Below are 57,671 nucleotides of genomic sequence, written 5' to 3' on the forward strand. Positions count from 1 at the left end.
CCATACGGCACCTGCAAACGCACAACCACCCAGCGGTCTTGCGCGCTGGCCAGCTGCACATGCGTTTCAGATGCCACCCGAATGCCGTCAATCCCCGAAGCGCTGAGCACATAGGTTTGCTCCATTTCCGTGGCATTGCCAATTTGCACCCGGTAAATGTTTTCAATCTGCCCACCGGCCACGATGCGTGAAAGCGTCCCTCGGTCACGCACCACGTCCACCTTCAGGGGCACGCGCACATACAGACTGGCCACCATGGCCACGGTAATAGCGATCAAGCCCGCTCCATACAGCAGCACGCGAGGGCGGAACACACGGCGCAATATCTGCGACTGGCTCCAGCGCTGGGCTATTCCGTTTTCCGTGGTCAGACGAATCAGCCCCCGTGGATAGTGCACCTTGTCCATCACGCTGTTGCACGCGTCAATACACAGGCCACAGCCAATGCACTCGTACTGCAGGCCATTGCGAATATCAATGCCCACCGGACACACCTGCACACACAGCTTGCAATCAATACAGTCCCCCAGCCCCTGGGCCTTGTAATCTGCATCTTTATGGCGTGGCCCACTATTTTCACCACGCGCCGCGTCGTAAGTCACCACCAGCGTGTCTTTGTCAAACATGGCACTTTGAAAACGTGCATACGGACACATGTACTTGCACACTTGCTCGCGCAAAAAGCCTGCATTGCCGTAGGTGGCCAGTGCGTAGAACAAAATCCAGAAAATTTGCCATGCGCCTTGCAACGCCATCACCTGAACGGCCAGCTCCCGAATCGGCACAAAGTAGCCAACAAAGGTAAAGCCTGTCCACAGTGACACCAGCACCCAAAGCAATTGTTTGCCGCCACGTCTGGCAACTTTCTCCAGCGACCAGCCACTGCCGTCCAGGCGCAGCCGTGCGCTGCGGTCACCCTCTAGGCGCTGCTCAATCCACATGAAAATTTCGGTGTACACCGACTGCGGGCAGCTAAAGCCACACCACAAACGCCCGGCCACCGCAGTGAACAGGAACAGCGCAAGGGCACTGATGATCAGCAGCGCCGTCAGGTAGATAAAGTCTTGCGGGTACAGCAGCCAGCCAAAGATGTAAAAACGCCGCTGCTCCAAGTCAAACAGCAGCGCCTGGCGGCCATGCACCTGCAGCCAGGGCGTGACGTAAAAGAACAGCTGGGTGATCCACACCAGCGCCCAGCGCCAGTTGGCAAATACGCCTTGAATGGAGCGAGGCTGAATTTTTTTACGGGCCTCGTAAAACGGCGTACCCACAGGTTCAGCATGGATTGGAATGGTTTTGCGCGACGACTGAGGTGCGCTGTCGGGGGCTTTGTTTTTTTCGGTGGTCATGGGCTGTGGTCCGTTGCGCTACTGCCCGCCCACGCGGGCTCGGGCTCGCGTTCCATGGGGCAATTTGCAACAACGACTGTGCGTGAGTTGGCAACTTGCGCCAAGGAGCAGATGGCGCACAAAAGACCATATCAGATGACGAAACTGCACTTTCGATGGGATCAGTTGATTTAAAACAATAGCTGTTAACGCTCTGTTTTCATTGCTTTGATAATCAAATCTATTTAAGGTGACGAGATAGCAAGCGCTTACAGCTATTGTTTTTCTGAGCACACAGAGGATCCCGACCGACGGCACTTCATTTCGACGCCCGACAGCCGAAAACGATGCAAGCCTCACTCCCTCTGACTGGCAAGAAAGCACCCCATGATTTCTGCACCGCAAGCCGCTAACGCACCTGTTGCCGCTGACCCTGCCTACACAGGCACCAAGTCATCGCAGGCACTGGAGGAAGCACAAAAAACCGCAGCTGCCAGCAGCCAGGGGCAGAAAAACTTGCGCAATTCGCGAATTTTGCAAGCCTCACTGCAAGTGAGCATCCAAGCTGGCAACGACAGTCTGGCTTTGCTGTATCGCACCGCAGTGGATGAAATCAACAACGTACTGGCCCCCGAGCTGGGGCCCAATGCCATCCAGAACGCCATGTCGCAAGACAACAGTGCGCAGGCTACTGCCGGGCGCATCGTTGGTCTGTCTACCGCCATGTTCAATGCCTACGCTGCGCGCTACCCAGGCAAAGACATGGAAGTGGTCGCGCAAGATTTTGTGAATGTGGTGCGCGGCGGCTTTGAGCAAGGCTACAAAGAGGCAGAAGATATATTGAACTCTCTGGGGGTACTGAGCGCAGGCAGCCCCGTGGCCGAAGGCATCAGTCAAACCTTTGCGCTGGTGCAAAAAGGGTATGACGACTGGCTGGCCAGCAAGCTGGCATCACTGCGCAATGATGCGGCACAAGCCTGAGCCCGCTCCAGCGCCAATGCCCCCCAAAGACACAACCCGCTTTTTGCCGGTGGGGTCTTTGGGAAGTGATAGCTCCTGATTATTTGACCAGCAACTGGCGCAGTACATACGGCAAGATGCCGCCGTGCTGGTAGTAATCGACCTCAATCGGGGTATCAATGCGCAGGGTCACAGTGACCGTGTGCTGGCTGCCATCCGTGCGGGTGATACGCATCTGCGCATCGCTTTGTGGCGTAAGTTCTGGCGACGGAATAATGTCGATGACTTCATCACCGGTCAGCCCCAGTGACTGCCAGCTATCGCCCGCCTTGAACTGCAGTGGCAACACCCCCATACCGACCAAATTGGAGCGATGAATCCGTTCAAAACTGCGTGCCACCACGGCTTTGATACCCAGTAGCTGGGTACCCTTGGCCGCCCAGTCCCGGCTGGAGCCTGTGCCATATTCTTCGCCAGCCAGCACCACCGTGGCACGCCCAGCTGCCTGGTATTGCATCGCCGCGTCATAGATGGACATTTTGCTGACCTTGCCAGCATCACTGCGGTGCAGCGTCAAGCCGCCTTCTTCCTGCGAACCATCGGGCTGCGGTGGAATCATCAGGTTCTTGATACGCACATTGGCAAAAGTGCCACGCATCATCACCTCGTGGTTACCACGCCGCGAACCATAGCTGTTGAAGTCGGCTTTTTGTACGCCATGCGCCAGCAGCCACTGCCCGGCAGGTGAAGATTCCTTGATCGCACCTGCCGGAGAAATATGGTCGGTGGTGATGGAGTCTCCAAACAGCGCCATGATGCGAGCCCCCTGCACAGCATGGGTACTGGGGGATTTTTTCGCATCCGTCTGGGGCAGTGCCAGCGTGAAGTTGTGAAAAAACGGCGGCTCAGCAATATAGGTGCTCGTGGGCCATGTGTAGGTGGCCCCTGCCACACCTTTGATTTTTTCCCACAGCTTCCCCGGCTCGGTTTTGACTTTCTCGTAATTGGCGCGAAAGGCTTTGCCGTTCATGGCGAACTTCATCAGGGCTTGAATTTCTTCGCTGCTCGGCCAGATATCACCCAGGTACACATCTTTGCCACCCTTGCCCTGCCCCACAGGTTCGGTCATCAAATCTTTGAGCACGGTACCTGCAATCGCATAGGCCACAACCAAAGGTGGGCTGGCCAAGAAATTGGCTTTGATGTTGGGGTGAATCCGCGCTTCAAAATTACGGTTGCCCGAAAGAACTGCCGCGCATACCAGGTTGTTGCGTGCAATGGCCTCGTTGAGTTCCGGCGTCAGATCGCCTGAGTTACCAATACAGGTGGTGCAGCCGTAGCCCACCAGGGCAAAGCCTAATTTTTCCAGATACGGCAGCAGCCCTGCTTCTGTCAAATACTCCGTCACCACCCGGGAGCCGGGTGCCAGCGAGGTCTTGATGTGCGGCTGCACCTTCAGCCCTGCTTGGACCGCTTTTTTAGCCAGCAGGCCAGCCGCCAGCAACACGCTGGGGTTGGAGGTATTGGTGCAACTGGTAATGGCAGCAATCAGTACATCGCCATTGCCAACGCGCAACACCTGCTCACCCTGCGGCACGTCGCACACGGAAACTGCAGGTGCATGCTTGTGTGAACTTTCAAGCGCAGGGCGGTTACTCACCATCTCCACCACCGAGCGTGAAGCGCCAGGCTTGGGCCCGGGTGCATCCACCGCCTGCTCGCCTTCTCCACAGCCCACACGGAAACGCTGTGTCAACTGGTCATGCGGCTGGTTAAAACCATTGTCTGCAGGCCCGGCACTGAACAGCTCGCTGAATTTGTGTGCCACATCCCCAATTTCGATACGGTCTTGCGGACGCTTTGGGCCCGCCAGACTGGGCGCTACGGACCCCAGATCCAGCCGCACCACGCGTGAGTAGTCGATATCACCCGCCTTGGGCACGCCAAACAAGCCTTGGGCACGGAAGTACGCCTCAAAGGCCTCGATCTCCGAGGAAGTGCGGCCTGTTCCGCGGAAGTAATCCAGTGTTTTGTCATCCACGGGAAAGAACCCCATCGTGGCCCCATATTCAGGGGCCATATTGCCAATGGTGGCGCGATCAGGCAGCGACAGGCTGGCCGTGCCCTCACCGAAGAATTCAACAAACTGCCCCACCACCTTTTCTTTGCGCAGTATTTCCGTCACGGTCAGCACCAGGTCGGTAGCCATCACCCCCTCGCGCAAACGCCCTGTCAGCTCAAAGCCCACCACGTCGGGCGTAAGAAAGTAAACAGGCTGCCCCAGCATGGCCGCTTCCGCTTCGATACCGCCCACCCCCCAGCCCACCACGCCAATGCCATTGATCATGGTGGTGTGGCTGTCAGTGCCGACCAGCGTATCTGGATAGTAGAGCGCCCTGCCTTTGCTGTCTTTGCCCGCTTTGGCTTTGTGTACGCCACGCGCAAGATATTCCAGGTTGACCTGGTGAACGATGCCAAAACCTGGTGGCACCACGCCAAAAGTGTCAAAGGCCTGCATGCCCCACTTCATGAACTGGTAGCGCTCCTGGTTGCGCTGAAATTCCAGCTTCATATTCAGATCCAGTGCCTGCTTGGTGCCAAAGTAATCCACCATGATGGAGTGATCGACCACCAGATCGACTGGCACCAGTGGCTCAATGGCCTTGGGTTGTTTGCCCAGCGCTGCAGCCACGCTGCGCATCGCGGCCAAGTCCGCCAGCAAAGGCACTCCCGTGAAATCTTGCAACACCACGCGCGAGACAACAAACGGCACCTCTTCGGTACGCGGTGCATCAGGACGCCAATGAGCCAGCTGCTCCACGTGCAAAGGCAGTACCTTCTTGCCATCACAATTGCGCAGCACCGACTCCAGCACAATGCGAAGCGACACCGGCAGGCGTCCCACATTCGCATACCGCTGGGCCAAGGCTGGCAGCGAGAAGAACCGTCCCTCTGTTCCTGACGCAGTCTGGAACGTCTTTTCGGTAAAAGCAAAAGCATGTTTCATCTGGGGATCTCCGACTTAAGAAGAAGCTTGTCGCACCCATTTTGCACCGTCACTTTGCAGACGCCTATCGGACAAGACGATCACTTCCTGCACGCCCATAAAAAAACCCGCCGAAGCGGGTTTTAAGAGAGGTCGACCTCGATGCTCAGGCGGTCACGCTTTTGGCAACGTCCGCATACTCATCGATCTGGTCAAAGTTCATGTAACGGTACACCGACGCCTTGTCCGCATCGATCACGCCCATCTCCTTGAGGTACTCATCCTTGGAAGGCAAGTAGCCCAGACGCGATGCAATCGCAGCCAGCTCAGCCGAGCCCAGGAACACATTGGTGTTCTTGCCCAAACGATTGGGGAAGTTGCGGGTAGAGGTGGAGATGACGGTTGCACCTTCGCGCACCTGGGCCTGGTTACCCATGCACAGCGAGCAGCCAGGCATTTCAGTGCGCGCACCAGCCGTGCCAAATGCAGCGTAGTGACCTTCCTTGATCAGCTCGTTTTGGTCCATCTTGGTCGGAGGGGCCACCCACAGCTTGACTGGAATGTCACGCTGACCGCCAAGCAATTTGGCCGCAGCACGGAAGTGACCAATATTGGTCATGCAAGAGCCGATGAAAGCTTCGTCGATCTTGGTGCCAGCCACTTCAGACAGGAACTTGGCGTCATCCGGATCGTTAGGGCAGCAAACAATAGGCTCCTTGATGTCAGCCAGATCAATCTCGATCACGGCAGCGTACTCGGCATCCTTGTCCGCTTCCAGCAGATCAGGCTGGGCCAGCCACGCCTGCACCTTCTCGATACGGCGCTGCAAGGTCTTGGCATCCTGGTAACCGTCAGCGATCATGTTCTTCATCAGAACGATGTTCGAAGTCAGGTATTCCTTGATGGGCTCTGGGTTCAACTTGATGGTGCAACCGGCAGCGGAACGTTCAGCCGACGCATCCGACAGCTCAAACGCTTGTTCCACTTTCAGGTCTGGCAAGCCTTCGATTTCGAGGATACGGCCCGAGAACGCATTGATCTTGCCGGCCTTGGCCACAGTCAGCAGGCCCTGCTTGATCCCGTAGAGCGGGATTGCATGGACCAAGTCACGCAAAGTCACGCCAGGCTGCAATTCACCCTTGAAGCGCACCAGAATCGATTCAGGCATGTCCAGTGGCATCACACCAGTCGCAGCACCGAACGCCACCAGGCCTGAGCCAGCGGGGAACGAGATACCGATAGGGAAACGGGTGTGCGAGTCGCCGCCGGTACCGACGGTATCAGGCAACAGCAGGCGGTTGAGCCAGCTGTGGATCACGCCATCACCAGGACGCAGGGCCACGCCACCACGGTTGGAAATAAACGCGGGCAGCTCGCGGTGGGTCTTCACGTCCACAGGCTTGGGGTAAGCCGCTGTGTGGCAAAACGATTGCATGACCAAGTCGGCCGAGAAGCCCAGGCAGGCCAAGTCTTTCAGCTCGTCGCGGGTCATCGGGCCTGTGGTGTCCTGCGAACCCACAGTCGTCATACGTGGCTCGCAGTAGGTACCGGGGCGCACGCCCTGGCCTTCTGGCAGACCCACGGCACGGCCCACCATTTTTTGAGCCAGCGTAAAGCCAGCCTTGGTTGCAGCGGGTGCTGTCGGCAAGCGGAATGCGGTCGATGCAGGCAAACCCAGAAATTCACGGGCTTTGGCTGTCAGCGAGCGGCCAATGATCAGGTTGATACGGCCGCCGGCGCGCACTTCGTCAAACAGCACGTCGCTCTTGAGCTGAAACTGGGCAACGGTTTCGCCATTCTTGGTGATCTTGCCTTCGTAGGGCAGCACGTCGATGACGTCGCCCATTTCCAGCTTTGAAACATCGACTTCGATAGGCAGCGAGCCCGAATCTTCCTGCGTATTAAAGAAGATAGGAGCAATCTTGCCACCCAGAGTCACGCCACCGAAGCGCTTGTTGGGCACAAAAGGAATGTCCTGGCCCGTAGCCCAGACGATAGAGTTGGTCGCGGACTTGCGCGAAGAGCCAGTGCCCACCACGTCGCCCACATAAGCGACCAGGTGACCCTTTTTCTTCAGGTCATCAATGAACTGCATGGGGCCGCGCTTGCCGTCTTCTTCAGGCTTGAACGCCGCGTCAGGGCGCGTGTTCTTGAGCATGGCCAGGTAGTGCAACGGAATGTCTGGACGGCTCCAGGCATCTGGTGCAGGCGACAGATCGTCGGTATTGGTTTCACCGGGCACCTTGAACACGGTAACGGTGATCTTCTTGTCGACTTCAGGGCGCGAGGTGAACCACTCGGCATTCGCCCAGCTTTGCATCACTTCCTTGGCCTTGGCATTGCCAGCCTTGGCCTTGTCTGCCACGTCGTTAAAGAAGTCAAACATCAGCAATGTCTTCTTCAGCGCTTCAGCAGCCACGCCGCAAACTTCCGCGTCGTCCAGCAGCTCAATCAGAGGGTGGACGTTGTAGCCGCCCACCATGGTGCCCAGCAATTCGGTAGCCTTGGACTTGGAGATGAGACCTACTTGGATGTCACCGTGTGCCACGGCCGCCAGAAAAGAAGCCTTGACCTTGGCCGCATCGTCCACACCTGGAGGCACGCGATGGGTCAGCAAATCCAGCAGGAATGCATCTTCACCAGCTGGCGGGTTCTTGATCAGCTCGATCAATTCGGCAGTTTGCTTGGCATCCAGTGGCAGTGGGGGGATGCCCAATGCGGCACGTTCGGCCACATGGTCACGGTAAGCTTTCAACATGGTTCTCTCTCCATTAGTTTTCTAAGAGTGGGGCAGCGTTTCTTCAGCGCTTTTGCTCCGGACAATTACTTTCCGGGGGCATCCAGCAAACCTTGAGGGGGGTTTTTCTTAATAGCTTCTGCCACCTGAAGCTGTTCAGGACTCATGCATTCATCAGCCAGGCGCTTGCCCTGCTTTTGATTCATGAGCATCGATTTGTTGGCAATCTGCAACCAGACTGCACCGGCTTTCGCATCTTCCAAACGCACCACGCCAGTGCTTGTTCCGACAGGGGACATGTGAAAGTTAAAACCTGAGCCACTCACCAGGAAGTGGCCCGGGTTCTTGTCGTCCTTGGACACGCTCACATGCTGGCCCAGCTCACAAGCGATACGGCCCGTGTGCACGCGGTCAGCCAGGACCATTTCATCCGCATTCAGCACCCGGGGGGCCAGTACTACGGCGGTAGCCGCAGCAGCGGTGCCTGCGCCAGCCACTGCTGCAGCCTTGCGCGGCGTTGCTGTCTTCTTGACAGTAGTGACTTTTTTCGTAGTCGTCGTAGCTTTAGTTGCTGCGGGTTTGGTGGTGGATGCCTGAGCAGTCGTCACCAAGGCCAGTGCAGGAGCAATTAGCAAAAAGGAGGCAATCAGTTGTTTCATGCGGACTCCAGCGGTCTCAAAAAGTTGATCGTTAAACAAAAACAGCATCTTCATGCTGCATTCCCATCAAACCATTGTCGTGCGTGTTGCGGCAAAGCCATCGCCGTCAGGAATGCGCGCTCTAGCAACTGCCAGTAATAACGGTAACTGGCACGGTCATGCAGCACGCCGTTATAACTAATTGGGGCCCAGTCCTGCGCAGCTGCAGCCACCAAAATATCTGCAGCTTCTTGCACCTCGCTCGTGGCTGGCGCAAAAGCATTCAAGATAGGACGAATCTGCGCCGGATGAATGCTCCACATGCGGGTGTAGCCCAGCTCTGTACAGGCTTTGCTTGCAGCCACTTGCAGCGCTGGGGCATCACGAAACTCTGTGACCACACAGTGAGAAGGCACTTTGCCGTACGCATGGCAGGCTGCAGCGATCTCCAGCTTGGCGCGCACTACCATTGGATGAACGAATTGCCCCTGCACACCCATGGCGGCTCCGGGAATGGCTCCCGCATGCGCGGAGACAAAGTCCATCAGACCGAACGACAGACTTTGTACACGTGCATGGGCCGCGATCTCAAAAGCTTGATGCACCGCAGCAGGCGACTCAATCAAGGCATGCAAGGGAATGTGCCCCCCTGATGCGCGTTCCAGTGCACGCTCTGCCCGCAGGATGTCGTCCACGCTATCAACCTTGGGCAGCATGATATGGCTGAGCTTGTGGCCGGCCTCTTGGACGATGGTTGCAATGTCTTCTTCAAAAGCAGGATGGTCCACCGCATGCACGCGTGCTGCCACACGGCAGCCGGCCTGAGAATTTTTGGCCAGACTGGCCACCAGCCTTGCATGGGCTTTTTCATTGCCAACCGCTGCACCATCTTCACAGTCCAGAGTCACGTCAAATACGCAGGCCCCGAATTCCTGCAGCATCTGAGCCTGCAGCTCGAGGCTTTTGCGCATGCGCACTTCTACACCGCTGTAATGATCACAGACGGGCAGCATATTGGCCGCTGCTTGAGCGCCCAACAAAATTTCGCGGGGATGGGTAGCAGTACGCATGAATAGCAATCGTGAACTGAGCGCACTCAGAGTGCGCAGCCAGTCGACGCAATGGACCAGACAACGCCTCAAAGAAACATCTTTTGCTCAACCAGCATCTCTTTGCCATGCATGTTGTGCAGAAGATTTCTCTAGAGATGCACTCTGCAGCGCTCAGGCACTGCAGAGTGCAAAAATCCGCAAGGGATTTCAGTGCAAATGCTTTACAGCAGGTGCTTCACACCATCTTGCTCGCCTTGCAGCTCAGCCAGGGTTTTGTTGATGCACTCTTGCGAGAAAGCATCAATTTCCAGACCTTCAACAATTTTGTACTCGCCATTGGCAGTAGTCACCGGGAAACCGAAAACCATGCCAGCAGGAATACCGTATTCGCCATTGGATGGCACACCCATCGTGACCCACTCGCCATTAGAGCCCAAGGCCCAGTCACGCATGTGATCGATTGCAGCGTTGGCAGCCGAGGCGGCCGAGGACAGACCACGTGCATTGATGATGGCTGCACCACGCTTGCCGACGGTAGGCAGGAACACGTTGGCGTTCCAGTCCTGGTCGTTGATGGTTTCCTTGACGGACTTGCCATTGACTGTTGCAAAGCGGTAATCGGCGTACATGGTGGGCGAGTGATTGCCCCACACGGTCAGGCTCTTGATATCACCAACCTTGAAGCCAGCCTTGGCAGCCAGTTGCGATGCAGCGCGGTTATGGTCCAGTCGCAGCATGGCAGTGAAGTTCTTCGCTGGCAGATCAGGTGCCGACTTCATGGCGATGTAGGCGTTGGTGTTGGCGGGGTTGCCGACAACCAGCACCTTCACGTTGCGCGAGGCCACGGCGTTCAGCGCCTTGCCCTGGGCCGTAAAGATCTGTGCGTTGGCAGCCAGCAAGTCTGCACGCTCCATGCCGGGGCCGCGAGGACGCGCGCCAACCAGCAATGCGTAGTCAGTATCCTTAAAGGCTTGCAGTGGATCGCTGTGTGCTTCAATACCTGCCAGCAAAGGGAAGGCGCAGTCTTCCAGCTCCATAATCACGCCCTTCAGAGCGTTCTGTGCCTTTTCGTCAGGAATTTCGAGCAGTTGCAGAATAACGGGCTGGTCTTTCCCAAGCATTTCGCCGGATGCGATGCGAAACAACAGGGCGTAACCGATTTGACCTGCGGCGCCAGTGACGGCAACTCGGACGGGCTTCTTGCTCATGGTGAAAACTCCAGATTTTCGGAAAAAAACAGTTGTCGGTGCACTGTCGCTCCAGCATCTGTAACCAGTAGCCCGTGCTCCGTAAACAGTCCACAAGTGTACTCTTGATTTTGTCTGCCAGTCAATTTGTCTTATGTCTTATATAAGATATGATCACCCCCGAGTTCAAACAGCACGCACGGGCTCAAAATTTGCATCCGGTGGCCTTGAACTTTCGAACATCCTTATGTCCTCATCGCAACCTTCTTCTCCTGACAGCGCTTTTGGTTCTTCCACCAATGCAACCGTAGCGCTCACGCCAGCTTTCAGTCCGCTGTACCAGCAAATCAAAGGATTGATTCTTCAAAGCCTGCAAGCTGGCGAATGGCGTCCGGGAGAGTTGATTCCCAGCGAAATGGAGCTGGCTGCACGATTCAAAGTCAGCCAAGGCACTGTGCGCAAAGCCATTGACGAATTAGCCGCTGAAAATTTAGTCATGCGCCGTCAAGGCAAAGGCACTTTTGTAGCCACCCATTCCGCACAGCAAGTCCAGTATCGTTTTCTGAAACTGCACCCCGATGTCGGAGACCTTGAAGGCGAAGGCCGCGCTCACCGCACGATTTTGGAATGCAAACGCCTGCGTGCACCTGCAGAAATTGCACGCCTTTTGGCGTTGCGCAGTGGAGACACCGTGGTGCAGGTGCGCCGCGTTCTGGCGTTCAGCGGTATTCCGACTATTTTGGAAGACATTTGGCTGCCCGGTCATGCGTTCAAAGGACTGACAGCCGAACAGATGGCCACTTACAAAGGCCCCACCTACGCCATGTTTGAAGCAGATTTTGGCGTGCGCATGGTGCGTGCCGATGAAAAGCTGCGCGCCGTATTACCCGATGAAGCCCAGGCTGAGTTACTTAACGTGTCTACACTCACCCCTTTACTGAGTGTGGAGCGACTTGCCTATACGTACAACGATATTCCCATGGAGTTACGACGCGGAATCTACAGAACAGACACGCATCACTATAAGAACGCCCTGAACTAACTTCATAGTTCTCAAGGCGATAGAAGGAAACAATCGCGCAGGCACAGCCCGACGACTGTGCGAGTGCAATAGAATTTTGGATCTTTTGCACCGCGCGATTACCACGCAGTTACATCCACGAAAGTCCCCCGCCATGACAGAGCTTGCAAAAAAGAAGCGGCCAGAGTTCCGCAATATCCACGCATTACAAGACTTACCGTCCTATCGCTTACCCCCGGCCGGTATTGTTTCGATCTTGCACCGCATCAGCGGTGTGATCATGTTCTTGCTGCTGCCCTTCATCCTCTGGATGTTCGACGCCTCGCTGTCGTCGGAATTCTCGTTTGCCAAATTCAAGGCAGTTTTCAATGAAGGCTGTGGCTTTGTGCCCGGCTGGTTCATCAAGCTGATCGCCTTGGCCATCATCTGGGCTTACCTGCACCACCTGATCGCAGGCCTGCGTCACCTGTTCATGGATATGAACCACGCAGCAGTCACCAAAGAATTTGGTCACTCATCTGCACTGACCGTTCTCGCTCTGAGCATTGGCCTGACCGTTGTGTTGGGTGCCAAGTTGTTCGGCCTGTACTGATCCGTCCAAGCACGATAAGGAAACATCATGTCCGTGAATTACGGTTCTAAGCGCACTGTAGTTGGTGCCCACTATGGCATTCGTGACTGGCTGGTCCAGCGCGTGACCGCTGCTTTGATGGTGCTGTTCACCATCGTTGTTCTGGCTCAACTGGTCTTCGCCCAAGGCGAACTGGGCTACGAACTGTGGGCAGGCATTTTTGCCGCTCAGTGGATGAAATTCATCACCTTCGGCGTAATCATTGCCTTGATCTGGCACGTCTGGGTAGGTGTACGTGACGTCTGGATGGACTACGTCAAACATGCAGGCCTGCGCTTAGTGCTGCAGGTTTTCACCATTGTCTGGCTGGTCGGCTGTGCTGGCTGGGGTTTCCAGGTCCTGTGGCGTCTGTGACTGGCAATAGACCACACCCCTCCACGATTGAAGGTTAAGAATGAGCTACTCCAAAGCAAATATCACCAAGCGCAAGTTTGACGTTGTCATCGTCGGCGCTGGCGGCTCCGGTCTGCGTGCCGCTCTGGAATTGTCCCGCGCTGGTTTGAGCGTGGCCTCCCTGTCCAAAGTTTTCCCCACACGCTCGCACACAGTGGCAGCCCAAGGCGGCGTATCGGCATCGCTGGGCAATATGTCGGAAGACAACTGGCACTACCACTTCTACGACACGATCAAGGGCTCTGACTGGCTGGGCGACCAGGACGCGATCGAGTTCATGTGCCGCGAAGCACCCAACGTCGTGATCGAGCTGGAACACTTCGGCATGCCGTTTGACCGCAACCCAGACGGCACCATCTACCAGCGCCCATTCGGCGGCCACACCGCCAACTACGGCGAAAAGCCTGTGCAGCGTGCTTGCGCAGCGGCTGACCGCACTGGTCACGCCATGCTGCACACGCTGTACCAGCAAAACGTGGCATCCAAGACCAACTTCTTCGTGGAGTGGATGGCCCTGGACCTGATCCGCAACACCCAGGGTGATGTGGTCGGTGTCACAGCGCTGGAGCTGGAAACTGGCGACCTGTACGAGCTGCACGCCAAGGCTGTGCTGCTGGCTACCGGCGGTGCTGGCCGTATTTTCCAGGCCTCGACCAACGCCTTCATCAACACCGGCGACGGCCTGGGTATGGCTGCGCGCGCAGGCATTCCTTTGCAGGACATGGAGTTCTGGCAGTTCCACCCCACAGGCGTAGCCGGTGCAGGCGTATTGCTGACCGAAGGCTGCCGTGGCGAAGGCGCCATTTTGCTCAACAGCGAAGGCGAGCGCTTCATGGAGCGTTACGCACCTACCTTGAAGGACCTGGCACCGCGCGACTTCGTGTCGCGCTCGATGGACCAGGAAATCAAGGAAGGCCGAGGCTGCGGTCCTAACAAGGACTACATCCTGATGAAGCTGGACCACCTGGGTGCCGAGACCATCCGCAAGCGTCTGCCTTCGGTGGAAGAAATTGGCCACAACTTCGCCAACGTGGACATCACCAAGGAACCTATCCCTGTGGTGCCCACCATCCACTACCAGATGGGCGGCATCCCTACCAACATCCATGGTCAGGTGGTGACACACGACGGCGTGCAAAACCGTGTGGTCAATGGCCTGTACGCTGTGGGCGAATGCTCTTGCGTATCCGTACACGGCGCTAACCGCCTGGGCACGAACTCGCTGCTGGACTTGCTGGTCTTCGGCAAGGCTGCAGGCAAGCACATCGTGGAATTTACGCGCAGCTTCGGCGACAACCTGCCGGTTCCTGCGGATGGTTCCGATCGCACGCTGGCGCGTCTGAACCAGCTCGACGAGTCCAAGGAAGGCACATACGCCCAGGACATCGCTGGCGAAATCCGCTCGTCGATGCAGACACACGCTGGCGTGTTCCGCACGCAAAAGAGCATGGACGAAGGCGTCACCAAGATCAACGCCATCCGCGAACGCGTGGGTTCCGTGACCTTGAAGGACAAGTCCAAGGTCTGGAACACCGCCCGCATGGAAGCGCTGGAAGTGGACAACCTGATCGAAGTGGCGCAAGCCACCATGACCTCGGCCGCTGCCCGCAAGGAATGCCGTGGTGCACACACTGTGTACGACTACGAGCACCCAGCCGACCACGCCGAGTTCCCGCTGGGCCGTAACGACAAGGAATGGCTCAAGCACACCCTGTGGGACAGCGCCACCAACAGCCTGTCGTACAAGCCTGTGAACCTCAAGCCCCTGACTGTGGACAGCGTGCCACCCAAGGTTCGCACGTTCTAATCCAGCAGCCCACGAGAGAACACAAAAATGAAGCGTACATTCAAACTCTACCGCTACGATCCCGATAAAGACGCCAAGCCCTACATGCAAACCGTTGAGGTTGAGCTGGACGGCCATGAGCGCATGTTGCTGGACGCCCTGGTCAAGCTCAAGGAGCAAGACCCCACCATCTCGTTCCGCCGCTCGTGCCGCGAAGGCGTGTGTGGTTCTGACGCCATGAACATCAATGGCAAGAACGGTCTGGCTTGCCTGACGAACATGAACACCCTCAAGGGCGACATCGTCTTGAAGCCTCTGCCGGGCCTGCCGGTCATCCGCGACATGATCGTGGACATGACACAGTTCTTCAAGCAGTACCACTCCATCAAGCCGTACCTGCAAAGCGACATCTATACGACGACCAGCAAGGAACGCCTGCAGTCGCCCGAAGAGCGTGAAGAGCTCAACGGCCTGTACGAGTGCATCTTGTGCGCCAGCTGCTCAACCAGCTGCCCCTCGTTCTGGTGGAACCCTGACAAGTTCGTGGGCCCTGCAGGCCTGTTGCAGGCTTACCGCTTTATTGCGGACAGCCGCGACACCGCCACCGCAGAGCGTCTGGACAACCTGGAAGATCCTTACCGCCTCTTCCGTTGCCACACCATCATGAACTGCGTGGACGTGTGCCCCAAGCACCTGAACCCCACCAAGGCCATTGGCAAGATCAAGGAGCTGATGGTGCGTCGCGCCATCTAGTCCATGGACGCTATGGACGCAATCCTCGAAGAACGGGAACGCGACTTGCTGCGGTGGCGTAGCCGCCGTGGCTTGGTCGAGAACGACCTGTACATCGAACAATTCTTCGCCGCCTATGGCGATCAGCTGACGCGGAGACACGCAGCTGGTTTGTCTGCCCTGATGGACTTGGCAGACAACGATCTCATGGACCTCTTCATGCGCCGCAAGGAGCCGGAAGGGGACCTGGACACCCCTGAAGTTAGAGAAGTGCTACAGATGGTGCGTAAGCCCGTCTGATTGGCACAACTTGCAAAAAAGGCCGGACAAGATCTGGCCAACCAGAGAAGGAAGTTGGAAATGAAACTCGCGGACAACAAAGCAACCCTGTCTTTCAGCAATGGCGCGCCCAGCGTTGAACTGCCGGTCTACCAAGGCAATGTCGGCCCGGATGTGATTGACATCCGTAAGCTGTACGGCCAGTCGGGCATGTTTACGTATGACCCGGGCTTCCTTTCCACGGCGGCATGCCAGTCCAGCATCACCTACATTGACGGTGACAAGGGCGAGCTGCTGTACCGCGGCTACCCCATCGAACAGCTGGCCAAGAACTGCAATTTCCTGGAAACCTGCTACCTGCTGCTGTACGGTGAGCTGCCCAACGAAACCCAGAAGGCTGACTTTGAAAACCGTGTGACCCAGCACACCATGGTCAACGAGCAAATGCAGTTCTTCCTGCGTGGCTTCCGCCGTGATGCACACCCCATGGCTGTGCTGACTGGCCTGGTGGGCGGCATGTCGGCCTTCTATCACGACAGCACTGACATCACCAATCCTGAGCACCGTGAAATCGCCGCGATCCGTCTGATCGCCAAGATGCCTACGCTGGTCTCCATGGCTTACAAGTACGGTGTTGGTGCACCTTACATGTACCCCAAGAACGACCTGTCGTACGCTGGCAACTTCATGCGCATGATGTTCGGCAACCCTTGCGAAGAGTACAAGGTCAACCCCGTGGTGGAACGTGCGCTGGACCGCATTTTCATTCTGCACGCTGACCACGAACAAAACGCTTCCACCTCCACCGTGCGCCTGTGCGGTTCGTCGGGCACGAACCCGTTCGCAGCCATCTCCGCTGGTGTCGCTTGCCTGTGGGGCCCTGCCCACGGTGGTGCCAACGAAGCCTGCCTGAACATGCTCGAGCAGATCCAGGCCAACGGCGGCATCGCCAAGGTTGGTGAGTTCATGGAACAGGTCAAGGACAAGAACAGCGGCGTCAAGCTGATGGGCTTTGGCCACCGCGTGTACAAGAACTACGACCCCCGCGCCAAGCTGATGCAGGAAACCTGCAACGAAATCCTGGCCGAACTGGGTCTGGAAAAAGACCCACTGTTCGCGCTGGCCAAGCAAGTGGAAAAGATTGCACTGGAAGACGACTACTTCGTCTCGCGCAAGCTGTACCCCAACGTGGACTTCTACTCCGGCATCGTGCAACGCGCCATCGGCATTCCAGTGAACCTGTTCACCGGCATCTTCGCCCTGGCCCGCACCGTGGGCTGGATTGCCCAGCTGAACGAGCAAATGGCTGACCCCGAGTACAAGATCGGTCGTCCTCGCCAGCTGTTCACAGGCTCGGTCGCTCGCGACGTCAAGCCCCTGAACCAGCGTTAATGGCTGTCGCTGCCTTGAAGGCAGCCCGCTTGAACGCCAAAAAGCCCGCATGCTGCAAAACGTGCGGGCTTTTTTTATGCGACCACGTACAGGCCATGCATGCGCGCCATTGACGCACGCCGCTGGCCGTGCATGCGGAGTTATATATTTAATAGCTTAAAACGTATGCAAATCAACAGGTTCAGATATAAAAGTATCTAAAACACTTATAAACACAGCGTTAATAGCTCATTTTTTATAAAAGCACCAGCAAGCTGCCTTCCAAGCAAGGGCTACGACAAACTCAGCCCGAACCGCTACAGTGTGGGCATTGCTCTTTCTTGTCCCTTGCGACACCCCACCGACACCATGGCCAAACGACCCTTACGCCGCCTGCCCCCCCTTCACGACAAGCTCGACATTGCCAAATCCCGCGAAGCAGGCCAACTGGCCGCACGCGTGCTGTCCATGCTCACTCCCCACGTTCAAGCGGGAGTGAGCACCGAGCACCTGGACAAGCTGTGCCACGACTTCATCGTCGATGAACTCAAATGCATTCCTGCCAACATTGGCTACCACGGCTTTCCCAAAACCGTGTGCACATCGGTCAATGAGGTGGTCTGCCACGGCATTCCAGCCGCCAAGGAAATCCTCAAAGACGGTGACATCGTCAACGTAGACGTGGCACTGATCAAAGACGGCTGGTTTGGTGACACCTCGCGCATGTACACCGTGGGCAACGTACCGGCCAAGGCCAAAAAGCTGGTCGACACCACCTATGAAGCCATGGTGGCTGGCATTCGTGCGGTCAAGCCCGGTGCCACACTGGGCGACGTGGGCCATGCCATTCAGACCGTGGCCCACCGCGATGGGTTCTCTGTGGTGCGTGACTACTGCGGCCACGGCATCGGCCAGATTTACCACGACGAGCCACAGGTGCTGCACTACGGCTACCCCGGCCAGGGCATGACACTGCAAGAAGGCATGATCTTCACCATCGAGCCCATGCTCAACATGGGCAAGCACGACACCAAAGAGCTCGACGATGGCTGGACCGTCATCACCAAAGACAAAAGCCTGTCTGCCCAGTGGGAGCACATGGTTGTTGTCACCGCCACAGGCTACGAGGTGCTGACCACATGGCCCGATGGCACCGGCACCTACCCCGCACCGTAAACCTTTGAGCCAAGCCGCAGCACACATGAGCAGCTACTGGTTTCTGGGCATCGCCATCGTCGCTGAGGTGATGGCCACATCCTTTCTCAAAAGCGCCGAAGGCTTTACCCGCCTGTGGCCCAGCGTGATCGTGATCGTGGGCTACGCCATTGCATTCCTGTGCCTGTCTTTGACACTGCGCACCATCCCCACCGGGATTGCGTATGCCATCTGGTCGGGCGCCGGGATTGTGCTGGTATCAGCGATTGCCTGGATCTTCATGGGCCAGAAGCTGGATGCAGCGGCCATCGCCGGCATGGCGCTCATCATTGCCGGGGTGCTGGTGATCAACCTGTTCTCCAAGAGCGTCGGCCACTGACAAGCGCTCATGCTGCCCTGGGCACGTTGTTACCTGTGCCCTGTCATCAACGGCGCATTGCCTGCCGTTTCAGGCTTTTTGTCCAGGGTACATCTACGTCGGCTCAGGCAACACTTTTGAACCAAACTGCTCTTCAGCTCACAAAAAAGCGCTTCCTCAGAAGCGCTTATTCTTTTTTATGGCGCGAAGCACTTGGTGCTGGCAGTGGCCGTCACAGCGCGCTTAAAAGCCTTTGAGCTGGCCCCACTCCTCGAACTCTGCGCGTGTGGCACGCATCGTATTGATGGGGGCCGTCTTGTCTTCGTAGCCCAGCGCAATACCAAAGGTGACCAGATAGCCTTCTGGCACTTCAATGTGCTGCTTGACCACCGCGTCGTAACGGCGCCAAAAGCCTTGGGCGCAGGTAGCCAGCCCTTCCTCTGTGGCTCGCAGCATGAAAGATTGCAGATAGATGCCCAAATCCATCCACTGCACAGGACCCATGCGCTCTTCCGTCAGCATCAGCAAGCCAACGGGCGCACCAAAGAACTGCGCATTCTTGGCCAACTGGCGCAAACGGCCTTCTTTGTCTTCGCGCGGAATGCCGATGCTCTTGTACAGATCTTCGCCATTGGCAAAACGGCGCGTACGGTAGGGCTCCCACAGATTGGAAGGGTAGGACTGGTGGGCAGGGTTTTCTTCCCCCATCGTCTTGGAGACATCATTGAGCATGGCTTGCAGCGACTCACCCGTCAGCGCAGCCACGCGCCAGGGCTGCATATTGCCACCCGAAGCCGCCATGGCCGCATCCTGCATCAGTTGCTGCACCAGTGCTGCGCTAGGCACTTGGGAGGTAAAGGCACGCACGGAACGGCGTTCACGCAAGGCTTGGGACACATCCATGACAAATCAATCCTGTATGTAAAGGGTCAACAAATAAGGCAACTGCTGCAAGCGTACAAGACAGCTGCACACGCCAGCGCCACATTGGCGACGTTTTAAGGGTTGGCCCGTAGAAAAACAAAGAGGCCTTGACGGCCTCTTCGCTGCATGCGGTTGCGCCAGCGGCTACTTACCCAGAATCTGATCGATCTTGGATTTCTCGAAGTGGCCGCCCCGCTCGCTCTCGCAAGGTACGCAATCGGCCTTGAGCTGGGCCGACAGTTTTTCGACCGCCGTCCACAGTTGCTGCAGTTGCTGCTCATGCGTGGCAGCACCTTCAGCCAGGCCCTTCATGGCCTGGCTGACGGGGTCGTCCTCTTGAGTTACGCCATACGCCGTGAAAGCCTGCTGCGGCGCTTTTTGCGGCTTGGCGCTCGATGTCTGCTCACCCATCTCCGTCACATCGGCGCTTTCGCCCTTTTTGGAAGGAATGATGCGCGCAGGAATACCCACCGCTGTTGCACCCGCAGGCACAGGCTTGATGACTACGGCGTTGGAGCCAATCTTGGCATCATCACCCACCTCAAAGCCGCCCAGCACCTTGGCACCCGCTGAGACCACCACGTTCTTGCCCAGAGTCGGATGGCGCTTGCTGCCTTTGTACAGCGAGGTGCCGCCCAGCGTAACGCCGTGGTAAATCGTGCAGCCATCACCCACCACAGCGGTTTCGCCAATCACAACGCCCATGCCGTGATCGATGAAGACGCGCTCACCAATCACCGCACCGGGGTGAATTTCAATGCCTGTCAGCCACCGGCCAATGTGCGAGGTAAAACGCCCTAGCCACTTGAGGTTGTGCGTCCAGCACCAGTGCGCAGGAATGTGCCACCAGATGGCGTGCAGACCGGGGTAACAGGTGATGACCTCCCAGGTGCTGCGCGCCGCAGGATCGCGGTCAAGAATGCACTGAATGTCAGAACGCAGTCGGGAAAGCATCAGAGGCCGTCACTTGTTACAAAAGGGCTGCACAGTTTAGTGCTTTGGCGGCTGGCTTTGCAGCATGGCTTTGGCGACACCGCGCAGGATGTGGATTTCCTCCGGGGTCAGTTGCGCACGGTTAAACATTTGGTTCAAGCGGGGCATCAATTTTTTGGGTGCGGCAGGGTCCAGAAAGCCGATGTGCGCCAAAGCCTGCTCCCAGTGCCCCAGCATGCCCGCCACCTGCTGCATGTCGGCACGCTCTGCAGCCGGTGCGTGTTCCACCACCGGGAACCCGCCCAAGGCCTGGCGCCACTCATAGGCCAGCAGCTGGATCGCACCGCCCAGGTTCAGCGAGCCAAACTGGGGATTGGAAGGAATCGACAGCGCCACGTTGCAGCGGTATACGTCTTCATTGGCCATGCCAAAACGCTCGCAGCCAAATAGCAGGCCAATGCCGGTTTCACCGAAAGCGCCGCTGGCAGCAGTTGCACCAGCGGCTGCATCCGTTGCATCGGTTGCATCCGTCTCTAGCACTGGTGGCATCTTCGCTATCAGTTCACCCCTTACCAGCATCTCAAAGTGCTCGCGCGGGGCACGCGTGGGTGGCCCGAAGTCGCGTGGAGTCATGGCTGTGGCGCACAAATGGCTCAGGCCGTCTACGGCTTCGTCCACGGTCTCCACAATGCGCGCATTGTTGAGCACATCCAGGGCGCCGCTGGCACGCTGGATGGTTTCTTCCTTGCGCAGCACATTGGCCCAGCGCGGGCGCACAAGCACCAGCTCATCAAAGCCCATGGTTTTCATGGCGCGGGCAGCAGCACCCACGTTGCCAGCATGGCTGGTCTCAATCAGAATAAAACGGGTTTTCATTGGAGCTTCGGCCCGCATTGCACATGCAGGCAGCAAAAAACGGGCAAGACGGTTAGAATTTGCGCCCTATTGTCGCTGTCCGCATCGCCGGACGTGCACGAACCCGTTCATCATCCGCGTTCAGCGGTGCACCATCCCAGGTTGTGAGAGTCAAGATTTGAAATTTGGGGGTGGTTCACTGGGCGCCAACTTCACAATTTATGTCGTCTTCCTCCCTGCACCCCATGCTCAACGTGGCCATCAAGGCTGCACGCGCCGCTGGCGCCCTCATCAACCGCGCTGCGCTGGACGTTGAATCAGTTCGCGTTGCCCAAAAGCAAGTCAATGACTTTGTTACCGAAGTTGACAAAGCTGCTGAGCGTGCGGTGATTGAAACCCTGCTGGGTGCATACCCTGACCACGGTATCTTGGGCGAGGAAACCGGCACCGAGTTCGGCAACAAGAACTCGGACTTCGTCTGGATCATCGATCCTCTGGACGGCACCACCAACTTTATCCACGGTTTCCCCGTGTACTGCGTGAGCATCGCCTTGTCTTTCAAGGGCAAGATCGAGCACGCGGTGGTGTATGACCCCACCCGCAACGATCTGTTCACCGCCACCCGTGGCCGTGGCGCATTCCTCAACGAGCGCCGTATCCGCGTGTCCAAGCGCACCCAGCTGAAGGATTGCCTGGTTTCCACCGGCTTTCCCTTCCGTCCTGGCGACAACTTCCGTGCTTACATGCGCATGTTCGCGGAAATCACCCAGCGCACGGCAGGTGTGCGCCGCCCCGGCGCTGCAGCGCTGGATCTGGCCTACGTGGCAGCAGGCTTTACCGACGGTTTCTTTGAATCCGGTCTGAGCATCTGGGACGTAGCTGCCGGTAGTTTGCTGATCACCGAAGCCGGTGGTCTGGTTGGTAATTTCACAGGCGAAGCCGACTTCCTGGAGCAGGCCGAATGCCTGGCGGGCAACCCCCGCGCTTATGGCCAGCTGGTCGGCATTCTGGGCAAATACAGCAAATTTGCAGGCGTGCAAGACAAGATGGATGTCGATGCAGGCATCGCCGCCGACAAGAAAGACGAAGCGGCGTCCAGCAACGACTAAATCGTCGCTTTACAGAACTGCCCAACCGCAAGCGCGCAAGCCTTGCGGTTTTTTTGTGCCTGTCTGACATGCGCCACTGACCTACTGACAAGCCCGAGCATCTGCGTCACTATCCAGGCACATGTGAGCAGGAGGTTCCGGTGGAATACAAGGACTACTACAAGATCCTCGGCGTTGCCAAAGACGCCAGCGCGGATGAAATCAAAAAAGCCTATCGCAAGATGGCGCGCAAATACCACCCAGACATCAGCAAAGAGCCTGATGCTGCACTGCGCATGGCCGAAGTCAATGAAGCCAATGCCGTACTGTCAGACGCAGAAAAACGCAAAGCCTATGACCAGCTGGGCGATGCCAGCCAGTTTGCCCACAGCGGTGCCGGGCACGCCTCAGGCTTTCAGGCACCGCCCGGCTGGGATGGGCAGAACTTTCACTTTCACCACAGCAGTACAGATGCCGACAACGCCGACTACAGCAGCTTTTTTGAAGAGCTGTTTGGTCGTGGGCAGCGCGCACGCCGCAGTGGGCCGCCACCGGATATGCGAGGGCAGGACCAGCACTCATCCATTGAACTGGAAGTACCCGACAGCTACAGCGGCGGCATGCGCGTATTGCGCCTGCGTGGTGTGCGCCTGGATGCACAGGGCCACGCCGTAGAAGACGAGCGTGAACTGCAAGTGACCATTCCCAAAGGGGTGTACGAGGGCCAGATGATTCGCCTGGCCGGGCAAGGTGCACCCGGCTACGGCAAAGGACAGGCCGGTGATTTGCTGCTGGAGGTGCGCTTCAAGGACGACAAACGCTGGCACACCCAGGGCAAAGATGTGTATCAGCAACTGCCTTTAGCACCTTGGGAGGCCGCTCTGGGTGGCCCGGTGGAGTTCAAGACCTTGGCGGGCACGCTGGAGATCAATATCCCGCCTGGCTCACAGGCAGGGCGCAAACTGCGCGTCAAAGGCAAGGGGTTGCCCAGCCGCACCCCAGGAGACTTGTACTTGGTCATACAAATCATCGTCCCCCCCGTGTTTGACGACAACCAGCGCAAAGCCTACGAATCACTGTCCAAAGCCTTTGCAGGGCGCAACCCTCGTACAGGAGATGCCGCATGAGCACCCCCTTTTACACTCCACCCGATGTACTGGATGCCCAGGCCCTGACGCTGGAGCAACTGGCCCATGCCTGCCGTATGCAGCCGCAATGGGTGGTCGAGCGCGTAACCACCGGCGTATTGCAGTACGACATTGGCGATGACGCCATGCCACAAGAAGCACCCCCCACCTGGCGCTTTAGCACCCACACCGTGCTGCGCGCCCGCCGCATTGCACAGCTGGAACGCACGTTTGATGCAGACCCGCAATTGGCAGCCATGACCGTCGATTTGATGGAAGAAGTGCGGCAGTTACGCCGTCGCCTCAAAGGCTGATCAACATCTGCTTGACCCAACCTGTGCCGCATCCCGGATAATTCCTGCCTGTTTCTGGCGGCCGCTTTGCCGCGACCGTCCACATCAAGGAATTTGAGTTTTGTCCACATCTGACGTTTCCACGCCCCACCAGAACAACAACGGCGTGCAGACCCCCTCTTCTTCGCCTTTGACCGCCCCGATTGAAGGGCACACGCCCATGATGGCGCAGTACGTGCGCATCAAGGCGGAGTACCCCGACACCCTGGTGCTCTACCGCATGGGCGATTTTTATGAAGTCTTCTGGGGTGATGCTGAAAAGGCTGCACGCCTGCTCGACATCACGCTGACCACGCGCGGCCAGTCAGCAGGCTTTCCCGTAGCGATGGCTGGCGTCCCTTTCCACGCGCTGGAAGGTTACTTGGCGCGCCTGATCAAAATGGGCGAATCCGTTGCGATCTGCGAACAAGTCGGTGAAGTCGGTGCCAGCAAAGGGCCGGTGGAGCGCAAAGTCGTGCGCGTGGTGACTCCCGGCACTTTGACCGATGCCGAACTGCTGAGCGACAAACAAGAGGCCATGCTGGTGTCGCTGCACACATCAGGCCGCCAGCGCTGTGGCCTGGCGTGGATGAGCGTGACACAGGGGCGCATTCATTTGGCCGAATGCGGCCAGGACGAATTGGGCGAATGGCTGGCACGCATTGCCCCCAGTGAAGTGATTTACAGCGCAGGTGTGACCGAGCGTTTTGAGCAAGGGCTCTTTGCCCTCAAGCACAGCGGCACTATCTCCTGCCCGCTCAGCCCGCGCCCTGACTGGCAATTTGATACGGGCTTGGGGGAGCGCAAACTGCTGGAGCTGCTGGGCGCAGCCAGCCTGAAGGCCTGGGAGGCCGAAGCACTGCCCCTGGCCCATGCCGCCAGCGCCGCACTGCTGAGCTATGCCGAGCACACGCAAGGGCGCAACCTCACGCACATTCACAGCCTGCAGGTGCAGCGCGATGACCAGCTGATTAACCTGCCGCCCACCACACGCCGCAATCTGGAGCTGGTCAAGACACTGCGTGGCGAAGACAGCCCGACACTGTTTTCACTGCTGGACACCTGCATGACCGGCATGGGCAGCCGCTTGCTCAAAACGTGGCTGCTGGAGCCGCAGCGCGAGCGCGCCGAACCGATTGCCCGCTTGAACGCCACCGAGGTACTGCGCGGCAACGATGCTCTGGGCGGCTCCATGCCTTGGCAGGCACTGCGCGCAGAGCTCAAAGGCGTCAGCGATGTAGAGCGCATCACTGCCCGCACCGCACTGCGTCAGGTCCGCCCGCGTGAGCTGGTGGCTTTGGGCAAGACACTGCAAAAAGCACAGTTGCTCGCGCAGACCCAGGCATCGCCCTCGGCCTATTTGAACCAGATTTTTCAGGACCTGGTGCCACCATCCGACTGTGCCGATTTGCTGGCACGCGCCATCATGGATGAGCCCTCCGCGCTCGTGCGCGATGGCGGCGTGATTGCCACCGGCTTTGATGCCGAGCTCGATGAGCTGCGCAGCATTCAGAACAACTGCGATGAATTCTTGCTGGAGCTGGAAGCCAAAGAAAAACTGCTCACCAACATTCCGAACCTGCGTGTCCAGTTCAACAAGGTGCATGGCTTTTACATTGAAATCACCAACAGCTACAAAGATGTGGTGCCAGCGCGCTACCAGCGCCGCCAGACACTGAAAAATGCGGAACGCTACATCACCCCAGAGCTCAAGGCCTTTGAAGACAAAGCCCTGAGCGCCCAGGAGCGAGCCCTGCAGCGTGAAAAGATGCTGTTTGAACGCATCCTGGATCAGCTGCAGCCCCATGTACCCCATCTGACCCGCGTGGCACAGGCCATTGCGGCACTTGACGTGCTGTGCACGCTGGCCGAACGCTCACTCACGCTGAACTGGAGCAAGCCCACATTCAGCAGCGTTCCCTGCATTGAGATTGAGGGTGGCCGCCACCCGGTGGTGGAAGCGCGCATGGCTGAAACATCCAGCGGCAGCTTTATAGCCAATCACACACGCATGAATGTGAACACACGCATGCAAGTGATTACCGGGCCGAACATGGGCGGCAAGTCGACCTATATGCGCCAGGTGGCCCTGATTGTGCTGCTGGCCAGCATGGGCAGCTACGTGCCTGCTGCAGCCTGCCATCTGGGGCCGATTGACGCCATTCACACCCGCATTGGCGCCGCTGACGATTTGGCCAACGCCCAGTCCACCTTCATGATGGAGATGACTGAGGCTGCGCAGATTTTGCACGCCGCCACCCCACACAGCCTGGTGCTGATGGATGAAATTGGCCGGGGCACCAGCACCTTTGACGGCCTGGCCCTGGCCAGCGGCATTGCCACGCAGCTGCATGACAAAACCAAGGCTTTCACGCTGTTTGCCACCCACTACTTTGAACTAACAGAATTGCCTGCCAAGGCCAAGGCGGCGGTGAATGTGCACGTGGGTGCGGTGGAATCGGGCAGCGATATTGTGTTCCTGCACGAAATTCAGCCCGGCCCGGCCAGCCGCAGCTATGGCGTGCAAGTGGCCAAGCTGGCGGGCATGCCCGCTGCCGTGCTCAACCACGCGCGCCATACGCTACAAGCGCTGGAAGCGCGCGATGAGGCTGGTCAGGATCAGGTTGACCTGTTTGCCGCCCCCCCCATGCCCGAGTCGGCCCTGCAAGCGACCCCTGTGGAAGACGCGCTGGCGCAGATCAACCCCGACGCACTCAGCCCCCGTGAAGCGCTGGAAGCTCTGTATCTGCTCAAAAAGCTGACCCAGCGCACTTAAACATTCGGTCATACTTTCTGCGGCCCACAGGAATACACTTGCTTGCTGAAAGCCGCTCTCTGCCTGAAATTTCATGACTTACTGCATCGCCATCAAGCTCAACGCCGGTCTCGTCTTCCTGTCGGATTCGCGCACCAATGCCGGTCTCGACCAGATCAACTCTTTCCGCAAGATGATGATCTACGAGAAGCAGGACGACCGCTTTATGGCACTGCTGTCGGCGGGCAATCTGTCCATCTCGCAGTCAGTGCGCGAGCTGTTGCAGACCATGACGATTCGCGACGACGCCACGGGCGAGGTGCTGACCATCTGGAATGCCAAGAGCATGTTTGACGCCACGCGTGTGCTGGGAGCTGCCGTGCGCCATGTGTATGACAGAGACGGCATGGCCCTCAAACGCGCAGGCGTGGACTTCAATGTCTCCATGCTGTTTGGCGGGCAAATCCGGGGCGAAGGCATGCGCCTGTTCCAAGTCTACTCGGCAGGCAACTTCATTGAAGCTACGGCAGAAACGCCGTATTTCCAGATTGGGGAGGCCAAGTACGGCAAACCCGTGCTGGACCGCGTGCTCACCCCGGATCTGCCACTGGATGAAGCCGCCAAATGCGCGCTGGTATCCATGGACAGCACGCTCAAGTCCAACCTTTCTGTGGGCCTGCCGCTGGACCTGGCGGTGTATGACATCGACAGCTTGCGCTGCGACAAGCTGGTGTGCATTGACGAAGACAACCCCTACTTCCAAATGCTGCGCGGCAACTGGGGCAAGCGCCTGCGTGAAGTGTTTGACAGCATTGAGGACCCGCAGTGGTTCGGCGGCAACAGCACCGTCCCACTGGTGATGGACAAACCCAGCCCCATCAAGAAAATCACCACTCCTGAAGAAAAACTGATCTAGTGCGCGGCAAGGTCTGCGTGCACCACCGAGCAACGCATGCAACCCTTGATCTTCTCGCACGCCAACAGCTTTCCTGCTGGCACTTACCGCCTCTTGTTTGCACTGCTGCGCGAGCGCGGTTTTGACGTACATGCGCTGGACCGCTTTGGCCACGACGCACGCTACCCCGTCACCAGCAACTGGCCACACCTGGTGCAGCAACTGGCCGACTTTGCCACCCCTTTGGTCCAGCGCTGGGGCCAGCCCGCGCTCATGGTGGGCCACTCACTGGGGGGCTTTGTCAGTGTCATGACGGCTGCGCAGCACCCGCATCTGGCGCGCGGGGTGCTCATGCTGGACTCGCCACTCATCAGTGGCTGGCGCGCCACTTCGCTGGAAGTTGCCAAGCGCACCCAGCTGGTAGGCAATGTGTCACCCGGAAAAATCAGCCGCAAGCGCCGCAACATCTGGCCCAGCCGCGCAGAGGCTTTGACCCTGTTCCAGAGCAAAAAAGCCTTTGCACGCTGGCATCCCCAAGTACTGCAAGACTATGTTGACCATGGGCTGGATGCCAACGCAGACGGCCACGTCACCCTGCACTTCAGCCGCGAAGAAGAAACCGCCATCTACAACAACCTGCCCCACAACCTCAATGCCTTGCTGCGCCGCCACCCACTGCGCTGCCCTGTGGCCTTCATTGGCGGCATGTATTCCAAAGAAATGAAACAGGTGGGCATGGACATGACGCTGCGTATCACCCACGGGCGCACCATGCTGGTCGATGGCGGCCACCTTTTCCCCATGGAGCAACCGCATGTCACCGCTGCAGCCATTGAAGCGAGCTTGCTCAATCTGGATGTTGCTGCTGCAAAACTTTAAAAAAAGAAGCGTCAAGCTCTTGTAAAACCTTGACTTTGATGTGTTTTTATATCTGAAAACCAATTAATTCAAGCACTGATAGCTATTCTTTTATAAGAACTCAGAAAGAATGCAATGGCCTTGGATTACCTAGATTTTGAATACAGCGAAGACGAAGACAGCAATGGCACCTGGGACGCCATGGCCAGCGTGGCCGATCACCGCTGGGGTGCTTTGCTTGCCGAAGTGTGCAACGTATTGCGCTGGGCCAGCCAGGAGTTCCGTGGCCGCCGAGGCCCACTCGATGAGGGTGGAGACTGGGACTACGACCTCAGCGCCCAGGACGACGACAATGGCCGCGCACTGAAGATTCGCTGGTCAGCCAGCACCGCAGGCATCGATGCCGAAGCGCCGCAGCCAGGCAGCTACACCACCTTGACGCTGACCCTCACCGGCAATGCGGCCTTTGGCGATGCATTGCGCCAAAAGTTTGAACTGGAATAAACAGAAATAAAAATGCCACGACCGGGCAAAAGATGGAGCGGGTGATGGGAATCGAACCCACGCTATTTGCTTGGGAAGCAAAAGTTCTACCATTGAACTACACCCGCTTATGACGCTGTCTGCGTGAACACGCAGGGCACCAACCGGGTGTCAATTTATCACAGCCACGGCCCCCGCAATAGCGGCCACCGTGTGGTTACACCAGAAATTTGAGCAATGACAAGCACCCCTTCACCCGCTCCCTACGCAGTTTTGATGGTTTGCATGGGCAATATTTGCCGCAGCCCTAGCGCGCACGGTGTGCTGCGAGAGATGGTCAAAGCGCGCGGCTGGAGTGATTGGTTCACCGTCGATTCCTGCGGCACCCATGCCTATCACGTGGGTGAAGAGCCTGACCGCCGCAGCCAAAAACATGCGCTGCTGCGTGGCTATGACCTGAGCGACCTGCGTGCACGCCAGCTCACGCGCGAAGACTTTGAGCGCCATGACCTGGTGCTGGTGATGGACCACGAGAACATGGCCCGCGCACAGGCACTGTGCCCGCCTGCGCAGCGCCACAAACTGCACCGGCTCACCGAGTTTTGCCGAGAGATGCGCAGCGCCGTCGTGCCAGACCCTTATTACGGTGGTGATCAAGGCTTTGAGCACGTTCTCAATCTGATTGAGGACGCCTGCCTGGGCGTACTGGCTCACGTGCAAAAAGAGCACATCAAAGAGAACCTGAACGGTTAAAACGCGGCTTGCGGGCCCAGCAACTGCTTGGAATGAACCTGTGGCTGGCGCATGAAGGGCTGTGCAACGCGGCCAAAAAGCCACATCTTTCGCCAATGACGTCGAATAACACGCCCCCTGGCACCCGGCTGCGCACGGCATGCACGGCACAGCGCAGCCACGCAAACTCACGCGCGTTTTCTGGCGCTTTATGCTGCTTTCATGCGCAGACACCGTGGATACAGCAGCCTGCACGCATCGCCAACACCTAGTAAAAACCCTGCATTTGCCGCAAAAACAGCACTAAAAGTTCTTGTTTGCTGCGAACCGTCAAAAAGCCGTCAGCAAGCACAGAAGGTGCTCCGTAAAATCGCGCGACTGTGCATTCCTACAAGTCTGCAGGGCAGGCGTGGCCACACGCCTTGTCTGTACCTGCGGCACATATCGCGCTTTTTGGAGACACCATGCAAGCACTCTTACGGCTCTCTCGGGGGATCGACTGGCTCAACGCCCAAGTCGGCAAATACGTTATCTGGCTCATTCTTGCAGCCACCATCGTCAGCAGCCTTAACGCTGTGGTGCGCAAAGTGTTCCACACCAGCTCCAATGCGTTCCTGGAAGTGCAGTGGTACTTCTTTGCTGCATCGTTTTTGCTGGCTGCTGGCTATACGCTGCTAGAGAAAGAGCACGTCAAGGTCGATGTGCTCAACGCCAAACTCAAACTACGCACCCGAGTGTGGATTGATGTGATTGGCTTTGCCTTCTTTCTCACGCCCATGTGCGCACTGGTTGTCTACTACGGCACGCCCTTCTTTTTGCAGGCCCTCAATTCCGGCGAAATGTCCAGCAACGCAGGTGGCCTGATCCGCTGGCCTGTGTATCTGATGATGCCCCTGGGCTTTGGCCTGCTGCTGCTGCAAGGCATCTCCGAGCTGATCAAGCGCATCGCTTTCCTGCAGGGACTGATTGACGACCCCATGGTCAAGATCGTGGCCAAAACACCTGAAGAAGAGTTGGCTGAAGCCATCCTCAAAGCCGAAGAAGAAGCGGCCCGCAACGGCGTCAACCGCGCCTGAGCGATAAGGGAGACATAGCTATGGAATTTCTTGCAAACAATATGGCCCCGATCATGTTCGCGGGCCTCATCTGCTTTTTGCTGCTGGGCTTTCCCGTGGCATTCAGCCTGGGTGCCTGCGGCCTGTTTTTTGCCGTCATCGGTATTGAGCTGAACGTCTTGCCCGAAGCGCTGATGCAGGCGCTACCGCTGCGCATCTACGGCATCATGCAAAACGAGACGATGCTGGCCATTCCGTTCTTTACGCTCATGGGGCTGATCCTAGAGCGAAGCGGCATGGCAGAAGACTTGCTTGACACCGTAGGCCAGCTGTTTGGTCCCATCCGCGGTGGTGTGGCCATTGCCGTGATTTTGGTGGGTGCCATGCTGGCCGCTACCACTGGTGTGGTGGCCGCGTCGGTGATCTCGATGGGTCTGATCTCGCTGCCCATCATGCTGCGCTACGGTTATGACCGCCGCATTGCCTCGGGCGTGATTGCCGCCTCGGGCACACTGGCACAGATCATTCCACCGTCACTGGTGCTGATCATCTTGGCCGACCAGCTGGGCCGCAGCGTGGGTGACCTGTACAAGGGCGCGTTCATCCCCGGCTTCATGCTGGTGGGTTTTTACATGATCTTCATTTTCCTGCTGGCTTTCTTTAAGCCAAACATGGTGCCTGCGCTGCCTCCGGAAGCGCGCAGCCTGAAGGAAAAAGACGGCTCCAGCGGACTGACATCGTTGCTGGTGCTCACCGTGCTGTGCGTGGGTGTGTCCATTTATGCTGCGCAGAACATGGAAACCATCCACACCTGGTTCACCGGTGAAGTGGTAGACAAAGTCGCCAAGGACGAAACCATCGTGTTCTCGATGTGCTTTGGTGTGGCGCTGGCTTTTGTAGCGGCATCTATCAACCGCGTAACGGGCATGGGCCTGCTGTCGCATGTGGCTGAAAAAGTCACGTTTGTACTGATCCCGCCGCTGCTGCTGATTTTCCTGGTACTGGGCACCATCTTTTTGGGCATTGCAACACCTACAGAAGGTGGTGCGATGGGTGCACTGGGTGCCATCATTTTGGCGCTCAGCCGCAAGCGTCTGAACTACCAATTGCTGCGCCAGGCGCTGGTGGGCACCACCAAGCTGTCGTGCTTTGTGATGTTCATTTTGATCGGTGCCACCATTTTTGGTCTGACGTTCCAGGGTGTCGATGGCCCGTTGTGGGTAGAACACCTGCTGGCCGATCTGCCTGGCGGCCAAGTGGGCTTCCTGATCATCGTGAACATCATGGTGTTCGTGCTGGCGTTCTTCCTGGACTTCTTTGAGCTGTCCTTCATCGTGGTGCCTTTGCTGGCCCCCGTGGCTGACAAGCTGGGCATTGATCTGGTGTGGTTTGGTGTACTGCTTGCAGTGAACATGCAGACTTCCTTCATGCATCCGCCCTTTGGTTTTGCGCTGTTCTTCCTGCGCTCGGTCGCGCCAGACAAGGAATACACCGACAAGCTCACCAAAAAGCGTGTGGCACCTGTGACCACCGAGCAAATTTACATGGGAGCCATTCCGTTCCTGTGCATTCAGCTGATGATGGTGGGCCTGATCATTGCCTTCCCCGGCATTGTCTCCAGCGGCATGGACGAAAAGGTGGATTACGACCTGGACGCCATTCGTGAGCAGATGGAGTCATCGATGCCCGCACCGATCGACTTTGACAATCCGTATATGGAACAAAACGGCAGCAACCCCGGCAGTGAATCGCCAGCAGACGATCCACTCAAGGCCATGCAAGAGGCCATCGGCAAATAAACACGCCCCCTCAAACAAGCCCCTGAGCGCCGCAAGGCCCGGGGGCTTTTTTTTGAACTTGTACGATAAAAATATAGCTGCCAGCGCATGCTGATACTTATTTATCAAGTCAAAAGTATCTAAAAACCAGCTAATTCAAGCGCTGATAGCTCCTGTTTTCAAAAAAGACCTTCTGAACTCCTGCCTTTGTGACCAGGTGCTTCAAACCAGTTCTGTACACTAGCCACCGGGTGCCCGCTGCATACGGCAGTGATGGCAGGTGAATTTTCAGGTGCAGGTCGGGCCGCTTGCATACCTCTAGCGAAAGTCCGTCTGTGCACACCCATGACCCCCAGGGCCAGGCCCCTCTGCACCCGCAATTTCCTGCGCCCAGCGCGCACATTCCTGCGCTTCAAACAGCCTCCAGCCGCATTGCTGCGCGTTTTGCACACTTGCTGCACATCGAATCGATGAGTGGCATCGTATTGATGCTGGCCGCTGCCATCGCCTTAGGCTGGGCCAACTCGCCATGGGCCGGCAGCTACTTCGCCACATGGCACGCTCCGCTGGCTTTGACCCTGGGGCCCTGGAGCTGGAGCACGGATTTGCATTTCTTCGTCAACGACGTGCTCATGACCATTTTCTTTTTGGTCGTGGGCATGGAGATTCGACGTGAAATGCACAACGGTGCCCTTGCCAACCTGCGTCAGGCCAGCCTGCCGGTGATGGCGGCCATTGGCGGCGTGGCCGTACCTGCCTTGATCTATGTGGCTTTTGCCGGCCAAGACAAATTGCTGCTCAAAGGCTGGGCCATTCCAACAGCAACAGACATTGCCTTTGCCGTCGGTGTACTGGCACTGCTGGGCAAATCCATTCCCGGCCCTTTGCGCATCTTTTTGCTGGCGCTGGCAATCATTGATGACATCGCAGCCGTACTCATCATTGCGTTCTTTTACTCTGGCGGGCTGGACTACAGCGGCTTTGCCGTGGCTTTTGCAGGTTTGGCACTGGTGGTGCTGTTCAACCGCATGGGCATAGCCTCGGCCTGGGCCTATGCGCTGCCCGGTGCTGTGCTCTGGCTGGGCTTGCTGCAAACCGGCGCCCACCCGACACTGGCTGGCGTGGTGCTGGGCTTGATGACACCTGTGGCCATGCGCCCTGCGCAGCGTCACCATCTGGAAGTGGCGCAGCGGGCACTTACGCGCATCCGCCTGCAGGCGCAGCAGGGCCAGTTTGAGGCCGATGTGCTGCACCAGGAACTGCGCATTGCCTCTGCAGCCCAGCGCGACCTGCTGCCCCCGGTATTTCGTCTACCCATGATGCTGCACCCCTGGGTGGCCTTTGGTGTCATGCCCGTCTTTGCGCTGGCCAATGCAGGCGTGCAATTTGGCGGTGTCGATTTGTCAGCAGCAGGCCCGCAGACTGTCGCCTTGGGCATTCTGGTGGCGCTGGTCATCGGCAAACCTGTGGGGGTGTTTCTGGCCACATTTTTGGCTGTCAAAACAGGGCTGTGCAGTTTGCCGCAAGGCGTGAACTGGGCAGGGGTTGTGCTGGTTGGCTTGCTGGCAGGCATCGGTTTCACCATGGCCATTTTTGTGGGTGGACTGGCTTTCTCTGATGCGGCGCTGCTGGGCGCAGCCAAGATGGGTATCCTGGGAGCCTCGGCCACAGCAGCCGTACTGGGTTTGATCTACGGCTTCATGGTGCGCCATAAACTGGCGCGCTGATCACTGCCATTGCTACACAAAAAAAGCCGGAGTGCCTTGCAGCCTCCGGCTTTTTTTGTTGCCATTAACTGTGTGCTTTATTCATGGCGCAGAGCTTCAATCGGGTCTAGCTGCGCAGCCCGGCGCGCTGGAAAGTAGCCAAATACCACACCGATTGCGGCAGAAAACACAAACGACAGCGCATTCACCATCGGGTTAAAGATGAAAGGCACCTGCATTACCTGCGCCAGCCCCACAGAAGCCACCGCAGCAATCGCAATCCCAATCAAGCCCCCCAGCGCAGCCAGCACCACCGCTTCAATCAGAAACTGCAGCAGTACCTCACGCTCCAGCGCACCAATCGCCAGTCGCAAGCCAATCTCCCGGGTACGCTCTGTCACGCTGACCAGCATGATGTTCATGATGCCAATACCGCCTACCAGCAAGCTCACTGCTGCCACCGCCCCCAGCAAGGTGGTCATGACCTTGGTGGTGCCCGCCATGGTGTCAGCCAGCTGCTTGGTGTCCAGCACATTGAAGTTGTCTTCATCGCTAGGGGCCAGCTTGCGCAGCTCACGCAGCAAGTCGCGCAGGCTGGTTTTGACGCGTTCAGGGTCGCTGTCATCGGCCATGGAAACCAGCAAGGTGCTGACACGGGTGTTGCCCGTGACACGGCGCTGCAAGGTCTTCAAGGGAATCAAGACCTGGTCGTCCTGATCGTTGCCAAAAGCGCCCTGGCCTTTGGATTCCAGCACGCCGATGATGGTGCAGGAAAAAGCCTTGACGCGCAGCGCACGCCCCAGAACGTCAGCCGTGCCCTGGAACAGCTCGCGGTGCAAGGTCGAACCAATCACGCACACCGAAGCGCCTGCACGCAGCTCCTCATCGGTGAACGCACGGCCTTGTGACAGCTTCCAGTTGCCCGTTTTAAACCACTCGTTGTTGCTCCCAATCACAGTGGACGACCAGTTGCGTCCATCCGCCACCAGCGTCACGCTGGATCGCGCTTCAGGGGCAACGGCGGCAATACCGCCAATTTGCTGCTCAATCGCCAGCGCATCCGTATCTTTGAAAGCTGGTGCCGGTGCTGCGCCGGGCCCCATGCGCATGCCCGCACGAATCTGCAGCAAGTTGGTACCCAGGCCTTGAATCTGCGTCTGCACCGCCACGGTCGCACCATTGCCCAAAGTGACCATGGTGATCACCGCGCTGACCCCGATCACAATGCCCAAAATGGTCAGAAAAGAGCGCAGCAGGTTGCGACGAATGGAGCGCAGCGCCAGCAAGATGGTGTTGCCAAACATCAGGCGTCCTCCCCATTCACAGCTTCGGCTGAAGCTGTCTTTTGTCGCAGCATCATCGGTTCATTGCGCATATCGGTATCTAGCAAACCATCCTTGAAGCGCACAATGCGCCGCGCGTAAGCGGCCATTTCTGGCTCGTGCGTGACCATCAGCACCGTGATGCCTTGCTCATGGTTGAGCTTCCACAGCAGCTCCATGATTTCTTCACTGCGCTGCGTATCCAGATTACCGGTAGGTTCGTCGGCCAGCAGCACCACAGGGTTGCTCACGATGGCCCGTGCAATCGCCACACGCTGCTGCTGACCACCCGAGAGTTCAGATGGCGTATGGTGTTCCCAGCCCTTCAAGCCGACGGCATCCAGTGCCCTGGCGGCGGCGGCATGGCGCTGCGTTGCGGTTTCCCCGCGATAAAGCAGCGGCAGCTCCACATTTTCCTGCGCCGTAGTGCGCGGCAGCAGGTGAAAGCCCTGAAACACAAAGCCAAAGTAGCGGCGGCGCAGGCGGGCGCGCTCATCGCGGTCCAAGTCTTCGACATGCACACCCTTGAACAGGTATTCGCCAGACGTGGGCCTGTCCAGACACCCCAGCGTGTTCATGGCGGTGGACTTGCCCGAGCCACTGGGGCCCATGATGGCCACAAAGTCGCCCTGATCAATGTCCAGATCAAAACCCTTGAGTGCCTTGAACGCCAATCCGCCTTCACCGTACACCTTGATGATGTTGCGAAGCCGGATCAGCGGCATGCCACCGCTGTCTTGCGTTGGCGCTTGTGTCATCGCGCTGCTCCATTGCGCTGGTCGGTGATAACCTGCGCGCCTTCAGCCAGTTTGTCACTTTCCACTTCAGTGATTCGACCGTCGCTGATACCCGTTTTCACTTGCACAGCAACTGGCGCACCACCTTCTAGCACCCAGACATAGCGCGTCTGCCCCACACCCAGGGCCTGGCTGCCACCAACGCCACGGCTCGATCGCATCCGCTGAGGCATCAGCTGCCCCATGATGCCGCCACCGCTGGCACCCGGTGCTGCACCCGGACCACCCTGACCTTGTGCGCGGGGACCACGCTCGCCTGCAGCCCCCGCAGGTGCGCCAGGAACAGCAGGAGCCTGCATACCTACCGGGGTAAAGCGCAAGGCAGCATTGGGCACCAGGATCACATCCTTGCGTTCGCTTGAGCGGATGGTGGAAGAGGCTGTCATGCCAGGGCGCAGCGACAAGTCTTCGTTGTGCACTTCCAGCCGCGCCAGGTATGTCACAACGTTGTCAGTCTTGGTAGAGCCATAGTCCACACGAGTGACCTTGGCTGGATAAGTGCGCGATGGGTGCGCACTCACCGTGAAACTGGCGCGCTGGCCGGCTTGAACCTGCCCAATATCGGCCTCATCCACAGACACTTCCAGACGCAGCTTCTTCAAGTCTTCAGCCACAGTAAACAAAGTCACCGCTTGCAAGGAAGCCGCCACCGCGTTACCTGGGTCTACCGTGCGCGTGAGAATCACGCCATCAATCGGGGACTTGATAGACGCTTTGGACAAATTGGTTTCGTCCGTTTTCAGCGCCGCCCGGGCATCATCTACGGAAGCACGCGCAGCAGCTTCATCCGCAATCGAGCGCTCCACCGTGGCTTGCCCTGCATCCATCTCTGCAGCCGAGGGCACTTTCCCCCCGGAGATACGGTGCACTTCCTGCAACCGTGCAAAGTTGGAGCGCGATTCTTTGAGCGTTGCCTGCGACTGCTGCAAACGGGCTTGCGCTGACATCACCGAAGCTTTGGAACGATTGAGCTGCGCTTGCAGTTTGTCGGTATCCAGCTCCACCAGCACCTGGCCTTTTTTGACGGCATCATTCACATCCACCAGTACGTTGCGTACCGTCCCCGACAGCTCAGAGCCGACATTCACTGTGCGCGTGGGCTGCAGCGTGCCATTGGCCAGCACGGTCAAGGAAAGATCTCCACGCTTGACCGCTTCCGTCACATACACCGGCTTGGCATTGGCCTTTTGCTGCTGCTGCCAGTACAGGTAAGCGCCTGCAGCGCCGGCCAAAGCCACGACACCGATCCACAAAGTGGGGCTTTGCCACCAGCGGCGTGTCAATCCATCACCTAAAAGTTCTTGCACGTCTTGGGATGTGCTTGCGGATTTTTTCTTGCTCATTGTTGATTCCGTTGATTCTTTTCAGGGCTGAGTCGATGCTGAGTTCAATACTTGGCCATCTATTGCCAGCGGCTGCCAGCCGCCGCCCAGCGCCTTGTAAAGGCGTACGTAGTCGGTGCTGATAGCCGCTTGCGCAGTCGCCACACTGTCTTGTGAAGTCAGCAAGGTGCGCTGGGTATCCAGCACTGTCTGAAAGTCCACCAGACCACTGCTGTATCGCTGATTGGCCAGCAGTTGCGCATTGCTCGCAGCTTCTTGTGCCACCTGCAATTGCACAACGCGCTCTTTGTCGCCTTGCAACTGCACCAGCGCGTCCTCCACCTCCTGCAGTGCCGTCAGCACCGTGGCGCGGTAGTTGATGCGCGCAATCTCTACAGCCGCCTGACGCTCCTGCACACGCGCACTGTTGGCACCGCCATCAAACAAAGTTTGTGACAGGCTGGCCGCAATGCTGGTTGCAAGCGTGGCCCCACTGGTTCCCAGCGCAGCAAATGTTGCAGCACTCAAACCCAAAGAGCCTGACAAGCGCAGGCTCGGGAAATTTGCACGCTCCTGGGCTGACAAGTTGGCTAGCGCAGCAATCACTTTTTGCTCCTGCACCCGCACGTCAGGGCGCTGGCGCAGCGTGTCCGCAGGCAATGTCATGGCCAGATTTTCAGGGGCTACCGGCAAAGGCTTGGACTCGCGCAATGCCAACTCAAGCGCGGCTGGTACCTGACCCGTCAAGATGGCAAGGGCATGACCTGTTTGCGTCAGCGATGCCTGCAAAGATGGAATCTGCGCAGCCGTTTGCGCCGTGGATGACCGTGCCTGCTCGGAATCCAGCGAAGTCGCCAGCCCCGCCTGCACGCGCCACTGCGTGATTTGCTGGTTCTCGCGCTGAATACCCAGGTTGTCTTGCGCAATGCGCAGACGGTTTTGCAGACTGCGCAATTGAATGTAGTTTTGGGCGACTTCAGCCGCCAGCGCGACATGCGCACCTTCCAGCGTGGCCAAGGCGGCTGCGACGTTCGCTTCACCTGCTTTCACCGCATTGGCTTGCATTCCCCAAAGATCGGGCTCCCAGCTGGCATCAATACCAGCACTGAAACTATTGCTGGCAGAGCTGGGCTCCCGCTTGCTGCGGTTTCCGCCAGTGCTGGCGCTGGCACTTGGCAATCGATTCGCCTCACTCAGGCTGAGTTGAGCACGGGCTTGCCGTAAAGACGCCTGCGCAGTCTGCACGCTGGGGTTCGCCTGCAATGCCTGCTCAATCAACTCGCTCATTTGCACGTCGCCAAAGCGTTGCCACCAGCGGCTCAAGTCCTCAGGGCTTGAAGATGGCAGCGGCGCTGCAGTGCTGTGCCACTGCTCGGGCACAGCAACTGATTGACTTTGCCCTGCAAACTGTGACGTGTGGCTACAACCGGCAGCCATCACCGCACAGGCCAATGCCAAAGGCAGTGCCCACGTGCGCGGTGGCCGGCTGGGAGAAAAGAGGGTGTATTTTTTCTGCATGCTGAGAAAGCAATAAAGCGTAATGGCTTGTTTCTAACCGCGATTGTGCAGAGGCTATGTACGGCCACAGCAAAAGCCTCGTGAAGCTTTGGTAAAGCAAGCCTCAAAGTGCCGCGAATCCTCCAAAAAAAAGCCCTCATCAGAGGGCTCGTTCGGTTGCATGGCGCCATTTAGTCAGCGTTGTCTGTAGGCTCTGCGATGGCATCAAGCGGCCAGCGGGGCTTCACATCGAACGCATAGGTCTTACTGGGTTGCTGTTGACCCGCCTGCATGCGCATGGCCGCAGCCATGGCAATCATGGCGCCATTGTCCGTGCACAAATGCAGCTCCGGATAGTGCACACGAATTTTGCGTTTGGCGCACTCTGCATTCAACTGTTCACGCAACAGCTTGTTGGCACCCACCCCACCGGCCACCACTACACGGCTCATGCCGGTTTGCTTGAGCGCATTGATGGTTTTTTTAACCAGTACATCCACAATGGCGGCCTGGGTGCTGGCAGCCAAATCGGCCTTGCGCGCCTCCAGCTCATCGCCCAGTTTCTTGGCCTGTGTCAGCACAGCGGTTTTCAAGCCAGCAAACGAAAAATCCAAATCGCCACTGTGCAGCAAGGGGCGTGGCAGCTTGAAGGCTTGCGGGTCACCACTTTCAGCCAGCTTGGACAAAATAGGGCCACCTGGGTATGGCAGCCCCATCACCTTGGCCGATTTGTCAAAAGCTTCTCCCGCAGCATCGTCAATCGTTTCACCCAGAATTTCGTAGCTGCCCACCCCATTGACACGCATCAGCTGTGAATGTCCACCCGAGACCAGCAACGCAATAAAGGGAAACTGAGGCGGGTCTTCACTCAAAAATGGAGAGAGCAAGTGCCCTTCCAGGTGATGTACGCCCAGCACGGGTTTGTCCAGCGCGGCGGCTAAAGCACAGGCTACCCCTGCCCCTACCAGCAAAGCGCCGGCCAAACCGGGACCCCGCGTGAACGCCACCACATCAATGTCTTGCAGGGTTTTACCCGCATCTTCCAGGACCTGCTTGGTCAGCGGCAGCACCCGGCGAATATGGTCTCGACTGGCCAGTTCAGGCACAACACCGCCATACGCCCGATGCATATCAATTTGGCTGTGCAATGCATGCGAGAGCAAAGTGGGCACGCCACCGTCTTGCGGCATATGGACCAAAGCCACACCCGTTTCATCGCACGAAGATTCAATACCCAAGATCAGCTGACTCATAACTTGCAAGTGTAGAACTGCCGCCCATTCAAAGCACGGTCCTGCGATCAATGGCCTTGTGCTGCAGGCAAGAAAAAAGCACCCGCAGGTGCCTTTTCTGAAGCCATACGCAGTTCAACGGCGGCCGCTCAAGAAGCTGCCCCCCAGCTTGAACAGATCGCCCACATCCAGCTTGCCATCGCCATTTTGGTCCAGCAAACTGCCCAGCAAATCACCACCCAGACCGCCTTGCTGCTGCACTTGCTGGCGCTCTTGCTCCAAGGTTTGTCCCAAGCTGCTTGCATCCATGCCGCCAGCCTTGACACGATTGGCAAGGAATGCCATCACGATGGGGGCCAGCATCGCCAGCAGCTGACCAGCGTTATTGCCTAAACCAGTGGCTTGCCCCAGTCCACTTTCAGCAGTTTGGCGCTTGCTACCAAAAATATGCCCCAGGATGGCCGCGCCATCACCCAAAGGATTGCTGCCGGCGCTGGAGGCAGGCGACTGTCCTCCTCCCAGCATGGACCCTAGCAAGCCACCCAGGCCTCCCAGGCCCTGGGGCATGGCGCTGCCGTGGTCACGCTGCAAAGCACCGAACAAATCAGCAGCGCCTTGGGGTTTGGCTGCGTTATTGCCCAATGCGCCCAACAACAGGGGCAGCGCCGTCTCGACCGCCGATTGCATTTGCTGGCTGTTGGCTCCCAGTTGCTGTGCCATTTGCTGCATGGGTGCACCTTGCAACTGAGCCATCAAGTCAGACACCAAAGATTGCTGCTGGTTCATTACTTACTCCTAGATTTGGTCTTGCAACACACAATATGCTGCGCAGTATGCGGTGGTCTGCAGCCCTTGCTGAGCCCTGGTCCGCAAATCGAGCCAATGCCTGACATTGCCAAGGTTGGACAGAAGCATTGCACTGACAAGCTCGTCATTTTCATATAACCAATAGATATAAAAACTCATTCAGAATGTCAAAAATACTTTTATAGATACCCATGAGCACCATCCAGCAATATCTCAAGGAAATCGGGCGCGGCAAAGACGGCGCACGCGCACTTTCTCGCGCACAAGCCTGCGAGCTTTTGGGCTGGGTGCTGGATGGACAGGCGCAGCCACTGCAAGTTGGTGCGTTTTGCCTGGCTATGCGTATCAAGGGCGAAACAGCGCAAGAGATGGCCGGTTTCATGGATGCAGTGCACGCACGCCTGCCACGCAGCGCTGCAGGCGCCTCACCAGTGATCGTGCTTCCTAGCTACAACGGCGCGCGCCGCCTGCCCGTGCTCACGCCTTTGCTGGCATTGCTGCTGGTACGCGAAGGTTTGCCCGTGCTTTTGCACGGCAGCACCACAGAAGGTAGCCGCGTGACGGCAGCACAAGTGCTGGAGCAGTTAAATCACACGCCTGTCACAACGCTGACCACACCCCAGCCCGGTGAACTGGTCAGCATACATACACGTGCTTTGCTGCCTGGCTTGGCCGATTTGCTGGATGCCCGCGCCACCATCGGCTTGCGCAACCCTGCACACAGCCTGGTCAAACACATGAATCCACTGGCTACCAGTGGCACTACCAGCTTGGTCGTGGGCTGCTACACGCATCCGGAGTACAGCATCAGCATGGAGCAAACCCACGCAGAGGCTGGCAGCCATGCTTTGCTGCTGCGCGGCATGGAAGGAGAGCCAGTTGCCGACCCTCGCCGCCAGCCCATGATGCGCGGCATCTTGCATGGCAAAACCTTGCTGACACTGAGCAACGAAGGCGGCTCTGTACCTGCAGCGCCGCAGCTGCCATCTGGTCTGGATGCAGCAGCTACCGCAGCCTATACGCGAGAAGTACTGAATGGTGAGCGGCCAGTGCCTGCGCCGATTGCCACCCAGGTGCAAGTCATTGTTGACCTGCACCGCCAACTGACGGCCCATGCGGCCACTGCAGGAGCGCAAGCATGAACGCCAGCGCACACTCCAAACATGGTTCCTGCGCCCTGGTGGGTGCAGGCCCGGGCGATCCAGAACTGCTGACCATCAAGGCATGCAAAGCCATTCAATCGGCCACCGTGCTGCTGGTGGATGACTTGGTCTCGCAAGAGATTGTTGACTTTGCCTCCCCCCAGGCTCGCATCATTTATGTTGGCAAGCGCGGTGGCTGCAAGAGCACGCCTCAGGCTTTCATTGAAAAGCTGATGGAAACCGAAGTGCGCCAGGGCGAGCACGTTGTGCGCCTCAAAGGAGGCGATCCTTTCATCTTTGGCCGTGGTGGTGAAGAGGTGGAGCACCTGCGTGCAGCAGGCATTGAGGTGCAGGTCATCAATGGCATCACTGCTGGTCTGGCTGGTCTGACCAGCCTGGGCGCGCCGCTGACTCACCGTGCGCATGCCCATGGCGTCGTTTTTATTACCGGCCACGCCAAACCCGGCGATACGGGCACCGACTGGCGCGCTCTGGCGGCTACCGCGCAAGCAGCCAAGCTGACGGTCGTGATTTACATGGGCGTCAGCTCTGTAGAACACATCACGGCTGAGCTGCAAGCAGGCGGGCTACCCGCCAGCATGCCTGCCGCCATCATTCAGCATGCCAGCTTGCCCCATCAGCGCCATGCCATCACCACCTTGCACGAGCTGGCTACAACGCTACACACAGAAAATCTGGCCAGCCCCAGCGTCCTGGTGATTGGCGATGTGGTGCAAGGCGTCGCCGCCTGGGCACAGCAAATGCCCATGCCTGACACAAGGCAGGCAATCTGCTAAATCTGCTAAATACATAGCTACTAACGCTTTACACACAAGCACCATAGGCATGCTTAACTAAAAAAACAAGGACTGCAACGTCCACCACCGTTGCAGTCCTTGCCATATGCCTGTGATAAGCAGGCACATGTTCTAGAACACCGTCTTGGCTGCCACTTAGGTGCCGATTACGCCGCCGTCATCTTTGGTGATGACCACTGTGGCCGAGCGTGGAATGCTGTTGCCACCACCGGGCCAGTGGCTGTCGCCCTCTTCGCCCGGATGCTGAATGTTGATGAACATGGTCTTGTGGTCTGGAGTGAACGTAATGCCTGTGACCTCAGCCTCCTTGGGGCCGACAAAGAAACGGCGAATCTCTTTGGTCACCGGGTCTGCGCACAGCATCTGGTTATTACCCTGACCGGCGTAGTCCCCCTGGTTGCTGTACTTGCCATCGGTCTGAATCCACAGGCGGCCATCGGCATCAAAAGCCAGACCATCAGGGCTGTTGAAGGTGTTGTCTGCTGTGATGTTGGCTGAGCCAGCACGCAAGTCTTTGGGGGCAGTGTGCACAGTGGGGTTACCTGCAAGTACAAAAATATCCCATTCAAACGTGGTCGCTGCTGCATCGCCACCAGCTTCACGCCAGCGCACAATCTGGCCGTATACATTCTTTGCGCGCGGGTTGGCCTCGTCTGCCACAGTGCGGCTGGTGTTGTTGGTCAGCGTGACGTATACCTCACCTGTCTTTGGGTGCACGCTCACCCACTCTGGGCGGTCCATCTTGGTGGCACCCACCACGTCACCGGCCATGCGCGCATGCACCAGCACCGCAGCCTGATTGGCAAAACTGCTATCGGCCTGCAGCTTGGGATTGGCCTGCTTGTCCAGCAGCAGCCACTGGCCCGTACCCGCAAAATCGCCCACAGCCTTGCCCGCATCAAAACGCGCCACGTACAGCTTGCCCTTGTCCAGCAACTGGCTGTTGTCACCACCCTTGGTGTACTTGCCATCCGAGACAAATTTATAGATGTAGTCGTTGACCTGATCGTCTCCCATGTAGACCACAGCGCGGCCATCCTTGCTCAGGGCAAAGGCGGCATTCTCGTGCTTGAAGCGGCCTAGCGCAGTGCGTTTTTGTGCAATGCTGCCGGGGTTAAAAGGATCGATCTCCACAATCCAGCCAAAGCGGTTGGATTCGTTGGGCTCCTTGGCATAGTCAAAGCGTGCTTCGTGCTTTTCCCACTGAAAGGTGCTGCCCTTGGCCGACAGGCCATAGCGCTTTTGGGCGGCGTTACGGCGGTCTTCAGCACCGCTGGTGCCAAAGTAGTTGTTGAAGTTCTCTTCACACGTCAGGTAAGTGCCCCAAGGTGTAAAGCCATTGCCACAATTGTTGAACGTACCTTGTGCACGGCGGCCCGAAGGATCGCCCTTGGTTTGCAGCAAGGCATCGCCTGAGGCCGGGCCCGTCATTTCCATGGCCGAAAACGCAGTGATACGGCGGTGGTAAGCGCTGCCTTTGACCAAGTCCCACTGGCCTTTGGCATTTTTTTGAATGTGGATGACCGACACCCCATGCGCATTCATGGACTTGTGCACGTTGTCTTTGCTCCACGTCTTGCGCACATCGCCGCCCTTGCTGCCAAACAGCCAGACATAGGCACCCGTTTTTTCATCCACGGTGCAGTACTCATGGTTCATCACCAGCAGGCCTTCATGGTTCTTGCCATCCAGCGCAAAGAAGTGAATGCCGTCGTGGTTGTCGCCCACCTGAAGGGCCTGAACAGCTGCGTCTTCGCTGCCGTCACCCTTGAAATTGGGAGCACCATCGATCAACGCCGTGCCCCAAGGGGCCAGAACGCTGGCGGTGTAGCCGGGTGCAATCTGCAGGCTGTCGCTGGTCGAAATGGGAATGGCTTTGAAACCCATCAAAGGTTTGCCGCTGCCATGGCTGGCGGATGTGGCACAGCCGGCCAGACCACCGCCTAAGCCCAGAAACATGGCGGCCGTAAGGCCCGTGCCACTGCGCAAGAAACCCCGGCGCGACACAGCACGGTCAACAACAGTCTGAAATTCAGGGTTGGCGCTCAGGTTGGTAGAAATGTCTTCGCTGTCAATGTGGGCAGCTGGGCTGTTCATGCGTGGCGTTCCTTGAAGGTAGAGGTGTGGCAATGCCTCGCATTCTTGGAAAAACTTGTGACAACGCCATGAACAAAACGTGTCAGATCGATGACGCCCATCGCGCGCAGCAGCCCGCACCTTGGGCTGCTCATGGCAAAAGAATCAGTGACTGATGGGCTGAGAGGCGGGATTGCGCGTTTGCGCAAAGCGCTGGGCCACTTCCTTGCGCATTTCTTTGCGAATCAACGCAGCGTGCCAGCGGCGTTTTTGATCGTCAGACTCGGGCTGCAGTGGCGGCACCGATACAGGTTTGCGATCATCATCGACAGACACCATGGTGAAAAAACAGCTATTCACATGCCGCACCACCTGACCACGGATGTCTTCCGCAATCACCTTGATGCCAATTTCCATGGACGAAGTGCCGGTGTAGTTCACACTCGCCAGGAACGTCACCAGCTCCCCCACGTGAATGGGTTGTAAAAACATCACCTGATCCACGCTCAGCGTGACGCAATAGCGCCCTGCATAACGGCTGGCGCAGGCGTATGCCACTTCGTCCAATTTTTTGAGAATGGCGCCCCCGTGCACATTGCCGGAAAAGTTGGCCATATCGGGGGTCATCAGCACGGTCATGCTGAGCTGGTGGGCAGGCAAATTCATGGAGGGCAATTGTAGGAATCGACAGCCCAATAAGCACGATGCGTGCCGGGCAACCCGCAGCTACCACGGGGCTTGGCCCCTTGACTACACTGCCGTCACAGCCCGCGTGTACTGCGGGCTGCTGTTTTTTCAGCCGCCACTTTGCCCTATGACCGAAAACACCATCGCTTCCTCGTCCTCTTCCTATGACGCTGTCATCATCGGTGCAGGGGCTGCAGGCCTGTTTTGCGCAGCGCAGGCCGGGCAACAGGGGCTCAAGGTGCTCTTGATCGATCATGCCGAAAAAGTGGCTGAAAAAATCCGTATCTCTGGTGGAGGTCGCTGCAATTTCACCAACCGCGATCTGGATGTTCGCGCCCCGCACAAGTACTACGTGGGCCAGAACCCGCAGTTTTGCCGCTCGGCCCTGTCGCGTTACACGCCCGCAGACTTTATTGCACTGCTCGACAAACACGGCATTGCATACGAAGAAAAACACAAGGGGCAGCTGTTTGCGCAGCGTTCTGCAGAAGACATCATCCGCATGCTGCTGGCCGAATGTGCAGCCGGTGGCGTAGAGCACTGGCAGCCCTGCAGTGTGAAAAAAGTTACGTTTTCAGCCCTTAGCACTGATACAGGCAGCGCGGGCAGCTATGCCATTCAGACCGACCGTGGCACTGTCACGGCCCCGCGTCTGGTGATTGCCACGGGGGGCCTGTCCATCCCAAAAATTGGGGCCACCGACTTTGGCTATCGCATTGCCCAGCAGTTCAAACTGCCACTGATTGAACGCCGTGCAGGCCTGGTGCCACTGACATTTGATGGCGATGCGTGGAAACCGTATGCACAACTGGCAGGTTTGGCACTGCCCGTTGAAATCAGCACTGGCAGTAAAAAAGAGCGAATGAGCTTTCTTGAAGACCTGCTGTTCACCCACCGGGGTCTGTCAGGCCCGGCTGTGCTGCAAATTTCAAGCTACTGGAAAGACAACACACCGCTGCACATCAACCTGCTGCCCGGCACCGACATGACCGAAGTGCTGCAACAAGCCAAAGCCCGCTCCCGCAAGCTGGTGGCCAACGAACTGGCTGCCCACATGCCAACCCGCCTGGCCGACGCCTGGACCAGCCAGCAGCCCGAGCTGCAGCGCCCCATCAATGAAGCCAGTGACAAAGCGCTGACCAGACTGGCCGAGCAGTTGTCGCGCTGGGAAATCACCCCCAATGGCTCCGAGGGCTATAAAAAAGCCGAAGTCACTCTGGGGGGCGTGGATACCAAAGCGTTATCACAACAGACCATGGAGGCCAAAAACCAGCCCGGCCTGTATTGCATTGGCGAGGTTGTGGACATCACCGGCTGGCTGGGTGGTTACAACTTCCAATGGGCTTGGGCCAGTGCATTTGCCTGCGCACAAGCCATGGCGCAGCAGCCTGCACAAGCGCAGTAAATGCCCCTGGCTGGGGCATTGCGCGCACCAAGCCCGGAACCCTTTGCAAAATCCGCTACAATGCTCGACTTTGCTGGCAATACCCCGTCGGCCATACTAGTTAATAGAGACGGGGAACAACCGCTGCACATGGCTCTTAGGCCCGATCTCCCAAGAACCCGCTGTCAGCACAGATATCTGGAAATTGAATGACTACCATCCGCGTCAAAGAAAACGAACCCTATGAAGTTGCCCTGCGCCGCTTCAAGCGCACTATCGAAAAGCTGGGCCTGCTGACAGACCTGCGCGCTCGTGAATTTTACGAAAAGCCTACAGCTGAACGTAAGCGCAAGAAGGCTGCTGCCGTCAAGCGTCACTACAAGCGCGTGCGCAGCATGCAACTGCCTAAGAAGATGTATTAATCTTCCAAGGTTAGGATTCGTCGGCCCTTAAAAGCCGCAAACCCGCGCTAGGGACGCCAAGCGCGGGTTTTTTGTTTTCTGGCCACTGCAATCGTGCAGTGACCTTCCACTGAAGGAGTTCGCCATGAGCCTCAAGGCCCAAATTACTGAAGACATGAAGACCGCCATGCGTGCCAAAGACAGCGCACGCCTGGGCACGATTCGCCTGCTGCAAGCAGCGATCAAACAAAAGGAGGTGGACGAGCGCGTCGAGCTGGATGACGCAGCCGTGATTGCCATCGTCGACAAACTGATCAAGCAGCGCAAAGACTCCATCACCGCGTTTGAAACTGCCAGCCGCACAGATCTGGCTGACATCGAAAAAGCCGAGATGGAAGTGCTCAAGGCCTACCTGCCCGAGCGCATGTCTGAAGCGGAAGTGACCGCAGCCGTTCAGGCTATCGTGGCCGAAGTCGGTGCAACCGGCCCTGGCGACATGGGCAAAGTGATGGGCGCGGTAAAGTCCAAGCTCTCGGGTAAAGCCGACATGGGACTGGTGTCTGCCGCCGTCAAGGCCGCACTGAGCAAATAAGGTCTGCGGATTGCCCAAAGGAGCGCCTGCATGGCGCTCTTTTTTTGTGTACGCCACAGACGTGATGAGGGCCAATCGCTCGGGGGCAATGGCGACCTGACTGCGCCACGCCTTATTGCAAGCTGGCGCAATTTGCACAAGCGCCCCCTGTACTGGCACGCCAAGTGGCTGGCAGCGCCCCATGCATGAGCCACATTGAACACATACGCGCCCGAGCGGTGCAATCTGGTACTAGGCATGCCCAGACATCGCTGCATGGCCCCCCCTCTACGCCCCCGGCAAGAAAAACAGGCATCAAGTAGCAGGCACCAAGCATCACGATTCACGGGGCGCAGGCGTCACTCCCCGGCTCTCAAAGTGGGCATGCAAAAACTCCACCGCCACGCGTACCTTGGTTGACCGGTTAAGGCGTGTGGGGTAAACGGCCCAGATATTGGCTTCCTGACTCCAACCAGGCATCACCTGTACCAGCCGTCCACTCTCAAGCTGCGACTGCACATCCCAGACCGAGCGCAAAATAATCCCGTGCCCATCCATCGCCCACTGCGTCGCCATCTCGCCGTTATTGGTCTGTAGTTGCCCCGTCACCTTCACCGAGCGGTCTTGTGCACCTGCGCGCAGCCGCCAGACGCCGAATGGGTGATCGCGCTCCTTGATAACCAGGCAGTTGTGAGCTGGCAGCTCATCCGGATTGCCTGGCACTCCCCTGCTCGCCAGATAGCTGGGCGCCGCACACAGCACACGGTGGTTACTGGCCAGCCGCCGTGCGATCAAATGCGGCGCAATATCATCGCCCACGCGCACATCCAGGTCAAAGCCTTCTGCGGCCACATCTACCAGCCTGTCAAATACTTCCAGCCGCACCTGTAAAGCGGGATAACGCAACGCCAGTTGTGAAAACACAGGGGCGACTACGCTGCGCCCAAAGCCAAAACTGCTGCTGACACGCAGCAGGCCACGCGGTTCTCGTGGCGTGATTTGGGCTTCTTGCAGCAGGTGTTCCATGTCATCCAGAATGCGCAGCGCCCAATGAAAGATGCGCTCACCCTCTTGCGTCACCGCCACGCGGCGCGTTGTACGGTGCAGCAGCTTGACGCCCAAGTCGGTCTCCAGCAAACGCATGCGTTTGCTGACATAGGCGGGCGATGCCTCCAGGGCCGCAGCCGCAGCCGCAAAGCTGGATTTGCGCACCACAGTGATGAATACGCGCAAATCATCGGGAGATGGCATTTTGTGCACGATATGTAGGCAATCAAGGCTTAAACGCTGCATTGTATGCAGCTGCGCACGCCCACATCCCCACAAGCGGCCGGTGTAACTTGCTAGATCCTCGCCTTGAACACCAAAATGCCCTGCAGCGCGCTGCCTGCGCTGCATATCACCGGCCATCTTCTCGCTCGCAAAGGATGAACCTCATGGATATTTCTCGTCGCGACTGTCTACTCTGGGGCACAGGACTGGCGTCCACCGCTGTGCTGGGCGCATGCACCACATCTGCACCAGCTGCCAATACCATTGGAGCCGGCTATTACCACCATCAGGTGGGCAAGGCCCGGGTCACCGCTGTGAGCGACGGGGTGACCCGGCGGGCACTCGATGCAGGCTTTGTCAAGAATGCGCCGCTAGATCAGGTACAGGCTGCATTGCAGGCAGCTGGCCTGCCTACCACCCACATTGATGTGCCCTACACATGCTTTGTGGTGGAACTGGACGGCAAACGCTACTTGCTGGATACGGGCTTTGCAGACAATGGTGCACCCGGTACAGGCTTGCTGCGCACACACATGCGCGCTGCAGGCATGGAGCCAGCAAGCTTGGACGCCATCGTCATCAGCCACATGCATGGCGACCACATTAACGGCTTGCGCCGTAAAGATGGCAGTTTGGTTTACCCCAAAACACCTGTGTGGATTCCTCAGCCTGAAATGGCATTTTGGATGGATGACGCCCGCATGCAGCAGACACCCGAAACGGCTCGGGGAGGATTCATGGCGGTGCGCCGGGTGTTCAAAGACTACCCCCCCGAACTAATCAAGCTGTTTGTTCCAGGCTCCAACATCGCCCCGGGTCTTGAAACAGTGCCTGCCTTTGGGCACTCGCCGGGGCATACGGCCATTGCCATACGCTCTGGCAGCGATCGTTTCACTTTTATTGGCGATGTGGCGCATTACCCTGCACTGTTTGTTCGACACCCGGACTGGCAGGTGCAGTTCGATATGAACCCGCAGCAGGCCCGCACCACACGGCATGCTTTGCTGGCCCGCCTGGCGCAAGATCGCAGCTTGGTTGGTGGCTACCACTTTCCACTGCCCTCGATTGGCCACATTCAACAGACAGGCGATGGCTATAACTGGGTGCCTAAATAATCACCGCTGTGAAGCCCGCAGCCCCGTGCCGCCTCTTGGCAGCACGGGGTTTTTTCATACCACTTTAAACACATATCGTAAAGAATCAAACCACAGAAAGCACCTTGAACACATGTGCAGCATGTGAACAATCGACCCATCTGAAATTGTGAGAAAGATGTGTGATGTCTACAGTCAAGAACATTGCAGTGATCGCCGGTGACGGTATTGGCAAAGAGGTCATGCCTGAAGGGCTGCGTGCACTGCAAGCTGCAGCCCGGCGTTTTAACCTGCCGCTGGAGTTTCACCACTTCGATTGGGCGCATTGCGACTACTACGCCGAGCATGGCCAGATGATGCCCGAGGACTGGAAAGCGCAGCTCTCGGGTATGGACGCCATTTTCTTTGGCGCCGTGGGCTGGCCTGCCACTGTGCCTGACCACATCTCGCTGTGGGGCTCGCTGCTCAAATTCCGCCGCGAGTTTGATCAGTACATCAACCTGCGCCCCGTGCGCCTGTTTGAAGGCGTGCCCTGCCCGCTGGCCGGCCGCAAGCCCGGCGACATTGACTACTACGTGGTGCGTGAGAACACCGAGGGTGAATACACGGCGCTGGGCGGCATCATGTTTGAAGGAACGGAGCGCGAAATCTGCATTCAGGAGTCGGTTTATTCCCGCAAGGGCGCAGACCGCCTGCTGAAATACGCATTCGATCTGGCACAAAGCCGCAGCAAAAAGCATGTGACGCTGGCCACCAAGAGCAATGGCATTGCCATCAGCATGCCCTGGTGGGACAACCGTGCCGACGAAGTCGCCAAGGGCTACCCCGAAATCACGCTGGACAAGCAGCACATCGACATCCTGACCGCACGCTTTGTGCTGCAGCCCGGCCGCTTTGATGTGGTGGCCGCCACCAACCTGTTTGGCGACATTCTGTCTGATCTGGGCCCCGCCACCACAGGCACGATTGGCCTGGCGCCTTCTGCCAACCTGAACCCTGAGCGCACGTTCCCCAGCCTGTTCGAGCCGGTGCACGGCTCAGCGCCCGATATCTACGGCAAGAACATTGCCAACCCGATTGCCATGGTCTGGTCGGGCGCATTGATGCTAGATTTCCTGGGCCACAGCCAAGGCCAATGGCGCGCTGCACACGATGCCATCGTCAAGGCGATTGAAGACACCCTCAAGAGTGGCGCACTCACTCCAGATCTGGGCGGCACAGCCAGCACCACGCAGTTGGGCGAGGCCATCGCTGCGCAGATTGCCAAGGTATAAACACAGCGCCATCGCTCCCCCCCAAAAAAGCTGCCAGCGCATATTTTTATGTGCTGGCAGCTTTTTTTCCACCTGAAACTCTGGAGCGCATTCACTGCGCAGGTTTGTCGTGTTGAGGTGGAGGAATGTGCTCTATATTGCCCAGCACCAGTGCACGCCCGGCAAACAGGCCACCAGCCGTCTCCAGCGCAAAGCGCTCGGCGTCACGGCGTCGCACCTCGTCCATCACGCCGCTGGCCTCGTCATCGTCGACACCAATGGCCTGCAGCGTCAGTCGCCCCATCTGCATGGCGGATTCAAAAGTCTCACGCACCACGTGGTCTGCGTCGCTGCGCACCAGCTCCAGCGCTTGCTCGCGGTCAAAGGCTCGTGAGATCAGTTGCACGCGCGGGCATTCACGGCGAACGTTCTGCACAATGCGCGAAGCCGCCTGCTTGTCGTCAACGCAGACCAGTATGGCCTGCGCATGGTGGGCCCCGGCAGCACGCAGGATATCGGGCCGGGCGCCATCGCCGTAGTACACCTTGAAGCCATACAGCGCCGCAGCACGGATAGTATCTGGGTCGTTATCGATGATGGACAGCTGCACACCCCGGGCCAGTGGACCTTGGCTGGCAATCTGCCCCACGCGGCCAAAACCGATCACCAGCACCGTACCGCGCAAATCCTCTGGAGCCTCTACACCGTCCAGCTGCAACGCATCACCACGTGCCCAGCGCTTGTGCATGCTGACCACCAGCGGTGTCAGGGCCATGGACAGCACCACGATGGCTGTCATATTGGCGTGCACCTCGGCGCTGATCACCTGCAGCTTGAGCGCTTCAGAAAACAGGACAAAGGCGAACTCTCCGCCCTGTGCCATCAAAATGGCGCGGTCCAGGGCCACACGATGCGGGCTGCGCGTCAGCCGGGCCACCAGGTAAATGCATGCTGCCTTGGTAGCCATCAACGCCAGCACACCGGCCACAATCAGCGGCCAGTGCTGGCCCACCACCTGCAGGTTAAGGGCCATGCCCACACCCAGAAAAAACAGGCCCAGCAGCAGGCCGCGAAACGGTTCGATGTCAGCCTCTAGCTGATGGCGAAAACTGGACTCCGACAGCAGCACTCCGGCTACAAACGCCCCCATGGCCATGGACAGCCCACCCAGTTCCATCAGCAGGGCCGCCCCCAGAACCACCAGCAAGGCTGCAGCGGTCATTACCTCGCGTGCTTTGGACTTGGCCAGCAGCCGGAACATCGGGTTGAGCAGCCACAGGCCAGCCCCCACCAGCGCAGCCAGTGACAGCAATGCCAAGCCGGCCCGCTGCAACAATGGAGCCACTGCGTTGTCAGAGGCTTGCGCAGGTGCCAAAAAGGCCACGATAGCCAGCAATGGGACGATCAGCAGGTCTTCAAACAGCAAGATCGAAACCATGCGCTGCCCATGGGGCGCATGAATGTCTCCGCGCTCTGCCAGCACCTGCATGACGATGGCGGTGGATGTCAGTACAAAGCCTGCGCCGCTCACAAATGCCACCTGCCAGGAAAAGCCGAACGCCATGCCCACCGCTGTAAGCAGCAGCGCGCACAGCCCCACCTGCATGCTGCCAAGACCAAAAATCTGCCCGCGCAGACCCCACAGGTGCGACGGCTTCATCTCCAGCCCGATGACAAACAAGAACATCACCACGCCCAGCTCGGCCACATGAATGATGGTCTGTGCATCTGTTACCAGCGCCATGCCGAAGGGGCCGATGGCCAGCCCTGCAGCCAGGTAGCCCAATACCGCGCCCAGCCCCAGGCGCTTGAACAGTGGCACGCCGATGACAGCAGCCCCCAGCAAAGTGACGATCCCGACCAATTGGCTTGCGTTGCCATCTGCGGCCATAAGCAGTTCCTTGTGCGTCGTTCAAGGGCTCTGGCACCCATCAGCGCCAAAGTGAATGCAGCTATTAGCCCATCAGCCGCTGGAGCAGGCTTGCCTGGCCCAGCGGGATTCCACCGTACTCAGTGCCTGCGCGCCCAGCGCCCGCCGAACTGGTTCACGGCCATGCCTAGCAGCACACCCAGTGTGCCCAGCCACTGCATACCTGTGGGTGATTCCCCCAGCAGCAGCATGGCTGAAAGCAGGCCAATTACCGGCACCAGCAAGGACAGTGGCGCCACCGTGCTGGCGGCATAGCGCTGCAGCAGGCGTGTCCACAAGCCATAGCCCAGCAAGGTTGACAGAAAGGCCAGATAGGCAATCACGGCCAGCTCACGCCAGCCGATACCTTGCAACTGCTGCACCATCAAGTCCGGGCCATCGACCCAGTAAGACAGCAGCAGCAGCGGCACAATGGGAACCACACTGGTCCAGACGATGAAGGACACCGGCTCGTACGCGCCTTGCTTGGCGGCTACACGCGTCAGCAGGTTGGAGGAGGCCCACATGCTGGCCGCACCCACCGTCAGAACAAAGCCTGCCAGCGTCATATCTGCGGCACTGTCACCATGGGCGGTGCCAATAAAGATCAGCCCCCCAATCGCAATGCACAAACCCACCCACTGCCAGCGCTGAGGTTTTTCACCCAGCAAGACGGCCGCCATCAGCATGGTGATGAATGCCTGCGTCTGCAGTACCACCGAGGCCATGCCTGCGGGCATTCCCATCTTCATGCCAGTGAACAGCAGCCCGAACTGGCCCACCCCCTGAACCAGCCCATACGCAACCAGCAGGCTCCAGGACAAGCTGGCAGGCCGGCGCACAAACAGCAAAAATGGCAGCGAGGCGGCCACAAAACGCAAGGCGCACAGCAGCAGCGGCGACAGCGTAGCCAAGCCCCACTTCATCACCACAAAATTCACGCCCCACACAACGATGACGATGATGGCGCTGAACCAGTCGGCCCGGGACATGCCGGCGGAGGAAGAGGTGACGGTGCTCATGAAATGCAGAAAAACAGAAATAGTGAGGATCAAGTATCACCGCACTTGGTTGCTATCTACCCCACCAGACTACCTAGGTAACCCATGGAATGTCTCAGCTAAGACAGCCGCACTGCTGTTGCCCGCTACAGCCTGGTCAAAGGCGATCGAGTGCACGCTTGCTCCGGACAGCCCTGCTCAAAAACTGTCGTACCGCTCCTGTCCTGTCGAGCGCCCATAAGACAGTTTTTCGAAAAATTTTCAAAGGTACCAAGTAAAAAAGCAGCCGCAGGGCTGCTTTTTTTTGGATGAACAGGCTCGATGAAAAAATCAGCTGCCAGCCACTTTCATGCGGTTGATCAGCACAGAGCCTACCGTCTTGGCGCCGTAGTTGTAGGCATCAGCGCCGATGGCCTCGATGCCCATGTACATGTCTTTGAGATTGCCGGCAATGGTGATCTCTTGCACAGGAAAAGCGATCTCGCCGTTCTCAACCCAAAAGCCAGATGCACCGCGCGAGTAGTCGCCCGTCACATAGTTCACGCCCTGGCCCATCAGCTCCACCACAAACAAGCCGGTTCCCAGTTTTTTGAGCATGGCAGTGAGGTCGTCGCCACGGCGGGTCAGGCGCGATGACATGGTCAGGTTATGGGAGCCACCAGCGTTACCAGTGGTCTTCATGCCCAGCTTGCGGGCCGAGTAGCTCGACAGAAAGTAGCCCTCTACACGGCCGTTTTCCAGCACCATGCGGCGCTGTACACGCACGCCTTCGTCGTCAAACGGCGAGCTGCCCTTGCCGCGCAGAATGAAAGGGTCTTCTTCAATGCTGATGTGCTCAGGGAAGACTTGCTTGCCCAGCGAATCGAGCAGGAAGCTGCTCTTGCGGTACAGCGTGCCGCCACTGACCGCCTGCACAAAACCACCCAGCAGGCCTGCGGCCACGGGCGATTCAAACAATACAGGGCACTCGGTAGTTGCAATCTTGCGGCTACCCAGGCGGCTCAATGCACGCTGCGCTGCGTAGCGGCCAATTTCTTCGGGGGAAGCCAGCTCGACCGCATCGCGCATGGAGCTGTACCAGAAGTCGCGCTGCATCTCACCATTCTTGCCGGGCATAGAGGCAATGGGCGCCACCGACACGCTGTGGCGCGAGCTGGCATAGCCACCGCGAAAGCCGCGCGTATGGGCACTGAAGAAATGGCTTTGCTGGGCCGAGACGCTGGCGCCTTCACTGTTGGTGATGCGCTTGTGCGTGTTCATTGCCGCAGCTTCACACTGCATGGCAATCTGCGCAGCTTCTTCGCTGCTCACACTCCAGGGGTGCAGCAAGTCCAGATCTTTGTGCGTGGACGGCGGGGCAATGTCATCGGCATCGGGCAAGCCAGCGGTCGGGTCCTCTGCCGTAAAGCGCGCAATGTCATATGCAGCCTGTACCGTTTGCTGGATGGCGGCTTGCGAAAAATCCGACGTGCTGGCATTGCCGCGGCGCTGGCCCAGATACACCGTCACGCCCAGCGACTTGTCGCGGTTGCGTTCTACGGTCTCCAGCTCGCCCTTGCGCACGCTCACGCTCAGGCCACAGCCCTCTGAGGCATCGGCTCCGGCATCGGTTGCACCCAGCTTCTTGGCATGTGCCAAAGCTTGGTCCACCAGACCCTCAAAAAAGGAACGGCTGTAGCTGAAGCCGGAATCAGCCTGCGTAGTTGCAGTGCTTGTGGCGCGTGTGCGGGGTTTGTTCATAGCGGCGGATATGATACCCAGCACTGCAGCCCCTATGCGCTGCCACCCTAATTTCCCCTGATAAGACATGTCACGCAAACCCAAAAAAGGCTATTACGTGAAAGGCGTGTTCGTTGCAGAAGGCAGCGATCGCGATCTGGAGCTGAAGGCCGAACTCAAAGGCACGTGGGATTCCACCCGTACCGACCGCAAGATTGAAAGCGACGCCCTGCAAGACCTGGGCGAAGCCCTGCTGGGCCTGCGCCCCAAGCTGCTGGAGCGCCTGCAACTGCCTGAAAAGCTGATGGACGCTTTTGCCGAGCAAAAGCGCCTGACCAACTTTGAAGCCAAGCGCCGCCAGATGCAGTTCATCGGCAAGCTGATGCGCAAGCTGGAAGACAGCCAGGTGGAGGCGGCCAAGGCTGCACTGGAAGAGCAGCGCACTGGTGTGAGCCTGGAGCAAGCCAACATTTTGGTGGCCGAGCAGTGGCGCGATCGCCTGATCATCAGCGACGAGCCCTTGACCATCTGGCTGGAGCAGTTCCCCCAGACCGACGTGCAGCAGCTGCGCACCTTGATGCGCCAGGTACGCAAGGACGAAGCCACCGCCAAGGTCAAGGCCGCTGAAGCCGAGACCAAGGGCCACATTCTGCCCCCGGCCAAAAAGGGCAGCGCCTACCGCGATCTGTTCAAAGTTCTGCTCTCGCACATCAACGGCACGGCCAACCGCCCCGCCGACGACGTATTCGTGGATGACGACAGCGAGGACGATGCCGAGGACGCGCAATGAGTGTGCATGACGCCGTGAAGATCGGCATCGTTTCCATCAGCGACCGTGCCAGCTCCGGCGTCTATGAAGACAAGGGGCTGCCTGCCTTGCAGGACTGGCTCACGCGTGCGCTGCACAACCCCGTCACGTTCGAAGCGCGTTTGATTGCCGACGAACAAGCCACCATCAGCCAGACGCTGGTGGAGCTGGTGGATGCCGGTTGCAGCCTGGTGCTGACCACTGGCGGCACGGGCCCGGCCCTGCGCGATGTCACCCCCGAGGCCACGCTGGCCGTAGCCGACAAGGAAATGCCGGGTTTTGGTGAGCAAATGCGCCAGATCAGCCTGAAGTTTGTGCCCACGGCCATTTTGTCGCGCCAGGTGGCGGTCATTCGCGGGCAAAGCCTGATCATCAATCTGCCCGGCCAGCCCAAGGCGATTGCCGAGACACTGGAAGGCTTGAA

General features: G+C 58.1%; 52 protein-coding genes and 1 tRNA gene (2 of these 53 running past the window's edge). 31 read left to right on the plus strand and 22 right to left on the minus strand.

Features of this window, described 5'->3' with window-relative positions; all coding sequences use genetic code 11:
* Window positions 1-1,349, minus strand: partial view of a cytochrome c oxidase accessory protein CcoG gene (ccoG, locus tag H9646_RS08020; RefSeq protein ID WP_191722846.1) — the 5' portion only. It extends 103 nt beyond the left edge of the window; the window shows 1,349 of its 1,452 coding nt (coding positions 1-1,349); the start codon lies at window positions 1,347-1,349; its stop codon lies beyond the left edge, outside the window.
* A gap of 366 nt (window positions 1,350-1,715) precedes the next feature.
* Here ccoG and H9646_RS08025 point away from each other — a divergent pair, with 366 nt between their 5' ends.
* Complete coding sequence (locus tag H9646_RS08025) at window positions 1,716-2,309, plus strand: DUF5610 domain-containing protein (RefSeq protein WP_191722847.1); 594 nt, start codon at window positions 1,716-1,718, stop codon at window positions 2,307-2,309.
* A gap of 79 nt (window positions 2,310-2,388) precedes the next feature.
* Here the strand turns inward: H9646_RS08025 and H9646_RS08030 are convergent, their stop codons facing one another.
* The 5 genes from H9646_RS08030 to H9646_RS08050 form a co-directional block, all read right to left on the minus strand.
* Complete coding sequence (locus H9646_RS08030; protein ID WP_191722848.1) at window positions 2,389-5,295, minus strand: aconitate hydratase; 2,907 nt, start codon at window positions 5,293-5,295, stop codon at window positions 2,389-2,391.
* Between the two features lie 145 nt (window positions 5,296-5,440).
* The gene (acnB, locus tag H9646_RS08035) at window positions 5,441-8,032 is read right to left on the minus strand and encodes a bifunctional aconitate hydratase 2/2-methylisocitrate dehydratase (protein ID WP_191722849.1); all 2,592 of its coding nucleotides are present in this window, start codon (window positions 8,030-8,032) and stop codon (window positions 5,441-5,443) included.
* A 65-nt stretch (window positions 8,033-8,097) separates the two neighbouring features.
* Complete coding sequence (locus H9646_RS08040) at window positions 8,098-8,670, minus strand: hypothetical protein (RefSeq protein ID WP_191722850.1); 573 nt, start codon at window positions 8,668-8,670, stop codon at window positions 8,098-8,100.
* A 50-nt stretch (window positions 8,671-8,720) separates the two neighbouring features.
* The gene (locus H9646_RS08045) at window positions 8,721-9,719 is read right to left on the minus strand and encodes an HpcH/HpaI aldolase/citrate lyase family protein (protein ID WP_191722851.1); all 999 of its coding nucleotides are present in this window, start codon (window positions 9,717-9,719) and stop codon (window positions 8,721-8,723) included.
* A 203-nt stretch (window positions 9,720-9,922) separates the two neighbouring features.
* On the minus strand, window positions 9,923-10,909 hold the full coding sequence (locus H9646_RS08050; RefSeq protein WP_191722852.1) for a malate dehydrogenase: 987 nt from the start codon (window positions 10,907-10,909) through the stop codon (window positions 9,923-9,925).
* A gap of 226 nt (window positions 10,910-11,135) precedes the next feature.
* Here H9646_RS08050 and H9646_RS08055 point away from each other — a divergent pair, with 226 nt between their 5' ends.
* The 9 genes from H9646_RS08055 (at window position 11,136) to H9646_RS08095 (ending at window position 18,635) form a co-directional block, all read left to right on the plus strand.
* Entirely contained in the window at window positions 11,136-11,930 is a 795-nt protein-coding gene (locus H9646_RS08055; RefSeq protein ID WP_191722853.1) for a GntR family transcriptional regulator, read from the plus strand.
* Between the two features lie 133 nt (window positions 11,931-12,063).
* Window positions 12,064-12,501 carry a succinate dehydrogenase, cytochrome b556 subunit gene (gene sdhC, locus H9646_RS08060; protein WP_191722854.1) on the plus strand — a complete coding sequence of 146 codons (438 nt, stop codon included), beginning with the start codon at window positions 12,064-12,066 and terminating at the stop codon, window positions 12,499-12,501.
* Between the two features lie 27 nt (window positions 12,502-12,528).
* Entirely contained in the window at window positions 12,529-12,894 is a 366-nt protein-coding gene (gene sdhD / locus H9646_RS08065) for a succinate dehydrogenase, hydrophobic membrane anchor protein (protein ID WP_191722855.1), read from the plus strand.
* 40 nt (window positions 12,895-12,934) lie between these two features.
* A complete protein-coding gene (sdhA, locus tag H9646_RS08070) occupies window positions 12,935-14,740 on the plus strand; it encodes a succinate dehydrogenase flavoprotein subunit (RefSeq protein ID WP_191722856.1) in 1,806 nt (601 codons plus the stop codon).
* Between the two features lie 27 nt (window positions 14,741-14,767).
* Window positions 14,768-15,472, plus strand: a complete 705-nt coding sequence (locus tag H9646_RS08075) for a succinate dehydrogenase iron-sulfur subunit (RefSeq protein ID WP_191722857.1) — start codon at window positions 14,768-14,770, stop codon at window positions 15,470-15,472.
* Window positions 15,473-15,484: 12 nt separating this feature from the next.
* Window positions 15,485-15,751 carry an FAD assembly factor SdhE gene (locus H9646_RS08080; protein WP_225214064.1) on the plus strand — a complete coding sequence of 89 codons (267 nt, stop codon included), beginning with the start codon at window positions 15,485-15,487 and terminating at the stop codon, window positions 15,749-15,751.
* A 60-nt stretch (window positions 15,752-15,811) separates the two neighbouring features.
* A complete protein-coding gene (locus tag H9646_RS08085; protein ID WP_191722859.1) occupies window positions 15,812-17,122 on the plus strand; it encodes a citrate synthase in 1,311 nt (436 codons plus the stop codon).
* Window positions 17,123-17,470: 348 nt separating this feature from the next.
* Window positions 17,471-18,277, plus strand: a complete 807-nt coding sequence (map, locus tag H9646_RS08090) for a type I methionyl aminopeptidase (RefSeq protein WP_191722860.1) — start codon at window positions 17,471-17,473, stop codon at window positions 18,275-18,277.
* A 25-nt stretch (window positions 18,278-18,302) separates the two neighbouring features.
* The gene (locus H9646_RS08095) at window positions 18,303-18,635 is read left to right on the plus strand and encodes an SMR family transporter (protein WP_191722861.1); all 333 of its coding nucleotides are present in this window, start codon (window positions 18,303-18,305) and stop codon (window positions 18,633-18,635) included.
* A 222-nt stretch (window positions 18,636-18,857) separates the two neighbouring features.
* Here H9646_RS08095 and H9646_RS08100 read toward each other — a convergent pair whose 3' ends face one another.
* The 3 genes from H9646_RS08100 to H9646_RS08110 form a co-directional block, all read right to left on the minus strand.
* Complete coding sequence (locus tag H9646_RS08100; protein WP_191722862.1) at window positions 18,858-19,517, minus strand: nitroreductase; 660 nt, start codon at window positions 19,515-19,517, stop codon at window positions 18,858-18,860.
* Between the two features lie 165 nt (window positions 19,518-19,682).
* On the minus strand, window positions 19,683-20,492 hold the full coding sequence (cysE, locus tag H9646_RS08105; RefSeq protein ID WP_191722863.1) for a serine O-acetyltransferase: 810 nt from the start codon (window positions 20,490-20,492) through the stop codon (window positions 19,683-19,685).
* Between the two features lie 36 nt (window positions 20,493-20,528).
* Window positions 20,529-21,347: an RNA methyltransferase gene (locus H9646_RS08110; RefSeq protein WP_191722864.1), complete on the minus strand. Its 819-nt coding sequence runs from the start codon at window positions 21,345-21,347 to the stop codon at window positions 20,529-20,531.
* A gap of 200 nt (window positions 21,348-21,547) precedes the next feature.
* On the opposite strand from H9646_RS08110, the gene H9646_RS08115 reads away from it, so the two are divergent.
* The 7 genes from H9646_RS08115 (at window position 21,548) to H9646_RS08145 (ending at window position 28,885) form a co-directional block, all read left to right on the plus strand.
* A complete protein-coding gene (locus H9646_RS08115) occupies window positions 21,548-22,435 on the plus strand; it encodes an inositol monophosphatase family protein (protein WP_225214065.1) in 888 nt (295 codons plus the stop codon).
* A 140-nt stretch (window positions 22,436-22,575) separates the two neighbouring features.
* Entirely contained in the window at window positions 22,576-23,541 is a 966-nt protein-coding gene (locus H9646_RS08120; protein WP_191722865.1) for a DnaJ C-terminal domain-containing protein, read from the plus strand.
* Entirely contained in the window at window positions 23,538-23,855 is a 318-nt protein-coding gene (locus H9646_RS08125; RefSeq protein ID WP_191722866.1) for a chaperone modulator CbpM, read from the plus strand. The genes H9646_RS08120 and H9646_RS08125 overlap by 4 nt, the downstream gene beginning before the upstream one ends.
* A 199-nt stretch (window positions 23,856-24,054) precedes the next feature.
* Window positions 24,055-26,649, plus strand: coding sequence for a DNA mismatch repair protein MutS (mutS, locus tag H9646_RS08130; protein ID WP_191723255.1), 2,595 nt, complete (start codon window positions 24,055-24,057; stop codon window positions 26,647-26,649).
* Window positions 26,650-26,722: 73 nt separating this feature from the next.
* Window positions 26,723-27,544: a proteasome-type protease gene (locus tag H9646_RS08135; protein ID WP_191722867.1), complete on the plus strand. Its 822-nt coding sequence runs from the start codon at window positions 26,723-26,725 to the stop codon at window positions 27,542-27,544.
* 36 nt (window positions 27,545-27,580) lie between these two features.
* Window positions 27,581-28,402 (plus strand): alpha/beta fold hydrolase, encoded by an 822-nt coding sequence (locus tag H9646_RS08140; protein ID WP_191722868.1) that lies wholly within the window; start codon window positions 27,581-27,583, stop codon window positions 28,400-28,402.
* A 114-nt stretch (window positions 28,403-28,516) separates the two neighbouring features.
* Entirely contained in the window at window positions 28,517-28,885 is a 369-nt protein-coding gene (locus H9646_RS08145) for a hypothetical protein (RefSeq protein WP_191722869.1), read from the plus strand.
* Between the two features lie 33 nt (window positions 28,886-28,918).
* Here the strand turns inward: H9646_RS08145 and H9646_RS08150 are convergent.
* Window positions 28,919-28,992, minus strand: a tRNA-Gly gene (locus H9646_RS08150).
* A 109-nt stretch (window positions 28,993-29,101) separates the two neighbouring features.
* On the opposite strand from H9646_RS08150, the gene H9646_RS08155 reads away from it, so the two are divergent.
* The 4 genes from H9646_RS08155 (at window position 29,102) to nhaA (ending at window position 34,156) form a co-directional block, all read left to right on the plus strand.
* Entirely contained in the window at window positions 29,102-29,617 is a 516-nt protein-coding gene (locus tag H9646_RS08155; protein WP_191722870.1) for a low molecular weight protein-tyrosine-phosphatase, read from the plus strand.
* Between the two features lie 443 nt (window positions 29,618-30,060).
* Window positions 30,061-30,672: a TRAP transporter small permease subunit gene (locus H9646_RS08160; protein WP_191722871.1), complete on the plus strand. Its 612-nt coding sequence runs from the start codon at window positions 30,061-30,063 to the stop codon at window positions 30,670-30,672.
* A gap of 20 nt (window positions 30,673-30,692) precedes the next feature.
* Window positions 30,693-32,450, plus strand: coding sequence for a TRAP transporter large permease (locus H9646_RS08165; protein ID WP_191722872.1), 1,758 nt, complete (start codon window positions 30,693-30,695; stop codon window positions 32,448-32,450).
* Window positions 32,451-32,764: 314 nt separating this feature from the next.
* Window positions 32,765-34,156: a Na+/H+ antiporter NhaA gene (nhaA, locus tag H9646_RS08170; RefSeq protein WP_404813090.1), complete on the plus strand. Its 1,392-nt coding sequence runs from the start codon at window positions 32,765-32,767 to the stop codon at window positions 34,154-34,156.
* 77 nt (window positions 34,157-34,233) lie between these two features.
* Here the strand turns inward: nhaA and H9646_RS08175 are convergent, their stop codons facing one another.
* From H9646_RS08175 to H9646_RS08200, 6 genes are all read right to left on the minus strand, one after another.
* Window positions 34,234-35,439 carry an ABC transporter permease gene (locus tag H9646_RS08175; protein WP_191722873.1) on the minus strand — a complete coding sequence of 402 codons (1,206 nt, stop codon included), beginning with the start codon at window positions 35,437-35,439 and terminating at the stop codon, window positions 34,234-34,236.
* A complete protein-coding gene (locus H9646_RS08180; RefSeq protein ID WP_191722874.1) occupies window positions 35,439-36,215 on the minus strand; it encodes an ABC transporter ATP-binding protein in 777 nt (258 codons plus the stop codon). Before H9646_RS08180 ends, H9646_RS08175 begins: the two co-directional genes overlap by 1 nt.
* A complete protein-coding gene (locus tag H9646_RS08185) occupies window positions 36,212-37,597 on the minus strand; it encodes an efflux RND transporter periplasmic adaptor subunit (RefSeq protein ID WP_191722875.1) in 1,386 nt (461 codons plus the stop codon). Before H9646_RS08185 ends, H9646_RS08180 begins: the two co-directional genes overlap by 4 nt.
* Window positions 37,598-37,618: 21 nt before the next feature.
* Entirely contained in the window at window positions 37,619-39,094 is a 1,476-nt protein-coding gene (locus H9646_RS08190; protein ID WP_191722876.1) for an efflux transporter outer membrane subunit, read from the minus strand.
* Window positions 39,095-39,264: 170 nt separating this feature from the next.
* Window positions 39,265-40,326: a tRNA (adenosine(37)-N6)-threonylcarbamoyltransferase complex transferase subunit TsaD gene (gene tsaD, locus H9646_RS08195; RefSeq protein ID WP_191722877.1), complete on the minus strand. Its 1,062-nt coding sequence runs from the start codon at window positions 40,324-40,326 to the stop codon at window positions 39,265-39,267.
* Window positions 40,327-40,440: 114 nt separating this feature from the next.
* The gene (locus tag H9646_RS08200) at window positions 40,441-41,091 is read right to left on the minus strand and encodes a DUF937 domain-containing protein (protein ID WP_191722878.1); all 651 of its coding nucleotides are present in this window, start codon (window positions 41,089-41,091) and stop codon (window positions 40,441-40,443) included.
* 212 nt (window positions 41,092-41,303) lie between these two features.
* Here H9646_RS08200 and ybiB point away from each other — a divergent pair, with 212 nt between their 5' ends.
* On the plus strand, window positions 41,304-42,254 hold the full coding sequence (gene ybiB, locus H9646_RS08205) for a DNA-binding protein YbiB (protein WP_191722879.1): 951 nt from the start codon (window positions 41,304-41,306) through the stop codon (window positions 42,252-42,254).
* The gene (gene cobA / locus H9646_RS08210) at window positions 42,251-43,051 is read left to right on the plus strand and encodes a uroporphyrinogen-III C-methyltransferase (RefSeq protein ID WP_191722880.1); all 801 of its coding nucleotides are present in this window, start codon (window positions 42,251-42,253) and stop codon (window positions 43,049-43,051) included. Before ybiB ends, cobA begins: the two co-directional genes overlap by 4 nt.
* Before the next feature lie 156 nt (window positions 43,052-43,207).
* Here the strand turns inward: cobA and H9646_RS08215 are convergent, their stop codons facing one another.
* Together H9646_RS08215 and H9646_RS08220 are read right to left on the minus strand one after the other, a co-directional pair.
* Window positions 43,208-45,169: a PhoX family protein gene (locus tag H9646_RS08215; RefSeq protein WP_191722881.1), complete on the minus strand. Its 1,962-nt coding sequence runs from the start codon at window positions 45,167-45,169 to the stop codon at window positions 43,208-43,210.
* A 144-nt stretch (window positions 45,170-45,313) separates the two neighbouring features.
* Window positions 45,314-45,814 carry an acyl-CoA thioesterase gene (locus tag H9646_RS08220; RefSeq protein ID WP_191722882.1) on the minus strand — a complete coding sequence of 167 codons (501 nt, stop codon included), beginning with the start codon at window positions 45,812-45,814 and terminating at the stop codon, window positions 45,314-45,316.
* Window positions 45,815-45,962: 148 nt separating this feature from the next.
* Between H9646_RS08220 and H9646_RS08225 the strand changes: the two genes are divergently transcribed.
* The 4 genes from H9646_RS08225 (at window position 45,963) to H9646_RS08240 (ending at window position 48,401) form a co-directional block, all read left to right on the plus strand.
* A complete protein-coding gene (locus H9646_RS08225; RefSeq protein ID WP_191722883.1) occupies window positions 45,963-47,240 on the plus strand; it encodes a BaiN/RdsA family NAD(P)/FAD-dependent oxidoreductase in 1,278 nt (425 codons plus the stop codon).
* Window positions 47,241-47,428: 188 nt separating this feature from the next.
* Entirely contained in the window at window positions 47,429-47,641 is a 213-nt protein-coding gene (gene rpsU, locus H9646_RS08230; RefSeq protein ID WP_191722884.1) for a 30S ribosomal protein S21, read from the plus strand.
* Between the two features lie 124 nt (window positions 47,642-47,765).
* The gene (locus H9646_RS08235) at window positions 47,766-48,212 is read left to right on the plus strand and encodes a GatB/YqeY domain-containing protein (protein ID WP_191722885.1); all 447 of its coding nucleotides are present in this window, start codon (window positions 47,766-47,768) and stop codon (window positions 48,210-48,212) included.
* Between the two features lie 30 nt (window positions 48,213-48,242).
* The gene (locus H9646_RS08240; protein ID WP_191722886.1) at window positions 48,243-48,401 is read left to right on the plus strand and encodes a hypothetical protein; all 159 of its coding nucleotides are present in this window, start codon (window positions 48,243-48,245) and stop codon (window positions 48,399-48,401) included.
* 126 nt (window positions 48,402-48,527) lie between these two features.
* On the opposite strand, the gene H9646_RS08245 is transcribed toward H9646_RS08240, so the two are convergent.
* Entirely contained in the window at window positions 48,528-49,442 is a 915-nt protein-coding gene (locus tag H9646_RS08245) for a LysR substrate-binding domain-containing protein (protein ID WP_225214066.1), read from the minus strand.
* A gap of 185 nt (window positions 49,443-49,627) precedes the next feature.
* Between H9646_RS08245 and H9646_RS08250 the strand changes: the two genes are divergently transcribed.
* The gene (locus tag H9646_RS08250) at window positions 49,628-50,578 is read left to right on the plus strand and encodes an MBL fold metallo-hydrolase (RefSeq protein WP_191722888.1); all 951 of its coding nucleotides are present in this window, start codon (window positions 49,628-49,630) and stop codon (window positions 50,576-50,578) included.
* Between the two features lie 164 nt (window positions 50,579-50,742).
* Window positions 50,743-51,831: a tartrate dehydrogenase gene (locus H9646_RS08255; RefSeq protein ID WP_225214067.1), complete on the plus strand. Its 1,089-nt coding sequence runs from the start codon at window positions 50,743-50,745 to the stop codon at window positions 51,829-51,831.
* Window positions 51,832-51,922: 91 nt separating this feature from the next.
* Here the strand turns inward: H9646_RS08255 and H9646_RS08260 are convergent, their stop codons facing one another.
* From H9646_RS08260 to pmbA, 3 genes are all read right to left on the minus strand, one after another.
* Complete coding sequence (locus tag H9646_RS08260; protein WP_191722890.1) at window positions 51,923-53,701, minus strand: monovalent cation:proton antiporter-2 (CPA2) family protein; 1,779 nt, start codon at window positions 53,699-53,701, stop codon at window positions 51,923-51,925.
* 119 nt (window positions 53,702-53,820) lie between these two features.
* On the minus strand, window positions 53,821-54,711 hold the full coding sequence (locus H9646_RS08265; protein ID WP_449720075.1) for an EamA family transporter: 891 nt from the start codon (window positions 54,709-54,711) through the stop codon (window positions 53,821-53,823).
* Window positions 54,712-55,050: 339 nt separating this feature from the next.
* Window positions 55,051-56,460 (minus strand): metalloprotease PmbA, encoded by a 1,410-nt coding sequence (pmbA, locus tag H9646_RS08270; protein ID WP_191722892.1) that lies wholly within the window; start codon window positions 56,458-56,460, stop codon window positions 55,051-55,053.
* A 67-nt stretch (window positions 56,461-56,527) separates the two neighbouring features.
* Between pmbA and yjgA the strand changes: the two genes are divergently transcribed.
* Together yjgA and mog are read left to right on the plus strand one after the other, a co-directional pair.
* On the plus strand, window positions 56,528-57,229 hold the full coding sequence (gene yjgA / locus H9646_RS08275) for a ribosome biogenesis factor YjgA (protein WP_191722893.1): 702 nt from the start codon (window positions 56,528-56,530) through the stop codon (window positions 57,227-57,229).
* A protein-coding gene (gene mog, locus H9646_RS08280) for a molybdopterin adenylyltransferase (RefSeq protein WP_191722894.1) crosses the window boundary here: on the plus strand, window positions 57,226-57,671 show its 5' portion. The gene runs 148 nt beyond the window's last position; only the first 446 of its 594 coding nucleotides appear in the window; its start codon is at window positions 57,226-57,228; its stop codon lies off the right edge, out of view. Before yjgA ends, mog begins: the two co-directional genes overlap by 4 nt.

Origin of the sequence: Comamonas avium, assembly GCF_014836675.1 — a bacterium.
Classification (GTDB): domain Bacteria; phylum Pseudomonadota; class Gammaproteobacteria; order Burkholderiales; family Burkholderiaceae_C; genus Comamonas; species Comamonas avium.

Bases quoted from the DNA above. Each gene is read 5' to 3' on its own strand.
- H9646_RS08025 (WP_191722847.1), top strand. From the start codon at position 1,716: ATGATTTCTGCACCGCAAGCCGCTAACGCACCTGTTGCCGCTGACCCT.
- H9646_RS08030 (WP_191722848.1), bottom strand. From the start codon at position 5,295: ATGAAACATGCTTTTGCTTTTACCGAAAAGACGTTCCAGACTGCGTCA.
- acnB (WP_191722849.1), bottom strand. From the start codon at position 8,032: ATGTTGAAAGCTTACCGTGACCATGTGGCCGAACGTGCCGCATTGGGC.
- H9646_RS08040 (WP_191722850.1), bottom strand. From the start codon at position 8,670: ATGAAACAACTGATTGCCTCCTTTTTGCTAATTGCTCCTGCACTGGCC.
- H9646_RS08045 (WP_191722851.1), bottom strand. From the start codon at position 9,719: ATGCGTACTGCTACCCATCCCCGCGAAATTTTGTTGGGCGCTCAAGCA.
- H9646_RS08050 (WP_191722852.1), bottom strand. From the start codon at position 10,909: ATGAGCAAGAAGCCCGTCCGAGTTGCCGTCACTGGCGCCGCAGGTCAA.
- H9646_RS08055 (WP_191722853.1), top strand. From the start codon at position 11,136: ATGTCCTCATCGCAACCTTCTTCTCCTGACAGCGCTTTTGGTTCTTCC.
- sdhC (WP_191722854.1), top strand. From the start codon at position 12,064: ATGACAGAGCTTGCAAAAAAGAAGCGGCCAGAGTTCCGCAATATCCAC.
- sdhD (WP_191722855.1), top strand. From the start codon at position 12,529: ATGTCCGTGAATTACGGTTCTAAGCGCACTGTAGTTGGTGCCCACTAT.
- sdhA (WP_191722856.1), top strand. From the start codon at position 12,935: ATGAGCTACTCCAAAGCAAATATCACCAAGCGCAAGTTTGACGTTGTC.
- H9646_RS08075 (WP_191722857.1), top strand. From the start codon at position 14,768: ATGAAGCGTACATTCAAACTCTACCGCTACGATCCCGATAAAGACGCC.
- H9646_RS08080 (WP_225214064.1), top strand. From the start codon at position 15,485: ATGGACGCAATCCTCGAAGAACGGGAACGCGACTTGCTGCGGTGGCGT.
- H9646_RS08085 (WP_191722859.1), top strand. From the start codon at position 15,812: ATGAAACTCGCGGACAACAAAGCAACCCTGTCTTTCAGCAATGGCGCG.
- map (WP_191722860.1), top strand. From the start codon at position 17,471: ATGGCCAAACGACCCTTACGCCGCCTGCCCCCCCTTCACGACAAGCTC.
- H9646_RS08095 (WP_191722861.1), top strand. From the start codon at position 18,303: ATGAGCAGCTACTGGTTTCTGGGCATCGCCATCGTCGCTGAGGTGATG.
- H9646_RS08100 (WP_191722862.1), bottom strand. From the start codon at position 19,517: ATGGATGTGTCCCAAGCCTTGCGTGAACGCCGTTCCGTGCGTGCCTTT.
- cysE (WP_191722863.1), bottom strand. From the start codon at position 20,492: ATGCTTTCCCGACTGCGTTCTGACATTCAGTGCATTCTTGACCGCGAT.
- H9646_RS08110 (WP_191722864.1), bottom strand. From the start codon at position 21,347: ATGAAAACCCGTTTTATTCTGATTGAGACCAGCCATGCTGGCAACGTG.
- H9646_RS08115 (WP_225214065.1), top strand. From the start codon at position 21,548: ATGTCGTCTTCCTCCCTGCACCCCATGCTCAACGTGGCCATCAAGGCT.
- H9646_RS08125 (WP_191722866.1), top strand. From the start codon at position 23,538: ATGAGCACCCCCTTTTACACTCCACCCGATGTACTGGATGCCCAGGCC.
- mutS (WP_191723255.1), top strand. From the start codon at position 24,055: ATGATGGCGCAGTACGTGCGCATCAAGGCGGAGTACCCCGACACCCTG.
- H9646_RS08135 (WP_191722867.1), top strand. From the start codon at position 26,723: ATGACTTACTGCATCGCCATCAAGCTCAACGCCGGTCTCGTCTTCCTG.
- H9646_RS08140 (WP_191722868.1), top strand. From the start codon at position 27,581: ATGCAACCCTTGATCTTCTCGCACGCCAACAGCTTTCCTGCTGGCACT.
- H9646_RS08145 (WP_191722869.1), top strand. From the start codon at position 28,517: ATGGCCTTGGATTACCTAGATTTTGAATACAGCGAAGACGAAGACAGC.
- H9646_RS08155 (WP_191722870.1), top strand. From the start codon at position 29,102: ATGACAAGCACCCCTTCACCCGCTCCCTACGCAGTTTTGATGGTTTGC.
- H9646_RS08160 (WP_191722871.1), top strand. From the start codon at position 30,061: ATGCAAGCACTCTTACGGCTCTCTCGGGGGATCGACTGGCTCAACGCC.
- H9646_RS08165 (WP_191722872.1), top strand. From the start codon at position 30,693: ATGGAATTTCTTGCAAACAATATGGCCCCGATCATGTTCGCGGGCCTC.
- H9646_RS08175 (WP_191722873.1), bottom strand. From the start codon at position 35,439: ATGTTTGGCAACACCATCTTGCTGGCGCTGCGCTCCATTCGTCGCAAC.
- H9646_RS08180 (WP_191722874.1), bottom strand. From the start codon at position 36,215: ATGACACAAGCGCCAACGCAAGACAGCGGTGGCATGCCGCTGATCCGG.
- H9646_RS08185 (WP_191722875.1), bottom strand. From the start codon at position 37,597: ATGAGCAAGAAAAAATCCGCAAGCACATCCCAAGACGTGCAAGAACTT.
- H9646_RS08190 (WP_191722876.1), bottom strand. From the start codon at position 39,094: ATGCAGAAAAAATACACCCTCTTTTCTCCCAGCCGGCCACCGCGCACG.
- tsaD (WP_191722877.1), bottom strand. From the start codon at position 40,326: ATGAGTCAGCTGATCTTGGGTATTGAATCTTCGTGCGATGAAACGGGT.
- H9646_RS08200 (WP_191722878.1), bottom strand. From the start codon at position 41,091: ATGAACCAGCAGCAATCTTTGGTGTCTGACTTGATGGCTCAGTTGCAA.
- ybiB (WP_191722879.1), top strand. From the start codon at position 41,304: ATGAGCACCATCCAGCAATATCTCAAGGAAATCGGGCGCGGCAAAGAC.
- cobA (WP_191722880.1), top strand. From the start codon at position 42,251: ATGAACGCCAGCGCACACTCCAAACATGGTTCCTGCGCCCTGGTGGGT.
- H9646_RS08215 (WP_191722881.1), bottom strand. From the start codon at position 45,169: ATGAACAGCCCAGCTGCCCACATTGACAGCGAAGACATTTCTACCAAC.
- H9646_RS08220 (WP_191722882.1), bottom strand. From the start codon at position 45,814: ATGAATTTGCCTGCCCACCAGCTCAGCATGACCGTGCTGATGACCCCC.
- H9646_RS08225 (WP_191722883.1), top strand. From the start codon at position 45,963: ATGACCGAAAACACCATCGCTTCCTCGTCCTCTTCCTATGACGCTGTC.
- rpsU (WP_191722884.1), top strand. From the start codon at position 47,429: ATGACTACCATCCGCGTCAAAGAAAACGAACCCTATGAAGTTGCCCTG.
- H9646_RS08235 (WP_191722885.1), top strand. From the start codon at position 47,766: ATGAGCCTCAAGGCCCAAATTACTGAAGACATGAAGACCGCCATGCGT.
- H9646_RS08240 (WP_191722886.1), top strand. From the start codon at position 48,243: ATGGCGCTCTTTTTTTGTGTACGCCACAGACGTGATGAGGGCCAATCG.
- H9646_RS08245 (WP_225214066.1), bottom strand. From the start codon at position 49,442: ATGCCATCTCCCGATGATTTGCGCGTATTCATCACTGTGGTGCGCAAA.
- H9646_RS08250 (WP_191722888.1), top strand. From the start codon at position 49,628: ATGGATATTTCTCGTCGCGACTGTCTACTCTGGGGCACAGGACTGGCG.
- H9646_RS08255 (WP_225214067.1), top strand. From the start codon at position 50,743: ATGTCTACAGTCAAGAACATTGCAGTGATCGCCGGTGACGGTATTGGC.
- H9646_RS08260 (WP_191722890.1), bottom strand. From the start codon at position 53,701: ATGGCCGCAGATGGCAACGCAAGCCAATTGGTCGGGATCGTCACTTTG.
- H9646_RS08265 (WP_449720075.1), bottom strand. From the start codon at position 54,711: ATGTCCCGGGCCGACTGGTTCAGCGCCATCATCGTCATCGTTGTGTGG.
- pmbA (WP_191722892.1), bottom strand. From the start codon at position 56,460: ATGAACAAACCCCGCACACGCGCCACAAGCACTGCAACTACGCAGGCT.
- yjgA (WP_191722893.1), top strand. From the start codon at position 56,528: ATGTCACGCAAACCCAAAAAAGGCTATTACGTGAAAGGCGTGTTCGTT.